This window comes from Streptomyces sp. AM 2-1-1, assembly GCF_029167645.1.
Classification (GTDB): Bacteria; Actinomycetota; Actinomycetes; order Streptomycetales; family Streptomycetaceae; genus Streptomyces.
In genome coordinates, this window is record NZ_CP119147.1 from 3548239 (window position 1) to 3601917 (window position 53679).

Below are 53679 nucleotides of genomic sequence, written 5' to 3' on the forward strand. Positions count from 1 at the left end.
AGATCATCATGCGGGCGGCCCTCGACACCATCGAGCGCTGGTGCCACAGCGCCGACCCGGAGATCCGGGCGAAGCACGTCCCGCAGTACGACGGCCTCACCGGCGAGCAGCCGCGGACCGAGCTCCTCGCCCTGGTCCTCCCCGTAGCGCTCGCCGCGTGGGCCGACCTCACCGACGAAACCGGCGTGCTGAAGCTCAGCCACGACCACTACCTGAAGATGTGGGCGCTCAGCGGGCCGAAGCTCCAGACCGACGTGGTGCTCCTCGATGAGGCCCAGGACACCAACGACGTTCTCAGCGCCGTGCTCTTGGACCAGGACCACGCGCAGCGGATCGCGGTCGGCGACTCTGCTCAACAGATCTACAGCTGGCGCGGCGCGAACGACGCTCTCGCCCGCTTCGTTCGCGAGCTCGGCGCACCCGAGCTGACGCTATCCCAGTCCTTCCGGTTCGGGCCGGCCATCGCGGCCGAGGCGAACCGGTGGCTCCGGGTCATCGACGCCCCCCTCCGCCTCACCGGGTACGAGCAGGCCGATTCAACCGTCGGCCCGGTCGCCAACCCGGACGCGATCCTCTGCCGCAGCAACTCGGGCGCCATGGGCATCGTGATGGAGAGGCTGGCCGCCGGTCGGAAGGTCGCGCTCGTCGGCGGGGGCGGGGACATCAAGGCCCTCGCCTGGGCCGCCGAGGCGCTCCAGTCCGGACAGCCCACCGACCACCCCGAGCTCATGGGCTTCCCGTCCTGGGACGCGGTCTGCGAGTACGCCGAGGAGGAGGACGGCTCGCTGAAGGTGCTCGTGAAGCTGATCAACGAGCACGGAACCGGGCCCATCCTCACGGCGGCCGACGCCTTGGTGGCGGAGAACCGGGCCGAGCTGGTCGTCTCGACCGCGCACAAGGCGAAGGGCCGCGAGTGGCCAGCCGTCCGAATCCACAGCGACTTCCGGGCCCCGAAGCCAGACCCGCGCACCGGTCACATCCTCTTGCCGCGCGAGGAGGGCCGCCTCGCGTACGTCGCGGTGACCCGAGCCCGGGAGCGGCTCGACGCCGAGGCCCTTACCTGGGTCGACACGGTCACGGCGGTGGCGGCATGAAGCTGACCGTTCAGTGGGCCCGAGCCGCGTGCCGAGGCCTGGACACCGACACGTGGTTCCCCGAAGGGCGAACTGCCGACGCGAACGCCGCGCGGGCTGAAGCCAAGGCGATCTGTCTCAGCTGCCCGATCCGCGAGGACTGCCTCGCCGACGCCCTCGCCGAAGAAGCCGGCACCGGCGCCTCGACCCGGCAGGGCATCCGCGGCGGGCTGACCGCAAAGCAGCGGTACACGCTCGCGACCCGCCGCGCTGGCGCACCCCCGCCGAAGCAGTGCGCCGCCTGACTCCTGGTGCGCGGCCGTGCCTCCCCGCACCGGCCGCGCACCAGGCCACCCACCCCAGCAGTTCACGGAAGGACGCCATGAGCACGAACACCGCCACCGAGGAGACCGGTGAGCGCACGGTCCGCCCGTTCGCCGCGTTCCTCCAGGAGCAGTCCGGTGGCCAGCTCCACACCGAGCTCTCCACCCGGCTCCAGGAGCTGATCGAGGCCGTCCGGGAGACCGGAAAAGCCGGATCGCTCTCTCTCAAGATCGACATCAAGCCCATCGCGGGCACCGACGGCCGGACCCTCACCGTCACGGACACCGTCGCCACAAAGGTCCCGAAGACCGAGCGCCCGAAGTCGATCTTCTTCGTCACCGACGACAACAACCTCTCCCGCTCCGACCCGCGTCAGCCCGTCCTCACCGGTCTCCGCGAGGTCGAGCCCACCCCCGCCCCCACCCAGCTCAGGAGCGCCAGGTAATGCAGACCGACCTCCAGCCCGTCATCGACGCCGCCATGCGCTCGGCCTTCCCCGCCGCGCTCGACCCGGGCAAGGTGTACAGCCTCGTCACCCCGGACGGCAGGGCGCACCGGATCGACCTCACCGGCCCCGAGTTCACCGGCATCCCAGCCCGGAAGAGCGGGACCACTACCGTCCGCGACGTCGACAGCTTCATGGCGTACTTCGACAAGCACGGCGACGACGACACCGAGGTCTACGCGGACGTCGAGCGTCGCACCATCACCGCAGTCCTCGACGCCCACACCGCCGGGGACGCCCGCTGGGGCGGCCACCGTCTCCAGCTCAGCCTCCGCGAGACCACGGCCTGGCGGGCTTGGACCTCCATGGACGGCCAGCTGGTTCCCCAGGGCCAGTTCGCGGAGTTCATCGAGGACAACCTCGTCGACCTGGTCGAGCCGACCGCCGCCACCATGCTGGAGCTCGCCGAGTCCTTCGAGGTGACCACCTCCGCCGAGTTCCAGTCGTCCCAGCGGCTCGACTCCGGCGCCCGGAAGTTCTCCTACGTCGAAGAGCAGACCGGGAAGGCCGGCCACAAGGGCGACATCACCATTCCGGCGACGCTGACCCTGGCTCTGCGCCCGTTCGAGGGCAGCGAGCCCTACAAGGTGACCGCCCGCTTCAAATACCGCCTGGACAAGGCGAAGGGCGAGCTCCGCCTCGGCTTCAAGATCGAGCGCCCCGGCGACATCCTCACCGCGGCCTTCGAGGACATTCGGACGCTCATCGACTCGGACGTCCCGATGGCCGTGCTGAACGGCGCCCCGGCAACCCGCTGATCCACCCCCCACGGTGCGGCCGGACCTTCCCGGCCGGCCGCACCCCGCACCAACCCGAAGGCGAGCCGTGAGCACTGAGGCTGTGACCTGGGCGATGGACGACGCCCCCATGCTGCGTACCGACAAGGGTCGGCCCGACAGCACGGCTCGCCACGTCCTCCAGGTGCTCGCCGAGCACGCCCGCCCGGACGGATCCAACTCCCACCCCTCGCACCTACGGATCCAGTACCGCACCGGGTACGACGAGCGCACAATCCAGCGGGCTCTGCGCCGCCTGGAGACCGGCGGCCTCATCAAGAGCGACGGGTCGGTGAACGGGCGCCGCCGGTGGCGGCTCCAGCTGCACCTGAAGCGGCCGGCCTTCGACTGGGCGGAGCTGGAGGCCGAGGTAGAGGACGCGAAGAAGCAGGCGGCGGAGCGCCAGCGCCGGTCCCGATCGAAGCGCGTCACACCTTCGGAGACCGTGACCGTCACGCACTCAGAGTCCGTGACAGAGGCTGATGTCACGCACTCAGGCGACGTGACAGAAGGAGGTGTCACGCACTCTGCGTCCGTGAGTCACGCACTCCAAGTGCGTGATGTCACGCACTCTGCGTCCGGATGTCACGCACTCAGTGCCCCCCTAACCACCAACAACCACCAGCCCAACCACCAGGAACCGTTCCCCAGTCCCGCAGCCGCTTCCGCACCGGCCGCCACACCGACCCCCGGTGACACAGAAGCCGCGCCAGAACCCGAGATCCTCGACGGCGAAGTCCTCGAGGAACCCGACCCCGAGCAGCAGGACCCGGTCACCGCGCAGACCATCGTCGGCGAATGGCTGGAGCGCACCCCCAAGCGCCCGCCCTCCTCCGTCATCGGCCAGGTCGCCAAGCAGATCCGGGTCCTCCTCGAAGAGGACCGCATCGACCCCGACGACGTCCGGCGCGGCATCGCCCACTGGATGACCAAGGGACTCCACCCCTCGACGCTGCCGTCCGTCGTGAATCAGGTCATGAACGCCGCCGGTCAGATGCCGAAGCGTCCCGGCCACGTCCCCGCCGCCAGCGAGACCGTCTTCGACCGCGCCCGCGCACGAATTGGCGCCCGCGCCGCCGCACGCCAGGAAGGACCCACCCCATGACGGAAGACGAAGCCGTGCAGGTCGCCGAGTACGTCGCCGCGGCCTGCCCCGCCCAGAAGTTCGGCGAGTACACCCCCGACGTCTGGGGCGAGATCCTCGCCCCGTACACCGTCGAGGACGCCCACGCCGCCGTGATCGCCGTCGCCCGCCGCCAGCCCTGGATCAGCCCCGCCGAAATCGTCACCGAGATCAAGGCCCGCCGCGAAGAGCGCATCGAGCTGGCGCACGTCCTCTACGACGGCAACCCGGCCGAGACCGGCGCCCAGTCCGCCGCATCCCGCCGTGCCCTCGTCCGGGCAGCCGCCGACGGGCACCTCCCGCCCCGCTCCACAACCGCCGCCCTCGGCACCGCCGACCGCCTCGCCCTCCCGCCCGGGCAACCCGGCCCGTACACCAACCGGGTCGCAGCCGCCCGCGCCGCCATCGGCAAGAGCCTCCCGACGACCGGCGAAGGCGTCGTCGCCCCCCGAAGCATCCCGTGCCGGATCTGCCACGCCCTCCCCGGCACCAGCTGCGAAGTACGCGGCCGCCGGATGCGGGACGTCCACCCGGCCCGCCTCGACGACGCCCGCCGCCGCGCCGCCGGCCTCCCGCCCACCGACCCCGCCGAGGACCGGGCCGCCGAGGACCGCATCCGGGCCGCCGCCGCGACCCTCGCCACCCAGCAGCCCGAGCCGACCCCCGAGGAGACCTCCTGATGCGCACCGCCCGATTCCCCCAGCTCACCATCCGCTGCTCCTGGTGCCTCGCCCCACAGGGCGAGCTCTGCTCCAACCGCGCCACCGGTATCACCTGGCGCGCCCGCACCCACGACGTCCGCCGCCTCGACTGGGCAATCGCCACCGCTACGTGCACCGTCTGCGCCGCCGCCCCCGCCAGCCCCTGCTTCGCCGTCGCCGGAGGCATGCGTATCCCGCTCACCGCCCCACACCCCGAGCGCATCACCGCCGCCGACCAGGCCCACACCGCCACCCACAGGACACCGCCATGGCCCCACCAGCCGCCCACTGCCCCACCTGCCGCCACCCGATCCGCTGGACCCGTACCGAGGCCGGCCGACCTCTTGCCGTCGATCCCGACCCAGACCCGACCGGGAACACCGCGGTCTGGCGCGACGGCACCGGCGCACTCCGCTCCCGCCGCCCCTCCACCGACCTGCCGCTGACCGGCTGGGAGCGACTGCACATGCCGCACGTCGCCACCTGCCCCGCCACCCGCCAGCAGCCCGAGACCCCGCTCCCCGCTGGAGTCACCCGAATCTCCGACCACCGAAGGAAGAAAAACCGATGACCGAACTGCCCCACGACCCCTACATCACCGCAGTGGTCGACGCGCTCACCGCCGCCGGACTGGAGCCGAGCTCCTGGTGGACCTCGGACGCCGAGACCGACCCCTACGAGACCGGCCCCGACGCAGGCTGCACCACCATGCTGTCCGCAGTCATCCGCTGGAACGCCGACGAGGACGACGAAACCGGACTGGACGGCCTGCTCCTGTTCTGGGAGCACCCCGCCGAGCACTGGCAGTACGCGCGGCCGCGCACCGAAGGCGGCAACACCGAGCCGGAGTTTCTGCCGCATGTCGGGCGGTACTCCGACCCGACCGCCGTTGCCGCCACTGCTCGCGCGCTCCTTGCCAACGAGCAGCTCTCCAAGGGCTACGCCCCGTACTGGCACCCCGCGGATGCCGTCCGTCGCGCCGTCGAGGCGTGGACCAAAACCCCCCGATAGATCCCCACCGCGTGAACCGGTTCTCCCCGGTTCCGCGCGCACGAGAACAGGAGAAGATCACATGGCACTGCCCACCCTGACCGGCGTCGGCCGCCTCACCGCGGACCCCGAGCTCCGCTTCACCCCCTCCTCGAAGGCCGTCGCCTCAATCCCGCTAGCGTTCAACTCGCGCCGACTGAACCAGCAGACCCAGCAGTGGGAGGACGGCGACGTCCTGTACGTCCGGGGCACCGTCTGGGAGCGCCTGGCGGAGAACGCCGCCGAGACCCTGGAAAAGGGGATGGAGGTCGTCGTCACGGGGGAACTCCGGACGGAGAGCTGGGAAAAGGACGGGGTCAAGCACGAGCGGACGGCGCTGCTGATCCGCAGCATCGCCCCCTCACTGGCGTTCGCGACGGCCAAGGTCACCAAGGCCACGCCCGGCGCCTCCGGACCTCAGCAGGGCGGCCAGGCGCGCGGACAGTCCCAGCAGGGCCGACCGCCGACGTCCCGCCCGGCCCAGCCGCCGGCCGACGACCCCTGGGCGGTCGACGCCGCGAAGGGCTACTCCGAGCCGCCGTTCTGATGGCCGCTCTCCTCCGGCTCCCCGGCGGCGCGCGGGACGCGTCCGAGATCGTCGAGGCACTCCTCGTCGCCGCCGGGACACGCGACACCACCGCCCCCGGCCTCGCCGCCCGCTGGCGCCAGATCGCCGACGACATCGGCGACGCCCTCGACCAGCTTCCCGTCCCCACCACCCACCAGGAGCAGCAGTGACCCGGATCTTCTACGACACCGAGTTCCTCGACGACGGCCGCACGATCGACCTGATCAGCATCGGCATGGTCACCGAGGACGGCCGCGAGATCTACGCCGTGTCCTCCGAGTTCGACCAGACCGCTGTCCGCCAGCACGGCTGGCTCATGGCCAACGTCTGGCCCAGCCTGCCGATCCTGAAGAACCCGCGCGGCACCCGCGGCGTCGACCGCCTCGACCTCGCACACCCCGACGTCCGCCCCCGCAATCAGATCGCACGCCTCGTCCAGCAGTTCACCCTCTCCGTGCCCGACCCGCAGCTCTGGGCCTACTACTCCGCGTACGACCACGTCGCGCTCGCCCAGCTCTGGGGCCCGATGTCCAACCTCCCGGCCGGCATTCCGATGCAGACCGACGACCTGGTGACCGAGGTGAAGCGCCTCAGCCTCACCCCGGCCGATCTGCCTCAGCAGGCCGACGGCCACCACAACGCCCTCTCGGACGCCCGGCACAACCGGGACATGGCCTGGTACCTCGACTCCATCGCCCGCTGACCCACTCGTACGACCGGACTTGGGGCCCTACCGCGAGGGCCCGCCCCCGGCACCACCGCCAGGAGCAGAACCATGTTCGGACTCACCACCCGCCGCCTCCGCGCCGAGGTCGATGCCCACCTCCGTACCGTCCGCCGCCTCATCAGCACCGAAAACCTGGCAGACGGCGCCCGACGCGCACTCAGCGACGAGATCGACGCCCACATCGCCACCATCCGCGCCCGGCAAACCGCCGAGGACACCTTCGCCGCCGCACCCCTGGCCCCCATCACCGTCCACCACAGCGAACTCTGGTCCCTCATCGACTGGACCCTCTGGGGCTCCGGCATGGGCGACACCTTCCGCCAGCAGCTCACCGACCAGTTCATCTCCGCCCTCACCGTGGACCAACACCAGCAGGCCCTCGACCTCATCCGGTGGTGGACGGAGGACCGCGGCCGTGCGCCGCTCGGCCGACGCCGCTACGAGGACCTGAACCGACGCCTCACCCGCGCCTTGGCCAACGTGGTCCGCTGGCGCACAGCCGCCCACAACGAGCGCCGCACCCTCACCGTGCTCGCCGAGCAGCTGCTCGACTCCACCGGCCGCTACCCGGCAGCCGCCCGGGCAACGCTCGGCCTCCCGCCCGCCGGACCGTGGGAACGCGCCGTCGAAGGACTCAACGCCCTCGTCGATGCCGGAGAGAGCTTCCATGTCGAGCCGGACGGCCACATCAGCAACCCGGTCGGCGACCAGCACATCGAGTGGGACCAGACAACGAAGTGCTGGCGCCTGGTCCACGACGAGGACGACCTCGACACCGCCGCGATGGACGGCACCCGATGACGACCCCCGAAGCCGACATCGTCACCCTCCTCCGCCAAGGCCTCTCCAACAGCGCGATCGTCCGCGAACTCCGGTGCGACAAAAACCGCGTCCGCCGACTCCGCACCCACCACGGCATCCCGGCCGTCCTGCTCCAGCCCCTCACCCTCGAAGAGAAATGGAAGACGAAGACCCGCCAGGTCGAGGATGGGCACGTCGAGTGGACCGGCTCCCGGGGCAGCGCCGGCACACCCGTCCTGGCGTACCGGGCGAAGCTGCACACCGCGGCCTCGATCGCGTTCCGCATCCGGACCGGCCGCGACCCGGTGGGCTACGTCCTGCCCGAATGCGGCCGCGAGCACTGCGTGGCCCAGGAGCACGTCGAGGACGAGCCCGGCCGGCAGAAAGCCCGGGAGCAACTCCGGTACCTGACCGGCGGGACCGCACGCCCCGGCCGGTGCGTGCACGGCCACGACCAGGCCGTGCACGGGAAGTACGAGAGCGACGGTCGGGCGTACTGCGGTCTGTGCAAGGCCGAGCAGCGCGCCGCCCACCGGGCCCAGGAGGCGGCGGGCGGCGCGGCCCCCCGTGAGTGACACATGCGGGGTGTGCGGCCGGCCGCTCCACGACGCCGAGTCGAGAGCGGCCGGCATCGGCCCCACCTGCGCCCGAAAGTTCACCGCCAGCACCGGCGCCACTCGCTCCCACCAACTCACCTTCGAGGAATGCGACATGACCGACCCGACGCCCACCGGCCGCTGCGGCAACGACCCGCGGACCGTACTCAGTCCCGCCGACCAGGCCGCCATCGCCAAGTTCACGGAGTACCTCGCCCGTCGGCGCCGTTCCTTCGCCGCCGTAGCCGAAGAGGAGCCGGAGAACGACGAGCAGCGCGCGGACCGGGAGGAAACCGAGCGGGCCCACGAAGCCGGCAACCACGAGCACTGTGGGCCCACCTGCGAGGTCGAGTTCCCCAGCGGCAAGCTCCGCAACACCATCCTGTACGCCGCCCTGCCCGGCTCGGCACGGATGCTCGACGAACTGCTCCGCCGCGCGGCCGTCGCCCCCGAGGCCGAGGTACTCGCCCGCGTCCGGGCGCTGCGCGAGTCGGCGCCGGCCGAGGCGCAGGGACCGACGTGGGCCGCCCTCAACCAGGCCCTCGGCATCAGCACGTCCTGAGCATGCAGAAGGGGCGCACCCACAACGTCTGTCCAGGACGGGTGCGCCCCCGGTGATCACCAGGCTACGACTACGCACACCGGAGCGCCCGATGACCACCACGTGCACCACCACCGCCACCGAGCGCCACCTCTTCACCGTCGCCCGAGACTGGCGCGACCTTCGCGAAGCCCTCGCCACCCGAGGCACCACCTGGCCCCCCACCATGGGCATCGGCCTGCTCTCCGCCCACCAGTCCGAGGATGAGGCGGAGGCAGCGACCTGGCGCGCCGAGGCCCTCCGCTCGCTGGAGCGCAGCCCGGACCAGCCGGGGTGGACCGCCGCACCGCTCCGCCTTGACGTCCTCGACACGATGGTCACTGTCGAGGCCGGCCTCCTGGAGCTCGCCGACCAGACCGCGGCCGCGATTCAGCACGCGCCGATCACCCCAGCCCCGCCCCGCCGGTCCTGGCCGGACGACCCGCGGGCTCGTCGTTCGGCCGAAGCCGACGACCGCCGCCGCAACCAGCTCGCCCTCCGCCAGGGGAAGGACCCGAGGAGATGGCGGTACACCGGGGCCCAGCGCACCGCACCGCTCGCCGCACTATGGCTCCTCGCCCGCACCCAAGGAGTCCGCGGCCCCTGGCGTCCCCTCACCGAGGCAGAGCAGCACCGGATCGACACCGTCGCGCGCACGTCCGCCGGCCTCGTCGAGCGCGCCCTCGACACCGCCGACGGCCGGGTTCGCCTCGCCGCACCATGCCCGGAGTGCGGCGGGCCCCTCGACCTCCATGGTGGGGGCGGGGCCGCTCCGGTAGCCCGCTGCACGGCCTGCGGACGGACGTGGTCACCCTAGGGCGTGTGTCGGAAGTGGCCGGAGGCTGGGCATCGCGGTTGGCCTGCAACAGCCCAGGTGGAAACCATGCGATGTCGGTGCCATTGAGTACGGTCTGCCTATGGATCATCAGAGGGCAGGAGACGCACGGCAAGCGTGGGACCGGGTGACCACATGGCTTGTACAGAATGCCCCTGATGTTTTCGCTGATCTCGGCGGTCCGGGGAGTCAGGCAGCCATCTGTGAAGCCGAACTGCGCATGGGCGTAAGGCTGCCGCAGCAGCTGCGGCAGTGGCTGCTGGCAAATGACATCGATGCCGGTCAACAACCCGACACCGGATCGAGTCTGGTTGCGCTGGGATGCCCAGGCGTCATCCCCAGCGGCGGACTCCTTCTGGGCCTAACGGACATCGAGCGTGTCTACCTCCACAGGATGGGCATGGAGGAAATGGCACCGTCTGGAGACCCTGATTGCCCGTCCTGGCGTAGGGAATGGGTGCCAATCGTCTCGGAGCGCGACGGTTTTTCTGGGAAGTTCGTGAACACAAGCACCGGAACGGTGGGATCCTGGAGCGAGGGGATGTCCCCTGAAGACAGCGAGTACGCCTCGCTGTTCGCCTTCTTCAAGGATGTAGCTGACCAGCTTTCGGGAGCTTCGTCCGGTGACTGGAGCGGGCCTGGCAGGACGCGTAGACCGCGTCCGGAGGATGAACCCATACGCCTCTGGGCGCGAGCGAATGGCTACCTCGTAAATGACCGCGGACGCATACCCGCAGCCATCCGCGAGGCATACGAAGCATCACGGTGAGCCCCGGGTCCGGCGGTGCTGGTCACAGCCAGTCGTTGATCGCGGCTATGAGGACTGTCGCCTCGTAGCGGACTGCGAGCTTGTCGTACCTGGTGGCAACGGCCCGGTGCCTCTTGAGGCGGTTGATGCCGCACTCGACCGCGTGCCTGGCTTTGTAGTCCTCCCAGTCGAATTTCGGCGGACGGCCACCGCGGGATCCGCGCTCCTTCCGGTGGCGGGCCTGGTCCGTCTTGTCCGGGATGGTGCAGCGAATCCCACGTCGTCGCAGGTAGGCGCGGTTCTTGCGCGAGGCGTACGCCTTGTCAGCCCGCACACGGTCAGGACGAACGCGTGGCCGGCCGGGACCGATGCGGGGCACGCGGACCTTCTTCAGCACGGGTTCGAACTGCGGCGAGTCCCCGCGCTGCCCGGCCGTCACCACGATCGACATGGGCTTCTGGCTCTGTTCGACGGCCAGGTGGAGCTTGGTGGTGAACCCGCCGCGCGAGCGTCCCAGTCCGTGATCTCCGGGCTCGGTGAAGACACCGCCCGGTGATTCCTTCTGCAGGTCCCCCTGCTTGCGGGCCCCGGCCGCATGCTGATGGGCGCGGCAGACGGTGGAGTCGACGCTCAGGTCCCACGTGATCGCACCCTTCGCGTCCGCCAGAGACTGGAGCCGCGTGAAGATCCAGTGCCAGGTGCCGTCCCGCTGCCACCGGCGGAACAGGTCATAGACCCGGCCCCACGGTCCGTACTCGACGGGCACGTCCCGCCACGGAACACCGGTACGGACCCGGAATCGTATGCCGTCGATCAGCCGCCGCCGGGGCCAGACGGGCGGCCGCCCCGCCTTCGCCCCCTTCGGCAACAAAGGCTCCAGCACCGCCCACTGCTTGTCCGTGAGATCTCCCCGCCCCATGAGCCATGATCATCCAACGCTCAAAATCCACTTTCGACACACGGCCTAGAACCGGGGTTCTCCCGTGGAACGCAGCTCCGGCATATCGCAGAGGCAAAGTCGCCCCACCGACACAATCGCCACCCGGAATTGCACGCACAGTCACCCTTGCGGAATGTCCGATTTTGGGCGTTGACTCTTAAGACTCACCGTCTACAGTGAAAGAGCGCGGACGGTCGTCTGCTGGTCGGAAACGTCAGCACCCGCCTTGGGCGGCTTAAGCCGATCGACGCGCTTCACAGGGCCGCTACCCACGGGTACGCGGCCTTTGTGCTGCCGTTCCACGGGTGCATCTTCAGCCCGTACGAGGTCAGCGGCGCGCCACCTCGCCGGTAGAGTCGCGGACTCAACTCATGGAGATACCGGGTCTCGACGTTGCCGTACTTGTCCGGGTTGAATGCCGTGTGCGTCGCTGACGCCGCAATGTCCGCAGCTTGCAGCATCTCGATCCGCTTCGGCTGATCCATGCGCCCGCCCTTCGGGTCGAGCGCCGGCCAGTGGATCCGGCAGTCGGCGGAGCCACGCAGGTTCGCCTCGTACTCCCGGAGCTTGAACAGCTGCATCCGCACAATGTGCGCCAATGTGTACGTAAGGGTTGCCGACGAGTCCCGCGCGTGCCAGGAGAGACGCTCCAGCAGAAAGCGGAGCGTGTAGAGGTACGCCTGGTCCTCATTCAGCTGTGAGGCCCCTCCCAGCTGACGCTTGGCAACCACGACGCTGGAGATCGTCGCCCACTCCTGAGCCCCGAGAGACTTCGCCGCGTGAAGCCGATCGCTGTGCGCGTTGAAATTCTGCCAATGGAGGGTGTCCCCTGGCCTCCGCCGGAGATCACGTCGAAGGCCAGCGAGGAAGTCTGACGCCGCTGCTACGTCCTCATCCGCGACGACTACGGCCGACATGACGAAGTAGTCACCTGACGCCTTCGAGTGGGATCGGACACCCGCCTCATCGACATAGGCGTGCAGCTTCCGCGGGGGTACCAGCGCCCGCGGCTCCTGCGGAGGCACCGACTGCATGAACGACACGTGCGACCACTCCATCCCGACGAAGAGAAACGACTGCATGCACTTGATGCCGTCGTTCGCGGGACGGCGACTTGGGTACATCGCAGTTCGATCGTGGCATGCAACCCACCCGCAATACAACGGAGGTTATTCCGTTCTCTGTGGGCAGCCGTCGTCAACCTGGGGATAACTCCGTGGATTTGATCAACATCTCTGTGCATAACGCTGTGTACAGCGCGCGGATCGAGAAATGCAACCACGCTCTGACCTGCACCTTCCTTGAGGTCGGGCAGTGGATATGAATGATCGTCAAGATCTGTGCATAACTTGCCGATCAAGGTTGGCCACATGGCCGGATGAATCCCTCGGAGCAGCTGGACGCGCCTCCGTCCACCAGGTCGACCCGGCTCGGCGCGGAGATATCCCAACTGGAGCACTCGACACGCGCCACCCGCACACCAACACACACCTCGCGCGACCCAGGCGGCTCACCGCCCAGCCGAGCCGGTGTCCAGGTCCGTCCTCTGCCCCTGCCGGCTCTTCCGTCCGGCGAAATAGGGGCGAGCGAGTCGGTAGTCCACCGCGCTGGACCGGCCGACCTGGACGACCGGCGGGAAGGTCTCGTCAGACCTCGCGAGTTGAGAGATCCGCTGGTGGGAGATCTTCTCCACTACTCCGTCGCTGACCAAGCGCCGGGCCAGCTCCCTGAACGACAGCATTTCGGGCCCTCCCTCTGCTTCGACCACAGGGCACCACTCTCTCTGACTTCATTGCCATATGGCAAGGAAGTCGCTACGGTCGTACTCGCACCAATGGAACGGCCCCGGTCAGCGCTAGTGACGCCGACCGGGGCCAGCCATCCCCTGCTTTCTCAGGAGGACAGCCATGCGCGATCGTAACCGCGCCGCCGCCGAGTACGTCTCGGGCCCCGACATGGACACCGTGCTCGACCAGGCCCGCACCGCCCTGGACACCCCGACCCGCGAGCTCCTCGCCCACATCGGGACCGCCCTGCGCACGATCCACCCCACCCTCGCCATGCGCGAGGTCACCCGACTCGCCTACGCCGGACGCACCGCCGGCGACGCCCACGGCCTCGGCACCCCGCGCGCCGCCGCCGCCCTGCGGCTGCTGCTGCGCCACATGCCGCGCGTCGACTCGCCCGTCCCGCCCTCGCCGATCACCCGCGCCGAGTACGGGATGCGCCTCCTGCAGACGGCCGGCCCCGCCGCCGCCCAGTACGCCACCGCGCTCTTCCGCCGGGCCGCCGCCGCGGAGCTCGCCGAGGCCCAGCGCCGGGCCCAGGCGGAGCGCGTCGCCGAGCTCCACCGCCTGGCCGACGCCGACTACGCCGCGGCACGCCCCGCCCGCGAGCGGTTCGCCCACGCCGCCCTCGCGCACGCCACCGACGCGCCTGGCGCCCGGGTGCTCACCGCCCGCACCTCCTGGGAGGCCTGACCGTGCGCGCTCTCTACCTCCTGACCATGACGGTGTTCCCGGTCGTCATCGTCGTCATCCTCGTCACCCGCTGACCGACCCCGTACGGCCAGGCCCCGCGCACCGTCGTGGGGCCCGGCCGCCGTTTCCCGCTCCCGGAGGAGCAGCGTGACCACCGAACCCGTTGCCGCGCAGCAACAGTTGCCCGGCGTGAAGTACCGCCCCGAGGCCCGCACCCGCCTCGTCCCGCACACCCTGAACGGGCGCACCAGGATGGTGAAGGAGGCCTACGTCGTTCAGGTGCCGGTCCCGCCGAGGGACTGGGACCACATCGTCACCACCGGTGCCCTCGCGGCCTCCCTCGTCCTCCTGGCCGTCGCCCTGGTGTGGTCGACCGCGAGCATCGGCGACTACCTCGCCCGTGCCATCACCGCGCCGATCGCCTACCTGTGCGCCAGCGCGTGCGCCCTCGGCTGGATGATCTGCATGGCCCTGGAGTGGCTCGCCCGCTACGACGCCGCCCGCGCGGCCGGCCCCCGCGCCGCCGGGACGGTTTTCCTGCTCCTCGACATGGCGGCCGTCGCCGCCCACGGCTGGACCGAGGACTCCCTGTACGTCGGTCTCGCCGGGGCCGCCGTCTCCGCCGTCGCGAAGAAGATGTTCAGCGTCGTGATGGAGCACCAAGCCCGGCCGCTTCCCGACCGCACCCGGGCCTGGCTCCTCGAAGAGGAGGCGGAGATCAGCGCCGCCCTCGCCCTCTCCGCCCGGACCCGCCACCTCGCCCGCATCCAGGCCCAGGCCACCGCCTACGCCCCCGCCCTCCCGCCCGCGGACACCACCCAGGACACCGACCTGGACACGCCAGGACAGCTGTCCCCGACTGTCCGGTCCGCTGTCCGGGCGATCCGATCCACCGTCCCGGACCTGTCCCCCGACGACGTTCTGGAGCACCTCGACACCCTCGGCCTGGACTACGACGAAGACGTTGTCCGCGTTGTCCTGGACAACCAGGACAACCCCCAGGACAGGCGAGACACCAGGTCAACGGGCCCTCTGCCGTCCATCGCCCCGCCCGGACAGACCGTCACGGACAGCATCAGGACAGCCCTGTCCTCCGGTGTCCAGGACAAGGACAGCGTCCTGTCCTACGTCAAGAGACTCCACCCGACCGCAGCGGACCCGTCCATCGTCCGGATCCTCAACCGCGAGCTGGAGAAGACCGGATGAGCCACCGCCCAATCACCCCGACCCGCATCATCCCGGCCGGCGCCCCGCTCCCCGACCGGGGCCCGCTCCCCGGCGAGCTCCCCCCGTGGTGGCGCACCCCGGCACCGGCCGCCGCCGCACCGCCGGTCCCGCCCCCGCCGCCGATCACCACCGCGCCCCCGCCCGCCCCGGCCCCGGCGCCGCTCCCGCCGCAGGTGCACGTCCACGTCGTCCTGCCGTACGAGCCCGAGCCCGAGCCGACCCGCCGCCAGCGCCTCTGGGCGTGGGTACGCACCCTCGGCAAGCCCTGGCAGCTCGGCGGCGCCATCGCGCTGACCGTCCTCCCAATCCCCGGCGTCGGGTACAGCGTCGCCACCATCTGGGCGTACGGCGTCTCCGAGACCCGCGCCGAGTGGGGGCAGGGCGCCGGATACGCCCTCGCACTCACCCCGCTCACCGTCGCCGTCATCCGCATCACCACAGGCGGCGGGACCCTCCGCCGCCTGCTGCTCCTGGCCGTCTCACTCGTCGGCCTCACCGGAGCCATCCACCTCTACGACCCCATCACCTGGATCACCGGAGTACGCCCGTGAACACCGCTCTCAGCCTCGCCGGAGTCGCCGCCGGCCTCGCCATCATGTGGGCGAACTTCCGCCCCTGGTGGAAGGGCAACCGCGACCCCAAAGCCCTACTTCCGTACGGCGCCGGGTGGCTCCTCGGAGCCCTCGCCACCATCTGTGTCGGCGGCGCACTCGGCTGGGGCGCAGCCGGAATCGCCGGCCTCCTGTCCAAGGGCAGCAACACCGCAGTCGGCAGCGTCGTCGGCACCGAAGCGGCCTCCCTCTCCACAGGCCGCATGGGCACCCTCACTCCCGAGGGCGGAATCGTCGTCGCCCTGGTCCTCGTCGCGGTCGTCCTCCTGCACCGGGCGTCCGGAAAACTGGACCGCCGCCGCATCCTGGGCGGCATCATCACCGGCGCGCTGCTGGCATTCCTGCCCGGCGTCGCCGCCCAGCTCGGATTCCTGCCCGAGACCGCCAACATGATCGGCGCGTGGGGCGCGGACCTCGCCAGCCAGGGCAGCGCATGAACCGCGCCACGGTCGGCTGGACCATCCGAACGACCACCCGCCAGGGCGCCGCCGCCTACCTCCGCATCTCCCGCCGTTCCGCGCACCAACTCGCCGCCGGATCCAGCCTTCTCGCGCACCGCATCACTGACCGGGCCACCGCCTGGGTCCGCGCCGGCCGCCGCGACGACCTCACCGGCCTGCCCGCGGTCCTCGGCTGCGCCCTGCGCCTGGTGCTCCTCGCCGCCGGGACGTACGGCCTGTGGCGACTCGTCCGGCAGTGGCCCGCACTCCTCTGGCTGATCGTGCCCGTGTGGTGCTGGCGGGCCCTCCGGGCGACCCCCGACGACGCGGTCCCCGAGACGGCTCCCGAGGCACCCGGACCGGACCCCCGCGACGCCGTCCTCCGGCTGCTGTATGAGGCCCTCGGCGACCGCCCCTCGATGTACCTCTCCGACCTCCTCCAGCACCTCCAGAAGGAGGGCCACGGGAAGGGCTGGACAGTGGCCACCCTGCGGGCCCGTCTGGAGGCCCTCGGTATCCCCGTGGAGATGCGGCTCAAGACCGGCGGTAGGGGCGCCAGCAGGGGGGTCGTCAGGGCTCAGCTCCCGCCCCTCTCCCAGCCCGACCCCGCAGGCCTGTCTCCCGCCCCGTCTACCGCCGCCTGACCTGCACGTCTACCTGCTGATCTACCGCCATCTACCGAGGGCTCTACCGCCGATCTACCCCGCTCGGTGCCCTGACGCCTGCCCGGCCCGACCGGGTGGTGAGGGGAGCCGGACAGCCCGGCACCACCGCCCATCAGACCATCAACGCGCTCAGCGTTGAGACGAGAGGATGACCCCATGAGCGAGCGAGTGAACGTACGAGTGCTGCTGTTGTTCGGCGACCAGGCGGAGGTGGTGGCGGATGCTCCGGATGCGGATGTGCCGGCCCGGTACTCGGCGGCCGAGGTCGCGGCGGCGGCCGGGGTAGCGGTGTCGGAGCTTCCCGGGATGCGGCTGTCGGCGGTGGTGGGGGCTGATGGCCACCTGACCGGGTGGCGGCAGCGCTGATCTGACGGTTCGGCAGGGCCCCACTTCGTTCGCGGGTTGGGGCCCTTATCGCCATCCATAGCGTTGCCTTTCAATGGCGTTTATGCCATACTGGAGACACAAGGAAGGGGGCCGCGAACCCCCGACCTCCACCCAACCGAGAGGACCGACAATGTCGGATCACGAAGAGCAGATGACGGCGATGGTCGCCGAGCGGCTGACCAGCACCTACGGGGCCCTCGTCGCCGCGTGCGCCCTGCTCCCGATCCCGATCGCCCTGCCGACCGGCGTCGTGAGCAACCTGGAGATGGTCCCGGCGCTGCGCCGGATCGAGACGCTGGCGGAGGAGCAGCCGATGCCGGAGCTCCAGCAGTCGGAGCTGTACACGGCCGCGATGCTGTGGCTCGCAGCGGCGGACGTTTTCAGCCTGCTGGTTGAGGAGTACGTCGAGGCCCGTGCGGCGGGTGCGCTCGGCATCCTGCTGACCGTCCGGGAGGCAATCCACGAGCTCGGGACCTGGTTGCTGACCCAGGAGGACTGACCCACCGACGGAGGCTCCCGGCATCCAGCCGGGGGCCTCCCCCTTTCCGCTTACCGTTGCCTTTCAATGGTCAATATGCCATACTGGAGACACGGAGAAGGGGCCGCGAACCCCGACTCACCACCCAGAGAAAGGACCGACGATGTCGGACTTCGAAGAGATGGCGATGCGCAAGCTCAGCGCACACCTGTCCACCACCTACAGCAGCATCGCCACCGCGTGCGCGGCGCTGCCGATCCCGGTCATCATCCCGACCGGCGCCGTCTCCAATCTGGAGGCCGTCCCGGCGATGCGCCGGGTACTGGCACTCGCGGCCGACCAGCCGATGCCGGAGCTCCACCAGGCCGAGCTCTTCGGTGCTGCGGCCCACTGGCTCGGCGCCATGGACAGCTACAGCCTGCTGATCCGGGAGGAGTTTCACGAGGCCCGGACCTACTCGGCGGCTGCGAACCTCATCGCCGCTGATGGCGCGGTGATGGATCTCGCGGTCTGGCTGGCCGACAACTCCTGATCCAGGCACTGCGGCCCCCGGCATCCAGTCGGGGGCCGCAGGTCCCAAGCGTTGCCTTTTAATGGCGTTGATGTCATACTGGACTCACAAGGAAGGGGCCGCGAACCCCGACCACCACCCACCACGAAAGGACCGACAGTGTCGGACTTCGAAGACCAGACCCGGAATCACCTCTCCGGCGAGATCGCCCAGGCGTACCGCACCCTCGCCACCATCAGCGAGAACCTGCCGATCGGGATCACCCTCCCGGCCCCGGTCGGCACCGAGCTGGTCCTCACGGACGCTATCCCCGCTGTCCGCCGGGCCATGATCCTCATCGAGGAGCAGCCGCTCCCCGAGGCCCCGAAGGACCTCTACGTCAACGCCTGCTGCTACTGGCTCTCGGCAGTCGACGTCTTCACCATGCTGGTGGTGAACGGCTTCCACTCCGCCCGAGCGCTCAGCATCGCCCGGGTCCTGGAAGACGGCGACACCGCACGGCGCGAGCTGAGCACCTGGCTCACAGACCGGTGGCTCGAAGAGAACGACCAGTAGCCCCACCACCCACCACCGTCGCCCCCGGCAGCCAGCCGGGGGCGGCCCCACACCCCCAGACAGCACAAAGACCGGCAGGCCCGAGCCGAAGCCCAGACACCCTCGCGGATGCTCGCGAAAACCTGCCGGTCCCACCCAGCCAGAAAGGCCGGACCACCATGGTAGCCAACCCGCCCGCCGACGGAGAGACCCTCGCGGAGATCGCCGCCCGCTACGGCCGCGCCTACAACACCCTCTCCGCCCAGTGGTCCCGCCACCCCGCCTGGCCCGACCCCATCGGCAAGCGCGGCCGCGCGTACGTCTACGACCCCGCGCAGGTCGACGCCGTCGTCCGCGAGCACTTCGTCCGCGAGGACACCACCTTCGAGGCACGCCGCCTCTACACCACCGCCGAGATCGCCGAGCGGACCGGCATCAGCACCGGCACCATTCGGGCGGACGTCTCCAAGGGCCGCTGGCCGGCACCCGACACCACCGAAGGCCGAGCCAACCTGTGGTCCGGCGCCACCATCAACACCGCCCTCGCCGGACGACGCAGCTACCGCAAGAGCCCCGAGAGTTCGTGAGCAAAACCAAACCATGCGTCGGGTCTGGTTTGTGTGGCATGCTCGGCTACGCTGGCGGAGGTATGCAGCACGACATACCGCAGTACAACGAGAAAGCCCCGCTCCGGCCAGAGCAGGGCTTCCCGTCGCAGTTCACGAGCCCGGTCGCCTATCATCAGACCGGGCTCGCTGCGTTGTGCAGCTCCCGATCCCGACCGTTCTCATGGGTGGATCACTCAGCCGCGCTGAGTGAACTGCCCCACCAGGGCGATGATCGCCACCAGAATGCCCACCGCAGATAACCAGACCTGCGCCCTTTCAGCGCTCGTCCACTTCCTGCGAGGCTTCTCCAGCTCGGAACTCAACCCCGGCCTCCCATTCATCCAACCAGCACCCGAGGTGCTGGACCGGCACCCTTGCGGCACCGGAACCTACGAACACCAGCCTTTGAAAGTGGAGTTCAGGGGATTCCTGCGAGACACGTGGCAGTCTACGCGGTACGCGTAGGCCGGCGGGGGCGCTAAGGGTCAGCTCACGGGTTCAGGGCTCTCCTGACGGCATCCTCTCCCTAGATTTAGGGATCAGCTCCACCGTTCGGTCACGCCTTCGGCCTCAGAGAGAGCGAACTACGCGTGCACACACTGCGCGACTTCCGCGTTCTGCTTGCGATTTGGTGGCCAATGCTGCATTCTGTCCCCAAGTCCGGCGTGCCCGGACGCTGAGGCCCGCTCACGATGCGGGCCTTCTGCATTCCCAGACAGGGCACCCCGCCGAGCAGGATGATGGCCCCTCAGTACGTCATCCCAGGGGGGACCATGAACACCCGCACCACCACCACGGCCGCCGTCACCGGCGCGCTGCTCTTGCTCACGCTCGTCGGCTGCACCGACACCCCGAGCAAGAGCGTGCCCGCCGCAAAGGCTCCGGCGAGCAGCCAGCCCGCCGCCGGCCTCACCGCGAAGACAGCCGCGGCCGGCCTCGCGGACGCGACCGGCGTCACGACGCTCGGCGACCCGCAGGACAACACCGGCGGCTGCTCCAACAAGGCCGCCGGGCAGGAGCCGAACGCCAACGACTGCGCCCAGCTCATGACCACCGACACCGTCAGCATCTACGAGTTCAAGTCGGCGGCGGTCGCCGCGACCTGGACCGCGAAGATGTCCAATGTGGAGGGAACCGATTGGCGGCAGGTCGACCGGTTCGCCCTGTCGTGGGGTGCGCGGGACCAGGCGCTCACCTCCGACGAGCGGCGCGGCGAGCTGGTGAAGGCGCTCGGGGACCTGGTGGCGAGGGACAAGTAGGCCCCGACCCGGCGGCGCCCGCGCGCGGCTGGGCCGACGTACGCGCGCGGGGGTGACTGATGGCCAAGGCCCGGCCGGTTACCGACGCCGAGCGCATCCGCATCCGCGAGCTCCATGCGGAGGGCAAGGGCCGCAACGTCATCGCGAAGGAGCTCGGGCGGTCCGGCCGGACGATCAGCGAGGAGGCCGGGAAACTCGGCCTGTCCTTCGCGGCCCGAGCCGGGCAGGTCGCCGCCGCCACCGAGGTACGGCAGGCTGACCTCGCGGACCGCCGGGCTCAACTCGCCGAGCTGCTCCAGGACGACGCCGAGCGCATGCGCGCGCAAATGTGGCAGCCCACCACGGTCTGGTCGTTCGGCGGCAAGGACAACACCTACGAGGACCACGTGTTCCCCGAGGCCCCAGCCGACGTGAAGCGCACCCTCATGGCCGCCACCGCTACCGCCATCGACCGATCCCTGAAGCTCGTCCCGCCGAAGGACGAGTCCGGTGTCGAGGAGGGCCTGGCCCTCATCACCCAGCTGATGTCCGGACTGGCGGCGGTCTACAAGGCCCAGCAGCAGGACCAGGAGGCCGGCGAGGGGGCGTGATGCTCCGCAACGTCGCCCTGCCCCTGTCTCGCAAGCAGATCGCCTCGATCGTCGAGTGCACCGCGCGGATCAACATCTGGCACGGAGCGATCCGTTCGGGGAAAACGATCGCGTCGTTGATCGCGCTTCTCGCCGCCGTCGCCGGGGCCCCACGCGCCGGCCTCATCCTGATCACTGGCCGCACGCTCGACACGATCGGCCGCAACATCATGGAGCCGCTCGTCGACCCCGGCCTGTTTGGTGAGCTGTCCAAGCTGATCATCTGGACCCCGGGCGCGAAGACCGCGGTCATCCTCGGCCGTACGGTCCACCTGATCGGCGCGAACGACAGGCGCAGCGAGGCCAAGATCCGCGGCGCGACGGTCTCCCTCGTCTACTGCGATGAGGTGTCGCTGCTTCCGAAGGACTTCTTCCGCCAGCTTCTCGGCCGACTGTCCGTCAAAGGCGCCAAGCTCATGGGGACGACCAACCCGGACAACCCCGGGCATTGGCTGAAGAAGGAGTACCTCGACCGTGCCGGCGAACTGAACCTTCGATCTTGGCACTTCAACCTCGACGACAACCCGTCGCTGGATGCGGACTACGTCGCGTCGCTGAAGAAGGAGTACGTCGGCCTCTGGTACCGGCGCTTCATCCTCGGCGCGTGGGTGCAGTCCGAGGGCGCTGTCTACGAGATGTTCGACCCGACCCGGCACGTGGTGAAGGAGCTGCCGCGGATCGACCGGTGGCTCGCGGACGGCATCGACTACGGCACCGTGAACCCCTTCGCTGACGTCCTCGTCGGGCTCGGCGCGGACCGGCGGCTGTACGTGGTCAGCGAGTACCGGCACGACTCTCGGCTCCAACGCCGGCAGATGACCGACGCCGAGTACAGCCGCGCCCGCCGTACGTGGCTCGCGGGCGTTCCACACCCACACTCGACCGCCGTCGGGGTCACCCCGGAGTGGACGGTGGTCGACCCGTCTGCGTCCAGCTTCATCGAGCAGCTGCACCGCGACGGCGTCACCGGCGTGACCCATGCCGACAACGCCGTCCTCGACGGCATCCGCACCGTGAGCAGCCTCCTTGGCACCGGCGACCTCCTCATCCACGAGTCCGCCACCGGACTCATCGAGGAGCTCCCCGGCTACTCGTGGGACGACACCGCTGCGGAGGCGGGTGAGGACAAGCCGATCAAGGAGAACGACCACTCGGTCGACGCGCTGCGCTACGGCGTCCGTACGACCGAGGCCCTGTGGCGCCCGTATATCCCGACTCGCCTGGAGGTGGCCGCGTGACCGCGTCGCTGAACCTGCCCGTCTACCTGCGGGTGGGCTCCACCCCCGAGGTCCGCCTCGGCGACTTCACCGTGGACCTCGACGGCGAGGGGACGCTCAAGTACGGACGGGCCGAGCTCGCCCAGCTGCTCCGCGCCGCTGCCGACGAGGTCGAGAACCCCAGCCCGGACCAAGGGGGCGACGATGCCGCTGCCCACGGGTAACGTCCCCTGGCCCCCGCCGAAGCTCAGCCCGGCCCTCACCGCGATGAACACCTGGGACACGTGGTGGGCGGGCGACCCCGACCGCTTGGAGTCCCTCTACGGCGGCGGCACGGGGGGCGGAGCTCCCGACCCGAAGGGCCTCCAGTTCGCCGGCGGAGCAATCGGCCGGCTCGCCCGGTGGTGGTGGGGCACCCCGACCGCGCAGGGCGAGCGCCGTACGAAGATTCACGTTCCGATCGCTGGCGACATCTGCGCGGGATCGGCTGACTTGCTGTTCAGCGAGCCGCCGAAGTTCACCCTGGAGAACGCCGCGAGCCAGGAGCGACTGGACCAGCTGGCCGACGATGGGATGCTCGCTACCCTCCAGACGGCGGCCGAGGTAGGCGCCGCGCTCGGTGGCGTCTACCTGCGACCGGTGTACGACAAGCAGCTGGCGGATCAGGCGTGGCTCGACGCCGTGCACGCGGACAGCGCTATCCCGGAGTTCCGCTGGGGCCGCCTCGCCGCCGTGACGTTCTGGAAGGTCGTTCAGGAGCAGGACGGGCAGGTCTGGCGGCACCTGGAGCGCCACGAGCCCAAGGGCATTCAGCACGGTCTCTACCAGGGCACGACGGGCAGGCTCGGCCGTCCAGTACCGCTGGAAGACAGCGAAGCGACCCGCGGCTTCGCGGCCTCCGTGAACGCCGAGGGGTTCATCAAGACAGGCTTCGACGGCCTCGACGTCTCGTACATCCCGAACCAGGCCAGCCGCCGATGGCGGAAGGACCCGTACCTGAAGGACCTCGGGCGCAGCGACCTCGACGGCGTCGAGTCGCTGATGGACCAGCTCGACGAGACGTACGCGAGCTGGATGCGGGACATCCGCATCGGCAAGGGGCGTCTCGTCGTCCCGGACTCCTACCTCCAGTCCAACGGGCCCGGCCGGGGCGCGGGCTGGAACCCGGACCAAGAGGCGTTCGCCGGGGTCAACGCGCTCGCGCGCGGCGACACCATGGCGCTCACCGTCTCCCAGTTCGCGATCCGCGTCCAGGAGCACCGGGACACGTCCGAGGACCTGACCAACCAGATCCTCCGGTCCGCCGGCTACTCGGCCCAGACCTTCGGGATCGGCGCGGACGTCGCGGTCACAGCCACCGAGGTCGTGTCCAAGGAACGCCGCTCCATGACGACCCGCGGCAAGAAGATCCTCCGCACCCGCCCGGGACTCGCCAACGCGTTGCACGCGCTGCTCGCCGTCGACCAGTACGTGTTCGGCACGAGGGGCGAGCCGCAGCGGCCGAACATCGAGTTCCAGGACAGCGTCCAGGAGGACCCACTCGCCCTCGCCAACACCGCCGAGGTGCTGCGCCGGGCGAACGCGGCCTCGACCGACACCCTCGTCCGCATGGCCCACCCCGAGTGGGACAAGGCGATGGTGGACGCTGAGGTGCAGCGCATCCACCAGGAGAGCGGCATGGCCGTCCCGGACCCGATGCAGTCCGGCGCCCTGCCGTAGAGGAGGCCCCGTGCCCGTCTCTCCTGAGCTCGCCGAGAACCTGGCGGCCGCAGTCGCCGACCTGTACGAGGCTGCGCAGGGCACGATCATCGAGCGCATCCGCGACGCCCTGGCCGAAGGTATCGACTCCCCTCTGTGGCTGGAGCTCAAGGCCGCCTCGATCGGCGACCTCCAGACCGCGATCCAGGCGGTCATCGACGCGCTCCAGCTGGACGCGTCCGGCGCGGTGCAGCACGCGGTCGCGGAGGCGTACGAGCGGGGGCAGCAGGCTGCTGTCGCCGAACTCGGGGCGCTCGGCGTGGGCCAGGCCATGGCCGCCGCCGCAGTCGTACCGGCGGCTTCCGCAGTCGACCGGCTCGCGAACGCGCTGATCGCGGACACCGGCCCGGTCTACCTGCGCATCCTCCGCCAGACCATGGACGTCTACCGCGAGGTGATCGCCCACGCTTCGTCCGCCCCTCTGCTTGGCGCGCAGACCCGCCGCCAGGCTGCGCAGACCGCCCTTGACCGGTTCACCGCGCGCGGGGTGAGCGGCTTCATTGACCGGGCCGGCCGCTCGTGGGACATGCGCTCGTACGTCGAGATGGCCACCCGCAGCGTCGTCGGCCGAGCCGCGGTCGACGCGCACACCGACCGTCTCGGGGCCGCGGGCATCGAGCTGGTGATGGTGTCTGAAGCCCTCGAGGAGTGTCCGCTGTGTCGCCGCTGGGAGGGGAAGATTCTCGCCCGCGACGGAGCCTCCGGAGAACGCGACGTCGAGATGGAGCACGCGACGGAGGACGACAAGATGGTGACCGTGCCGGTCGCCGGCTCCCTCGCGGAGGCGCGCGCGACCGGGCTGTTCCACCCGAACTGCCGTCACGACGTACGGATCTACCTGCCGGGGCTCACAAAGTCTCGGCCGAAGCCTCCAGCGCGAGGGACGTACGAGGACACCCAGCGCCAGCGGTACTTCGAGCGGCAGATCCGGATGTGGAAACGGAAGGCGGCCGGTGCAATGGATGAGCAAACGGCCGCCGCCGCGCGCGCGAGAGTCCGCGACTACCAGGGACGCATCCGCGACTTGGTCGCCGAAACCGGACTACCGCGCAAGCGCCACCGCGAACAGCTCGCGGCGGCCCGCTAGGAACCCTGCAGGAGAATTCCGTTGGGCACGAGGTCGGCCTGTCGCAGGTTCGCGGCGATCTCCCGTACGCCCTTGATGAACCCCTCCGTTTGCTCAGGGGTGCGATGGCCTACGTCGTTGCGCTCCATGTTCTCGACCCAATCGTCAATCCAGTGGGCGATTTCCAGGTGGTTGCGGTAGATCGCGCCGTGCTCCCCGGCGAGGGTGTGCTCCGCACGCCCTTCGTCCCAGTGGGCAAGCCGTTCCTTGTCGAAGTTGAGCAACTGCTCATCACTTATTGCCATGGGGCACGGTAACTCCGGTGCATGGCATATGTCTTCCGGCCGCCGGGTGCGGCCGGGTCGCAGTACGGCCCCGCCGGGTGCGGGGCTTCCTCTACACGCACCAGGAGTGCACGATGCAGCAGAAGTCCCTCGCCCGGCACGGTGGTGCCGGATGGGCACACCCCTACGCCACTGGCCCGTTCGACGCGTGGCTGTACGCCGACGGCGGGGACGGAGACGACTCCGGTTCCGACAGCGACGACACCGGGGATGACGGCGACGACGCGGACGACCAGGGCGACGACACCGGCGGGACCGGCGACGACGGCCAGGACGACGACGCGGCGAAGGGCGAGAAGCCGAAGCCGAAGGCCCCGGCCGCGAAGAAGCCAGCCAGTGGCGACGAGGCCCCCGAGGCCACGATCGCGCGGCTCCAGAAGGAGCTGAAGGCGGCCAACGGCGAGTCGGCAAAGGCCCGTACGACGGCGAAGAAGGCGGCGGCCGACGAGGCCCGCACGGAGATCGTGCAGGAGCTCGGCAAGGCCCTCGGCCTGATCAAGGACGAGAAGGGCACCCCGCCGGACCCGGCTGCCCTGACGGCCCGGATCGAGCAGGCCACCGCCGCGCACCGCGAGACCGCGGTCGAGCTGGCGGTGTACCGGGGTGCGGGCAAGTACGGCGCCGACCCGGACGCCCTCACCGACAGCCGGGCGTTCCTCAACTCGATCAAGGGGTTGGACCCCAGCGACGACGGCTTCGGCAAGGCCGTGAACGCGGCTATCAAGAAGGCCGTCGAGGACAACCCCAAGCTCAAGACCGGCAGTCAGACGCCCGACCGGGCGGCCGGCGACTTCAACGGCGGCACCGGAGACAGCTCCGGCACCGACCCCACCGACATCGACGAGATCCGGAAGGCGCGACGCAAGCGCCGTACCGGCTGAGAAGGGAATCACCCCCATGGCCAACCAGTTCCTGACCGCGCAGGTCATCGCGCGCCAGGCCCTCGCCAACCTCTACGAGACCACCGTCATGGCGAGCCTCGTGCACCGCGACTACGAGCCGGAGTTCGCGCGCAAGCAGGGCGACGCGATCACCATCCGGAAGCCGGCCGTCTTCGAGGCGCACGAGTACAACCGGGCGCAGGGCATCATCGTCCAGGAGGCGACGGAGACCAGCGTCAACATGACGCTGAACCACTTCGCCGATGTCTCCTTCGCGGTCACGTCTGAGGACATGACGCTGAAGATCGAGGACTTCGACGAGCAGCTCCTCACCCCGGCCATGGAGGCGATCTCCCAGAAAATCGACAACGACCTGCTCCTCCTGCGCGACGACATCGTCCAGGAGGTAGGCGGGGTCGCCGAGAACACCGCGGGCGAGGACTACAACTACCCGGGCGGCCTCTACCCGTACAGCGACTCCCGCGTGCTGGTCCAGGCCGGGGCGGTCCTGACCCGGAAGAACGTGCCACTCTCCCAGCGCAGCGTCGTCGTCGGCCCGACCACGCAGGCCCGCTGGGTCGCCGAGAGAGCGTGGCGGAACGCGGATAAGCGCGGGTCCACGGAGGGCCTGCTGGAGGCGTCGATGGGCGGCCGGGTGTCCGGCTTCGACCCGTACATGACGCAGAACGTCGGGCAGCCTGCCGGGTCCCCGGCGCCGGGCCAGCCGACCACCGAGGTCAACCTCGCGTTCCACCGGACCGCGTTCGCCCTCGCGTTCCGTCCGCTGGAGCTCCCGAAGGGCGCGCAGAACGCCGCGATCCAGAACTACAAGGGCTTCGCCCTCCGCGTGATCTACGGCTACGACCAGGACAAGAAGCAGGACGTGGTCTCGATCGACACCCTGTACGGCGCCAAGACCCTCGACGCGAACCGCGCCGTCCTCATCAAGGGTGCCGACGCCGCCTGATCTCCGGCGCCTTGCGCGCCACCGACCCAGCAGGGCCCACCCGTTGTGGGCCCTTTCGCATTCCCAGGAAGGGATTCCACATGGGCTACAAGGTCCACAGCGTGGACGGTCGCTCGGGCGAGGTCGATACCTCGGCGGCCCGCACGTACAGCAAGGAGCTCCGCGTCGCCGCGTCGGCGGCCGGCACCTACCAGCTGTTCAAGGTCCCGGCGGGTGCCACGATCCTCGCGGTCCGGGCGTACCGGACCGGCGGGACGTCCGGCACCGTCCAGGTCAAGAAGGGCAGCAGCGACGTTCTCACGTCGCCGCTGGCCACCACGACGGACGCGTGGGCGGGCAGCACCACCGTGCAGAACGCCACCTGCGCGGCCGGTGACAACCTGTCCGTCGTCCTCGGCACCCCCGCCGGTACCCCGACCGAGACCCTGGTCCAGGTCGACCTGCGAACGGCGGTCCCGGCGTGACGACCTACTTCAACAAGCGCACCGGCGACCGGGTCGAGCTCGACGGTCGGTCCGCCCGGCTCGACGGGCTGGAGAACTGGACGCGGCTGGACGGCGACGAGCCGAACCCGCCGGTGGCCAACGACGGCATCCTGTCCCGGCCGTCCCTCGCGGGCCCGCAGGCCGCTCGGGGGCCGGGACAGGTGCTGGTGGAGACCACACCCCCGGCGCCCGCCGACGTGCCGACGCAGGACACTCCGCCGGTCGAGCTGACCCCCGTCGACCAGGCCCCGGTGGGCCAGCCCAGCCCGCCGGCCAGGAACGCCAGCCGCGCCGACTGGCAGGCGTACGCCCGCACGCGCGCCCAGGACTCCGACGAGGAGAACACGATCGACGGCCTCACCCGCGACGAGCTGGTGGCCCGCTACGGAGGCGATAGCTGATGCCGCTCGCCTCCACACTGGCCATCATGGCCAGCGCTACGCAGACCAGCGCACTCGACTTCGGGACGGCCACCGCGCCGGCCTCCGTCAGCCGGTCCGTGACCCTCGGGTCCGGCACCGGCGCGGGCAAGGCGGACCGGATCTTCCACGACCGGCGCCTGCTCAACGCATCCGGCACCGAGGACCTCGACCTCGCGGGCGCCTTGGTCGACGCCTTCGGCGCCACGATCACTTTCGCCCGGATCAAGGGACTGGTGGTCACCGCGGCGACGGCGAACACGAACAGCGTCGTGATCGGGGCGGCCTCGACGAACGCGTGGGCGACGCTGCTGAACGTGACGGGGACGATCACACTGCGGCCGGGTGCGGCGGTGGCGCTGATGGCCGGTGCGGCGGACGTTACGGCGTACGGCGTGACGGCGTCGACCGGCGACCTGCTGAAGATCGCCAACTCGGGCGCCGGGTCGTCTGTCTCGTACGACATCGTCATCATCGGCGCGTCCGCCTGACTGCCCCCTTCGGCGGGGAAGGCCCACGCGCGCCTTCCCCGCCGCCTCAGACCCTCCCCCTGGTGGCGGGACGGACGGCCGCTCTGCGCGGCTCGGTGGTGGACGCGGCGCCCGGCTGGTGACCGGGCGCCGCTACACCCCCTGACCCGGACGGAGAGCCCATGCCCGTAGCAGGCACCCAGACCACCGCGTCCCTCGCGGTTCCCATTCACGACGGCACCACGGCCGTCTCGCTCATCGTGACCAGCCCTTCGGGGTCGGTATCCACACCCGCACCCACAGCTGTGGACGGCGGGGCCACTTGGACCGCACCGGTGACGTACACGGTGGCCGGAGTGTGGGGGCTGTCCTGGACGGTGACCGGCACCGGCGCAACTCACGAGCACCAGCTCGTGTCCGTCGCGCCGCTCTCGGGCGCGCCCGGGGACGGCCGGGTGTACGCGACCACGACCGACCTCGCGGCCTACCTCGGCGCGGCCCCACCGGTGGAGGCCGGACGGCTCCTGGAGCGCGCGTCCGAACTTCTCGACGCCGACTTCCTGTTGACGGCGATCTACGACGTGGACTGCGCCGGACGGCCGACGCACCCGCTCGTCACGGCCGGGTTCCGCGACGCGGTTTGCGCCCAGGTCGAGTTCTGGGGCGAGGTCGGCGAGGAGACCGACATCTCCGGGCCCCTCCAGGGCGCGCAGATCGGCTCGGTGAACCTCCAGTTCGGCGCCGGCGCCAACCGCGCCAGCCCGTCCTACTACGCCCCGAAGCTCGTCCGGGCGCTTCGCACCATCCCCTCGGAGCACATCCAGTTCACGGTCCTGGCGAGCTGCTGATGGCCGCCATCCCGAAGCGCTTCCTCCGGCACCGCATCCTCGTCGAGCCGTACCGCGGCCGCTCCAGCACCGGGGATCTGTATGGGCCCGCAGTCGAGGTGCGGTGCCTCCTCGACGAGAAGACCCGGAACGTGCGTACTCCGGGCGGCGACGTCGTGGTGTCGTCGTCGACCGCCTACGCCTCCCCGGGCACGACCGCCCCGCCACGATCCCGCGTCACCCTGCCGGGCGGCCGGACGACCAAGGTCATCCAGGACGCACCTCGGGACAGCGGCGGCCTCGGAGCCCCCGACCACGTAGAGATCCAGCTCGAATAGAGGGGTCGTCGCCCATGCCGCGCTACACCCTGCGCCTCGACCTGCCCCAGGTCGAATCGGACCTCCGGCCCGCAGCCGCGCGCGGTGCGTTCCTCGCCGCCGAGTACGTTCTCGGCGAGTCTCAGGCCGTCGTCCCGCTGGACGAGGCCGCCCTGTCCCGCTCAGGGACGGCATCGGTCGATGAGGCGTCGCTGACGGGTGCGGTCTCGTACGACACCCCCTACGCCGTCGTTCAGCACGAGCGGCTCGACTTCCGGCACGCGCCGGGGCGGCAGGCGAAGTACCTGGAGCAGCCCCTGTTCCAGGCCCGCCAGCAGGTCGCTGCGATCGTCGCCGCTGAGCTCCGGCGGGCGATGCGATGACGTACACCGTCGACCTGGTCGAAGGTCTCGCCGACCTGCTGACCGCAGAGGCCCTCGGCGTCTACCGGCCGGACTCCCCGCTCGTCCCGACCGAGACCGCGATCGTCCTCGGGGTGATGCCCGAGGACCCCGACCGGGTGCTCTGCCTCACGGCGTACCCGGTCGAGGACACGGACCTCACGGACGCGATCACCGCGGTGCAGATCCGGATCCGGGCGGGGCCCGACCCGCGCGCCGCCGACCGCCTGGCCGACCAGCTCTTCGGGCTCCTGCACGAGCGGCGGTCCTACCGCCTCCGAGGCGTGTACGTCGCCCTGTCTTGGCGCGAGTCGCAGGCGTGGATTGGCCAGGACGTCCACGGCCGCATGGAGCTCACTGCGAATTACTACCTCCGGACCACCCGGCCGGGTCCCTTCCTGAACGAGTAGGAGCAGCACATGTCCACACCCACAGAGCAGACCGCGCTCGCCCGCCGGTGGCGCACCCAGATCAACATGGCCGCCGCCGGGGACACCCCGGACTGGCAGACCCTCATGGGCGTCACGGACTTCAAGCCCCCGGCGCCGGACCCGAACATCGAGGACTCCAGCGACTACGAGTCCGCCGGCTGGAACGGGAACACGAAGACCGCGCAGGGCTGGGAACTCGGCTTCAAGATCAACCGGAAGACGAACGATCAGGTCAAGGTCTTCCACCCGACGCACGAGAAGCTCCGCGCGGCTGCCTGGGGCTGGGGCAGCAACAGCACGGCCCACCTGCGATGGTTCGACCGCGACGGTCTCCCCGAGGCGTACGAGGGCAAGGGCATCGTGAAGTGGGAGGCCAGCGGGGGCGAGCACACGGCCTTGGAGCAGGTCGACATCACGATCACCGGTGACGGCGCCCTGCTCCTCATCGACAACCCGCTCGCCTGATGGCCGGGTTCGAGGCGTTGGACGCCTTCCTCGACGACCATCTGGAGCTCCCGGTCGAGGGCCGGGACGGGACGACGCGTACGTACCGGATCGAGGACCCGTCCGCCGAGGACGGTCTCAAGGTGGAGAAGATCACGACGCTCGCGGCCCGGCTGGTCGCGGGCGGCGCCGCACCGACCGACTCCGGCCTGGACGACCAGGAGGAGATCGACCTCTACCGGCTCTGTCTGGGCGACACCTACGAGGTGCTGGCCGCCGAGGTGTCGTGGTCCCGCTTCAAGCACGCGGCGTTGACGGCGATGATGTGGATCACAGCTGACCGGGAGACCGCCGAGCAGTACTGGGCTTCGGGCGCTGGCCTGGGAAAAGCGCCGAATCGCGCGGCACGCAGGCAGCAGGCCGGGCGCGGCTCCTCGGCAAAGGCTGCGGCGACTACGACCCGGAAACGGGCCTCTACGAGTGGTACGAAGGCGGCGTCCCGGCCCAGAAAGACCAAGGCCGCGGCGCCGGACCAGAGCTGACCTGGCACAGCCTCCTGGAGCAATGGGCTCTGATCGAGGCCGACTTCCAGCAGACCTATGGTCTCGACCTCTCCACCCCAAGCCTGATGCAGACCAGGACCTGGCGGTGGATGCGGGTCCGCATCTACGGGCTCCTCTCCGCTGAGACCCGAATCAACCGGCACTTCGCGCCTCCTGAGCGCTCTTCCTGAGGAGGCCCCTGTGGCGCTGTCCATCGGCGAGCTGGTTGGCTACATCCGGCTCGACGGTGGACAGGTCCGCCCTGCCCTCCAGCAGGCGGAGCGCTCGCTCCGTACGTCCGGCGAGCGGATGGGCGATGACGCCGAGGAGGCCGGCCAGCGGGCAGGCTCGGCCCTCGGGGAAGGGCTGGCTCGCGCGGTCAACGAGTCGGTCCGGGACGGCCGCAGTCGGCTCGTGGCCACCGCGCACGAGTCCGGTGACGCGGCAGGGGAAGCACTCGGCGCCGCCCTGGAGAACGGAGCCCGCCAGGCTGGCACCGACGCCGGGGACACGCTGGGCGAGGGGCTGACCCGCGCGGTCGATGGGTCGATCCGGGACGGCCGCGGCCGGTTCGTCTCGGCTGCCCGCCAGTCTGGCGCCGCAGCCGGAGACGCCCTCGGCGAGGCCCTGGAGGACGGTGCGCGCGAAGGCGCCGACGACGCGGTGGACGCCGCCGAGGGAGGCCTCTCCCGGCTCCAGACCATCGCAGCCGGCGCGGGCGTAGCTGCCGGTGGCGCGCTCATGGTCGGTCTCTCCGAGTACCTCGACCAGTCCACGATCCTGGGCGAGCTGGAGGGAAAGCTCGGCGCGACTCCGGCGATCGCCCAGCGGTACGGCAAGGCCGCCGGACGGCTCTTCGCGTCCGCGATGGTCGAGGACTTTCAGACTGCCGCCGACACCATGGCCGCGATCTCGCAGGCTGGGTTCGTCCCCCCGGAGACGACGGAGCGACAGCTCGCCCGGATCGGCGAACGCATCGCCGTCACCGCCCGCACTCTCGGCGAGGAAGTGGCGGGCGTCACGGCCACGGTCGGCAAAATGATCAAAACCGGCATGGCCAAGGATGCCGATCAGGCGATGGATATCCTCGTCAAGGCCCAGCAGAGGGGCCTGAATGCGTCTGAGGATCTCCTCGACACGTTCGACGAGTACAGCACCCAATTCCGTAAGGTTGGAATTGACGGCCCGATGGCTATGGGGCTGGTCTCTCAGGCTCTCGCGGGTGGTGCACGTGACACAGATATCGCGGCCGACGCCATCAAGGAATTCTCGCTTCTGTCGATCGACGGGAGCGCGGGTGCGGTCGCAGCGTATAAAACCTTGGGTCTCAGCTCGAAGAAGATGATCGCCACTCTGGCGGCGGGGGGACCCGGCGCCACCAAGGCGATGGACACGATCTTCGACAAGATCCGAGGGCTGAAAGACCCCGTCGATAAAAACACTGTCGCCATTGGACTTTTCGGAACCAAGTTCGAGGATCTTGGCGCCGCTTTCGACTATATGGATCCCTCGGCCGCCATTGCTGAATTTGGCGCGTTCAAGGGGTCGGTAGACGCCGCTGGAAAGGCGATCTCTGATTCCGCCGGTGTGCGCGTAGAGCGATTCAAGCGTGCCATCAGCCAGGGCATCGTGAACGTGATCGGCGCCCAGGCCATTCCGGCGATGATGAAATTCGGTGGGTGGGCGCAGAAGAATTCCGGCACGCTGAAGGTGGTCGCGGGCGTGGCCGCGGGCGTCCTCGTCCCCGCGCTGGTGCTCATGGGCGTGACGGCGACAGTGCGCGGCGCCCAGGTCGCGGCGGGCTGGGTGACGTCGGGGGCCGCGTCGCTGGGCTCGGCCGGAACTCAGGTCGCCGCCGGGGCTCGTGTGGTGGGCACGTGGCTGCTGATGGGCGGCCGGGCGGTGGTCTCTGCTGCTGGCGTGGTCGGCGGGTGGGTGGCGACCGGCGTGGCGGCTGCGGGCTCCGCTGCCGCGCAGGTGCTTGCTGGCGCGCGCGTGGTCGGCGCCTGGCTGCTGATGGGTGCACAGTCGCTGATCCAGGGGGCGCGGATGGCCGCCGCCTGGGTCATCGGGATGGGTCCCGTCGGCTGGGTCATCGCGGTCCTGGTCGGGCTGGGCCTGCTGATCTGGAAGAACTGGGACAAGATCACCAAATGGACCGGTCAGGCATGGGACTGGATCTGGGGAAAGATCAAGGCGGTCGGCGTCTCGATCGTCACCACGGTCGCCGGATTCATCGCGGGCGCCCTCCAGAAGTGGGACGGCCTACAGCGCGGCGTAGCCACGAAGACGATTGCCCTGATCGGCTTCGTGACCGGACTCCCCGGGCGTATCTCCCGAGGCATCGGCAGCCTGAACAGTCTTCTGCTCCAGAAGGGCCGGAACGTCGTCCAGGGGTTGTGGCAGGGCATCCAGTCCATGGGCGGCTGGATCAAATCGCAGATCATGTCGTGGGCGACGTCAGTCATCCCGGGGCCGATTGCGAAGGCGCTCGGGATCGCCTCGCCGTCGAAGGTCACGAAGGCGCAGGGGCGGTGGATTGCGCGCGGCCTGGTCGACGGGCTCACCGGCTCGGCAGCCCAGGTCAGGGCGGCGACGGCGAAGATCGCGGACATCGTCACGGACAGCCTCAAGCCGGGGAAGACCCGGTCGCGGGCGCTCGGACGGATCAGTGCCGACAGCAAGAAGCTGATCGCGCTGGCCAACCGCGAGGCGACCGTCGCGGCACGGCTGAAGACCGCGCAGAAGCAGCTCGCCGACCAGATCGCCGCTCGGGACAAGCTGGCCGCAGACGTGAAGAAGGGGGTCCTCGACAGCGCGAACATCACGTCGATGGAGGGAGCGTCCTCCGCCGACTCGATCATCCAGACCCTCGCGGCTCGGGTCTCGCAGGCGCAGACTTTCGCGGCCCAGCTCGCGGCCCTGACGAAGAAGGGTATCCGGGCCGACCTGGTGGCGCAGATCGCGTCCGCCGGGGTGGATCAGGGGGCGGCGGCTGCGGCGACCCTGGCCAGCGCGTCGAGCAGCCAGGTCAAGCAGCTCAACTCCACCCAGGCCGCGCTCGTCACGGCAGCCGGCAAGGCCGGGTCGACGGCGGGGAACGCGATGTACGGCGCGGGCATCAACGCCGCGCAGGGCCTGGTGAAGGGCCTCCAGAGCCAGCAGAAGGCGATCGAGCGGCAGATGCTCACGATCGCCAAGGGCATGACCAAGGCCATCCGGCAGGCCCTCGGGATCAAGTCGCCTTCGCGGGTTATGGCGGCCATCGGTCGGTTCATCCCGCGCGGTCTCGTCCAGGGCATCGACGGCAGCCGGTCCATCGTGGACCGGTCGATGGCCGGACTCGTTGACCCGTCCGCGGTCCTTACGCCGGCCGGCCTCGGAGCGGCTGGTGCAGCTGGTCAGGCCGGATCGACCAGCCCGACCAGCTCCACAAGCATTCCACGCACGATCATCGAGATCCGCTCCTCCGGATCGCGGCGCGACGACCAGCTCCTCGAGGAGCTCCGTGCCGCCATCAAAATCCGGGGTGGCGACGTCCAGCTGGTGCTCGCCGGCAAGAAGGCATCGTAGGAAGGGGTCCGTAGTGGCGTACCCGGAAGACCCACTCGATCTGCGCGGCGAGCTGCTGCTCGGTGGCACGTGGGTGGACATCACCTCGCGGATGTACACCCGGGAACCCGTGCGGATCGTGCACGGCACGGCGCCCGGGGCTTCACAGGCCGACCCCGCGTCCTGCTCGGTCCTCCTCAACAACGACGGAGGAGCGCTCTCTCCTCGGAACCCCATGGGCCCGTACTACGGACTGCTCGGCAGGAACACGCCGATCCGGCTCACGTTGCCGGCCGACGAGTCATGGCTCCGCCTCGATGGCGGGTACACGTCCACCCCGCACAGCACCGGCCTCACCATCCCGGGCGACTTCGATGTCCGAGTGGAGGCGACGCTCGACGACTGGCGGAGGACCGACCGCGGGATCGTCCTCGCGGGGAAGTGGTCATTTCCCCTAGGGCGGTACTGCTGGCGACTCATCGTCAACACCTACGGGGGCCTGTCCCTCTCGTGGTCGAGCACCGGCACGGCTGCGGGGGCGCTCGCTGCGGACATGCTCACCAGCGTTCCGGTCCCGGTCGACGGGCGGCTGTGCGTCCGCGCGGTGCTCGACGTCAACAACGGTGCTGGTGGGTGGACCGCGACCTTCTACACGGCGCCGGTGATGGCTGGACCGTGGACACAGCTCGGCACGGCCGTCACCGGCGCCGGGGTGACCTCCGTCGGTGCGGCCGACGTACCGCTGACCGTCGGAATGGTCGGCTCCTCCACCAGCGGTGCGTTTGTACCGGTGTCGGGCAGGGTGCACCGCGTCGAGGTGCGGTCGGGGATCGGCGGAACCCTGCTCGCCGCGCCGGATTTCACCACCCTCGTGCACGGGGCGAGCGGGACTACGGACAGTGCGGGAAGGGTGTGGTCCCTCGTCGGTGCCGCTGTGATCGAGCGCCGCGAAGGGCTCTTCGCCGGTGAGGTGTCGTCCTGGCCGCCACGGTGGACCGGTGCCGGGTACGACGCATGGGTGCCGATCCAGGCCGCGGGCATTCTCCGGCGCCTGGGTCAAGGCCGCCGACCTCTCGAATCGCCGATCCGTCGGCGGCTCATGGGGGCGGCGTCCCTGATGGCGTATTGGCCGATGGAGGAGGGAGCCGACGCGCAGCAGATCTACTCACCTCTGCTCGGGGTCCGGCCGCTGGCGACGTCGGGGCTTCAGCTGGCGGCGGACGACAGCCTCCCGGGGTCAGCGCCGCTGCCCACGCTCGGCGCCTCCGCGTCCATCTCGGGGAGCATCCCGGGCTCCACGACGCCGGGGTGGCAGGTCGAGATGGTCTACCGCCTCCCGGCCGTACCCTCACTTCAGGCCGAGGTACTACGGGTCGGCGTGACCGGCTCCACAATGAGGTCCGCCCACGTCTACGCGTCCTCAGCCGGTATCCGGGTGGAAGGACGCGACGGCGACGGCGCCATCGTCGGCTTCTTCGTCGTCACCGCCCCAGCAGCAGTCGCCGACTTCGCGGGCCGGTGGAACCGGCTCACCCTCTTCGTCACCGACGCCGGCTCGGGCCAGACCTACCTCACCGCAGCCTGGCGGGACCTCGCGGACGGCTCCTGGTGGGGCGCTGCGACGGTCTACACGGGAACAATGGGCATCGCGACGAGCGTGACGGGGACCTGGGGATCGTCGATGCAGGGCATGGCGCTCGGCCATCTCTCCGCCGTAGCCGTGCCGGGGGCCGGAATCTCGACTCCCGGATCGACCCTCTACTCGGGCGCGGACCGAGGGTTCGTGGGCGAGACCGCAATCACCCGGACTCGACGTCTGGCCGAGGAGGAGCCGGCGCTACGCCTCAGCGCCCGGCACGCACCCGGGGCGACGTCCGAAGCGCTCGGCCCGCAGGGGCGCGTGCAGCTGCTCGACCTGCTCGCCGAGGTGGGGGAGACAGACGGTGGAATCCTGGCCGAGCGGATGGACCAGCTGGGCCTCGTCTACCGGGCACGGAACACGCTGTACAACCAGGCCCCGGCGCTCACGCTCGACTATGCGGTGGGCGAGGTCTCCGCGCCGCTGGAGCCCACCGACGACGACGACGGCCTCACGAATGACATGACGGTGACGCGCGCCGGCGGCGGCTCCGGGCGATCCGTCGCCACGACCGGGCCGCTCTCGACCGCTTCGCCCGAGACCGGTGGGGTGGGCGTCTACGAGCAGGCGATCACCCTCTCACTCGGCTCCGACGCGCAGACCGAGCAAATCGCCTCGTGGCTGGTGCACTTGGGTACCTGGGACGAGGCCCGCTACCCGAGCGTACGCGTAGAACTCCACCGGCACCCGGGGCTCATCCCCGCTGCGATGCGGCTGCGCCCCGGACACCTGGTCCGGATCGTGAACCCCCCGCTCTACACCGGCCCGGGACCTCTCGACCTGATCGTGCGCCAGATCCAGCACGAACCGACCCCGCGCACCTGGGTTCTGACGCTGGTCTGTGCCCCGGCTGGCCCGTACCGGGTTGGGGTGTACGACGACCCTGTACGCGGCCGGTACGACACCGGCGGGTCACAACTCGCCTCCACGGCCACGCCGACGTCCGGGACCCTCTCGGTCGCCTACACAGACGGCGTCCGCTGGATCACCACCGCCAGCCATCCCGGTCACTTCCCCTTCGACATCACAGTCGGTGGAGAGCGGATGACGGTGACCGCGATCAGTGCCGCCGTGTCGCCGCAGATCTTCTCGGTCATCCGGTCCGTCAATGGGGTCAGCAAGACCCACGTCGTCGGCGCCGCCGTGCGGCTTGCCGATCCCACTGTCTACGCACTGTAGGAGGGCGTATCCATGCCGGACACTCGTTTCGCCGGGGAGGCGTTGGTCGCCGCGACCGAGAACGCGCGCGCCCCTTTCACCTTGTCGTTCACCGCGACCAACACGGACACCCCGCTCGGCGGCACCACGGCCGAGGCCGTCTGGATCACCACCCCGAGCATCACCTTCCGGGCTGGCCGCGCCTACAGGGTCACCGTCAAAGGCCTTCTCCAGTTGTCTGCCGCCGCCACCGAGGCCCAAGTGCGGGTGCGAAAAGGCGTGTTGGGAGGCTTGCTGATCTACGACTCATGGCGAATTCCGTCGCCCGGCGCCTCCAACTACGGCATCGAGCTGTCCTCGATCTTCACCAACGCCACCGCGTCGAGCATCACCACCACAGTGGTCGGGAGCGTCGCCCGCGCGTCCGGCACGGGGACCGTCCTTATGGCCGCCTCGGTTACGTCACCCGCCTACCTGCATTTCGAGGACCTCGGCCCCGCCAGCGACTTCACCGGGGCCGTCGCTCTCACCTGACCGCCCCTCTACCGCCGCCCTGGGTCATCCGGCCCAGGGCTTCTTCATGCCCGCGGAGGGCTCATGCCGATCACACTGCCCAAGTACCCGGCGACCAACGATGAGCTACTCATTCGTGTGTCCAGCCTCGACGCAGACGTGCAGCTCACCTACACCGTCCGCCCCGACCAGATCGACACTTGGACCGACCAGGACCTCCTGGACAAGGTCGCCGCACTGCGGGCCGCCGTGCGCGGCCTGCTTCCGGAGCGCGTGGACCTCCAGGTCAACATCTTCTGGAACCGGAGCGGCCAGACGTCGGTTCTGCACGACGTCGAGACCACCACGGCGGCCAGCTGATGGCTGCCCCACTGTCCGCTGACGCCCTGCTCCTGGCCCTCCGCTCGGAGGGCCTCCGGGTGGTTGAGTACAAGAGCTGGCGCACCCACAACCGCGAGGGCCACGGCCTCTGGGGGCCCGTGCACGGCGTGATGATCCATCACACCGTCACCTCGGGCACCGCGAGTTCGGTGGAGCTCTGCTACGCCGGGCACTCCGAGCTCCCCGGGCCGCTCTGCCACGGCGTCATCGACAAGGAGGGCACGGTCCACATGGTGGGCCACGGCCGCGCCAACCACGCCGGGCTCGGCGACGACGACGTACTGCGCGCGGTTATCACCGAGGCGGCGCTCCCCGCCGACAACGAGGCGAACACGGACGGCAACGCCCGTTTCTACGGCTTCGAGTGCGTCAACCTCGGCGACGGCAAGGACCCGTGGCCTGCTGAGCAGCTGCTCGCGATCGAGCGCGTCTCGGCCGCGATCTGCCGGGCGCACGACTGGGAGGCGGACTCGGTCATAGGGCACCTGGAGTGGCAGCCGGGGAAGGTCGATCCGCGCGGCTTCACGATGCCCTCGATGCGCACCCGGGTCGCGGCCCGGCTTGAGACGAAGCCGCCCAGCAAGCCGACCGTGCCCCCCACTCCTACCGCCCCGTCGAAGGGAACCCCCGCCGTGGCGACCACGGACAGCAGGGTCGCAGCCCTGCACACCAACCTGACCGCGATCGGCGAGATCGGCACCAGCGCGACCGGCACCAAGTCCGGCCGGGTCGAGCACGCCGCCGGCTACTACCTCGCCCACATCCTCGACGAGGTCCGCCAGCTGCGGGCCGACGTCGCCGCACTCACGAAGGAGTCCTGACCATGTCTGAGCCCCTCCGCCACCCTGCGACCGAGCACCTGCTCCGCTACTTCGACACGGCCCACCTGCCCGAGCACCTCCGGGCGGTGAGCGCCCCCTGCGGCGACCTCGCCCGCCAGCTGGGGGACGCGCTCCCGGACGGCCCCGAGCTGTCCGCCGGGCTCCGCAAGCTGCTGGAGGCGAAGGACTGCTTCGTCCGTGCCGCCGTCGACGCGGCCGCCCGGGAGGAGTAGCCGTGTCCGTGAACCCGACCACCGATCCGCAACTGGCCCACCGCCTCTTCGACCCGCAGGCGCAAACCCTGATCAACGAGTACTTCGCGGCCCGCGCCGCCGCCCACCCGCCCGTCCCGGAGACCTTCCGGGGACCGAACTACCGGAAGGACAACTGATGTCCGAGACCCGCTTCCCCCTGTCGGCCACCGAGACCGTCATCAAGACGGCGAAGACCTATGCCCGCGACCTCGCGGAGCGCACCCTCGCCACCGCGGTGGTCGCGGCCGGTGGTGTCGCCATCGCGGCCGGGCCCGCCGACATGTTCCACGCGTCGTTCTGGGAGACGATGGCCGCCGCCGGGATCGCCGCCGCGGGGACCCTGCTCAAGGGTGTGGCCGCGCGGGCGTTCGGCACGAAGAACAGCGCGTCCCTCGCCAAGGGGGTCTGATGCGGGCCGCCTTGTGGCGGCACCTCCAGTGGCGTGGCCTCGCCCTGGCCGGGACCGGCGCCGCCTGGGTGGTCGTCGGTCTCGGCCTACTCCTCACCGACCGGCCCGCCGTCCGCGCCGGGGCCGGACCGCTCATCGACCTCATGTGCATCCAGGGCTGGGGCGGAGTGTGGATCGGCTGCGGGATCCTCGCCCTGGCGGCGGGGTTGCGCCGCCCCGGCCGGGACGTCGTGGGGTTCGCCGCGGTCGCCGGACCGCCCGCCTGGTGGGCACTCGCCTACCTCGCGGCAGCGGTCAGCGGCCGGTACCCACCCGGCTGGGCCACCGTCCCCGTGTACGCGGTCATCCTGCTGCTGCTGGCCATCGTCGCCGCACTCACGGGGAGGGATCGGCGTATCTGCACGTGCGAGAGAGGGGGGCGATGTGGGCAGTGAAGGCACCGTGCTCGGCGTCATCGCCTCGGTGATCGGCGGTCTGGCCGCGATCCTCGTGGCGCGGATCTCCAGGCCGGACCCCGGGCAGGACGAAGACGGGGCCGGCGCTGGGGACGAGCTGAAGGTGTCCCCGGAGATCTGGCAGCGGTTCGAGCGGTTGGAGCGGAAAGTCGACCACCTGACCGCGCTCGTCGAGACGAAGAAGGCCGAGGTGTCCGCGCTGGAGAAGATGCTCCGCTCCGCGATGCGGATCGTCCGCCGCCAGCAGCGCCGCCTCCGCGCGCACGGCGAACGCCCCGAGGAAGTGCCGCTGGAGCTCATCCCCTACAGCATCGACTGACCACCACGCCCCCGTCTGGCCACCTCGGCCGGGCGGGGGTCTTTTTCATGGGTAACGGGGACATCGACATCCTTCTATGTGATCTCCATCACAGAACCAAAGGGGCATTCGATGGCAGAAGGATCATTCATTGGCATCCGGTGACACTCAGGCCCACTTCGCCTCCTAGGAATCCTTGGATACTCACTGGCTGCTGGCACGCAGTGCCGCGCGCGACCGTGACCACGCGTCAGGAGGCAGGCGTAATGTAAACGCCACAAGGCCGCCTTCGATTCGAAGGCGGCCAAGGAACAGCTTTGTATGCGGACCCCAGATCCGCCGAAGCTCACATCAAGGAGAGAGCCCTTGACGCACACCGAAGACATTAGCGTGCCGCTGCCCGAAAACAACAGTGGGGGTAGCCCGTTCGACAGAATCATGCTTCTGGACCACCACGGCGAGGAGCGCTGGTCTGCCCGCGACCTCCAGCAGATGGCGGGCTACGCGAAGTGGCAGGAGTTCGAGAAGGTCATCGCGAAGGCGAAGCTCGCTGTGAGCAATAGCGGCATGGAGCCCCTTGATCACTTTACGGGCGCCCGTAAAGTGATTGCCGGGGGCAGGTGGGGCCGCCAGGAGGTCGACGACATCCGCCTGACCAGGTTCGGCGCTTACCAGGTCGCCCTCAACGGCGACGCCTCCAAGCCCGAGATCGCCGCCGCCAAGACGTACTTCGCTGTGAAGGCCCGCGAGGCCGAACTCGCGGCGAAGCCGGACGTCGGCAGCGCCGAGGGCATCCTGGCGCTCGCCGAGCAGTACGTCGTCGCCGCGAAGGAACTCGTCGCCACGAAGGCCGAACTCGCCATCGCTGCGCCGAAGGCCGGCAAGTGGGACGCGTTCTGCAACAGCGACGGCCTGATCGACATGGGCACTGCGGCGAAGGCGCTCACGACGCTCACTGGCGGCCTCGGGCGGACGAAGTTCATGGACCGCCTCCGGGAACCCGACCTGCGCTTCCTCCAGGTGCAGAACCCGCGCATCCCCTACGAGGTCCACATCACCGCTGGCCGGGCGGAGGTGAAGCTCGTCCACGCGAACTACCAGTGGGTTGAGCAGACCTTCCTCACGCCGAAGGGCCTCGACTGGCTGTCCGACCGCCTCGGCAGCAGAGACGCGCTCCCGGTCACCTGAACCTGACGAACCACCTCGCCCCCGTCTGGCCACGTGCCGGGCGGGGCGTTTCGTCATGCCCGGGGTCAGTCCCGCCGGAGGAGAACCCGCTCCGGCCGGCACACGTCGCACCCGGGTGTCCCCGCGGCGAGGTGAGCGGCCGCGTCCTCCCGGGTGAGCGGGCGCATCTCTCCGCCCTCGGCCCAGCAGTCACCGCGGTGCACCGCCTCGGGGCCTCCGAGCCCGATCCGGGCGAGGCCCCATGCCGGCGGCGCGGGCGCACGGTGGGGCTCCTTCGCGGCGGGCGCGGCCGGTGGCGGCACCCAGGGCGCCTTCTGCCGCTCGGATGCCGCTATCGCCCGGTCGACCTCTTCGAGTTGGAGAGCCAGGTAGGTGCGAAGAGTGCGGAGGCGGGCGGCATCCGGTGGCAGGTCGGACATGCGTTCGATTCTACGTCTCGTGCGCCACCTGCCTTCGGCCGCAGAGCCTTCACCTGGCTACACGGGCGGCCCGAGCGGCACCCGGGCGTCGGTCTCCCACTCGTACATCTGCCGGTCCCGACCGAGAACGATGAGTTCAGCCGCCGTGATCCAGGCGGTGGCGGCTGGCACGTCGAGCGCAGCAAGCCCACCGGCGATGGGCGCGGCCGGGCCGGCGCCGGAGGAGTAGGCAACGGACACGTGCGGGCGGAAGCCATCGGCGCGCTCGGGCACCTCCGGCAGGACGTCGCCGATAGCGGCCCGGACCGCGTCCCGCACGGCGTGGACCGGTTCGGCGGGCCGGGCGGGCAGGAGGATCGCCTCGGGGTCGAGGACGACCGGCCCGGCGCCGAGCTGGATCTCGAAGGCAGGCACCGCCGCCAGCCGATCTTGAGCTGCCGACACGACCTGGTCCACGGTGGCCGCGTCCACCTCGTCCACGAAGCCGATGCCCTGCATCGTCAGGTGCAGCCACGGGTCGGGGATGAGGGTCAGACCGTCAAGGTGAGCGAGGCCAGCCCGGTATGCGGAAGCCGCGCGGTGCACGTCCTCCTGGCCGTCGAACGTCAGATGCCAGGTGTAGAACCGCCGACCCGGCTCCCACCCGGGCCGCCACCACCAGTGATCACGCATGTTATCGAGTCCTGTGGTCATGGCCAGAGATCAAATCAGCTCGGGCTGCCTCCTGGCGAGAGGGCGTACCTCGGGGCGGAATCGGCGCACCATGCGTCGATCTGGCCGCGGAGGCGCACTCCGGCGGCGCCCCCTGCCCGAGTTCGGGCCATCGAGGCGGAGAGGTCGCGCATCCGCACGGTGACGGGCTCCAGGCGGTGGTCGGCGGGGAGGTCGAAGACGCTGTGGAGGGCGTGTCCGGCGCCGTCCGTGTCCTGGAGCGCGAGATGGGCTTGGGCCATGGCGATCTGCATCTGCGCGGTGGTTCCGTACGAGTGCGCGGGCTGGGTGCCGAAGGCGGCCTCTGCGGTGCGCAGGGCGCCGGCGGGGTCGCCGGTGCGGAGCAGGGTGGCGGTGACGTAGTTCGCGTGGCGTACGGGTGGGCAGCTGAAGAGGCCGCCGACGTCGTCTAACGACGCGGCACGCTGCTCAGCTTCATCCGCCCGGTGCAGCGCCGTCACGGCTTCCGCGCGAGCTCCAAGGAGCGACCAGGAGTCCGCTTCCTGGCAGGCGAGGAGTACGGCGACGGACCCTGTGCGGGCGTGCTCACCGCCGCGTCGAGCGTGGAGGACCGCATCGCGGAGCCTCCCGTCCCAGAGGGCGATCTTGCTGCGGGTGGAGCAGACCCAGGCGTGGAGGTCGTGGTCGCCGGCGAGCTCCGCGCAGAGCATCGCGGTGCGCCCGTGGGTGTCGGCGTCGCGGAGCTGGCCGAAATCGCTGCTCATCCAGGCGAGAAGGGCACACAGGTACCCGGCGGCCACGTACAGGTCCCGGGACTGTGCGGGGTACTGGCGGCCTTCGAGGAGCGCCCAGACGCGGTCGCGGAGGCGGCGTGTGCTGCGGAAGACACCGGCCGGATCCTGGGTGAGGTAGTCGGCGGCGAGACCGCGGGTGTCCGCGAGGAGTTGCTCCAGGGCGAGGGGGCCCACGTTGGTCGCCTCGGCCCACTGCGCCCACGCTGCGGACTCATCGGCGGCGGTGTGGATCAGGGAGACACCGGTGGGCTCCGGGTTTGGGATCGGGGCGGGGTCTGCGGTCGGGGTGTCCGGCATGGCGGGGTGCGGGCGCCGAAGGAGGGCGGCTTCCGCCGGGGGAAGGGCGCGCCAGTCGTCTAGGTCGAGCAGCTGCTCGACGGTGCAGCCGTAGGCGCGGGCCAGCGCGGTGAGGACTGCGACTGAGGGCCGCCTGGCCGAAGGACCAGGCCATTTTTCCCACTTCGCGACGAGGGACGCGTCGGCGGCCACGGTTTCTCCAGCGCGCGCGGCTTCCTGCTCCAGGCGCTCGCCGGCGTGCTGGAGGGTCCAGCCGTGGGCGTGCCGCCATGCTTCGCGGGCCCGGAGCCGGAAGCGCGCGCGCATCTCGGTGACCGTTTGCTCGGTGGTACAGCCGGCGGCAGCCATTTCGTGGCGGAGGCTGTCTCGATCGGCCTTGCTGCCGACCGGTCGTGGTGGCGTCATCGCTCTCCCCAAGTGCGCGGTGCACCCAAGGTAGCCATCCGGCTACGCGTCGAGCACAAGATCGGTCAGACCTGTACCCCCCTATCGTCCAAAAAGTGGTTTCAAACTTGGTAGAGGCGCAGGTCAGATGCCATCTTGAGTGCCAGGAATCGTGGACATCTGTGCCCGCGACTTCCGAGCCCAGCGGTGGGACCTTCGTGGCATGGAGCAGTTCCTTCATCAGGACCGTGTGGCCGCATGGCTGACGCAGGGTCACCCTGCCGAGCGTGGCGGTGCCCGAAGTTGGCGCTTCGATGACGTGACCGTCGTCCCGCTCGGCGGTACGTACGAGGCGGTACGGATTCCCGTCTTGACGGTCAGGGCCGCGGCAGGCTCGTCCGTGTGGAGCGCTGTCGCTGACCGCCTCAGTGAACTCTTGGGCGGGCCGGCGTTCTACACGACGACGTACCTCTACGCGCTGGTGCCTGTGGGGACGGCGGACAGCTGGTCGTACGGCCCTGCTGCTCCGTGTCTCGGTCTGTCGACGTATCTCGGTGTGCCGCGGCTGCCGCGCGCCGGAGAGCCGCAGCAGGGCCACGCGGGATGGCTCCAACCCCCCAGGCGCCCCGGCGACCTGTGCGTGCCGGCGGCGGTAGCTGCGCTCGTGGAGCTCGGCACGGCGGCTGAGCAGCAACTTGCTGACGAATTGCCGACCCCCCTTGGGAGGATTCAGTGACAGCAGCCCGTGCGGTGGAGGATGCCGCCTATCGCCTGTACCTGATGCACACCGTCGAGTGTGCGCGGTGCCGGTCCGGCGGCAGGTGCCAACAGGTGTCCGCGCTCAAGCAGGCATGGAGGGCAGCCCGATGACCGGGTCCCGCATCTGCATCGACTGCGACAAGGCGATCATCGGAGTGCCCGTCGTCGTCGCCGATGGGCACTCCATGTCCGGCGCCCGGCCCGACATGTACGCCCATGCCGACGGCGATGAAGCGTGCCAGCCGCCCGCGCGCAGCCGCGGCGGACAACACCGGCGAGCGATGGCCGAGGAGGCTGCTAACCGCCGCTGAAGCCCCCGCTCGTACCCAAGGTCGGCGGCGGCAGGGTGCGGGCGGGCCTACCGCTGCTCGCGGACGAGGTCGGCGAGCGGGGTGTCGAGCGCTGCGGCCAGGCGGAGCAGCATCGAGAGGCTCGGGTCGCTGATGCCGTACTCGCTGCGGTGCACCGTCTTGTGGTCCAGGCCGGCGCGTTCCCCGAGCCGTATCTGCGTGAGGCCAGCATCGGTGCGGGCGGCGCGCAAGCGGCGGCCGACTTCCTCCCGACGGGGTAGCACCCAGTCCGGGAGCGGCTCGGTCGTCATCCCCCCACGCTGAAATGATCACGGCTGAATGTCTCTACCTGATCAGGTAAATCTCGGGATCATGGACCGGCCTGGTCGCGTTGTGATGTGCGTCCAACACGACCAGGTCCCGCTCGGCCATTTCCGGCCGGGCCGAACCGCCCCACCCCTTGCGCGGGGTGGGGCGGTTTACTGTGTCCAGCAGAACGCCCCCCTGCCGGTGAACTCGGCAGGGGGGCGTCTTCCGACCCGGAGCCTCCCGAGCATCCGGGACGGGTCTGTCTGGGGCTGTGCGTCAGGCGGCGGACCGAAGACCGCCTCCCCACACGTCACTCTACGCAGGGGCACAGACGATCTACAGGGTGTAGGTCAATGTCCACAGAGTCATGACACGATGTGCGATTCAAGGAAGATCACGCTCCGGCGTACGCCCCCACCACACCAGGATTTGGTAGAGGGTGCGAACCCCGAGCCGGTCGCGGAGGGCGGCCAGTTCCTTGGCGACGGTGCGTTCAGCCATGCGTAGACGCGCACCTGCCTGTCTCTGCGACTGCCCCGCCTCCAGTTCGCGCAGCACGGCTCGCTGACGTGCGGTGCTCACAGCGTCCGTGGCCGCCCTGCTGAGGGCCTGCCAGGGGGTCGCCCGGGACCAGTAGTCGGCGAAAATGCTGCGGGCCCACATCACAGCGCTGCGATCCGAGACATGCCACCCGGAGTGGGCCTCCGCGCCCTCGACGACGAAGTTGTCAATGAAGAGGTGCAGGCGGTCCAGGAGCACCATCCGGGGAAAGGGGGTGCCGAGCACCCGGATCTCCGCCCCCGCCTCAACCAGCGTGTCGACGTGCTCGGAGGTCTGGGGGTGGTCGGCGACGCGGGCGGTGTAGAGGGAGCGGACCTGGACGCCGCGGCGGCATGCGTCTGCGGTGCGCTCGGCTCCGCCCCGGAGGGTCTCGGGATCACGGTCGGCTGGCTCGCCGGGCTGCGCCGTGTAGATCTCCGTGTCCGATGCATCGGTGAGGGGGCCGATCCGCGCGTTCATCAGCGCCGGCGTCCCCAAGTATTCGCTGCCGGGGCCCCCGTAGAAGCGATGGGGGTCGTACAGGTTGGCAAGGCCCTGGACGGCTGGGATCTGCGAGATGCGCTCGACGGTGGCCGTGAGGTCGGCGAGGGCGCTGGTCATCAGTTCACGGGCGACAGAGCGTGGGTCGCGGGCCAGATGGCGGCCAGGGCAGTAGGGGTCGTCGGTGAGTAGCTGGAGGGCATGGAGTTCGGCCACGGCGGCTTCGTCGGCGGCTTTCTCTCCGGCAGCGACCGCACGGTACGTTTCAACGGCGCTCTCCGCGAGTAGCGCGTGTCTACTTTGCCCAACTTCCGTCATTTTTTCCCCCGTTCGCGGCGTGCCGGAAACAGCACGTGCATGTTTCAGCATGGCATGTCGCTTGGCGGGCCGACCCCTCCGTGCCAGAGTGATTACACGGCGTTTGAAGCGAACGTCCGTTCGAAAGGAGGGGTCTCGATGTCCCGAAGGACGATCGCCACCCTGTTTGCCTCCGTCCTGCTCAGCGGCGTGGCCGTCACCGGCCTCACGGCTACGGCCTCGGCGGAGGACGCCTCGACCGCCACGGTGGAGGACGTCGGCTGGGGCACCCCTCCTGCGAACCCCCCGGCCCCGACGCCCAGCGCGACGCCGACCACGGGCACGAACGACGTGGGCTGGGGCTGAGCACCCGCCATCGTCCGGTCGAGGTACTCGGGAGGTCCGCGACCGGAACATGCCAGCGCCCCCTGCCGTCTCAATCGGCAGGGGGCGCTGTGCTGTGGTGCCCAGAGTATTCCGGTACCGGCTCCACGGATACGGGCCGGACCAGCAGGAAGTTACGCCTGCTGGAAGCTGCCGAGGGAAGAAGTTACGGGGCAGTAGCGGGGTAGCAAGATCCACCAATGTAGAAGGCCGGTAGATCCTGGGGATCTACCGGCCTTCTGACCAGGCGTTATGCCTCGGTGGGGCTAACAGGATTTGAACCTGTGGCCTCATCCTTATCAGGGATGCGCTCTAACCAACTGAGCTATAGCCCCGCCGCGCTGCTGCGCTGACTTCTGAAGATTAGCGCACGTCGGGGCCAGTCCCAAAATCGATAGCCCGCGGGTTACTCGTCCTCGGCCAGCGTGAGCTCCACGCCGCCCACGAATCCCGCCGACAGGTTGTAGATGAAGGCGCCCAGCGTCGCCAGCGCGGTGGCCAGCACCACGTCGATCACCGCGATGACCGACGTGAAGACGAGGACGCGCGGCAGCGAGAGGAACGACTGCAGATCGAAGCCGTTGCTCTCGTTGGACCCGGTCGCCTCACTGATGGTGCCGCCCACGGTGGAGAAGACGCCCATGGCGTCCATCACCATCCACAGGACCGCGGCCGCGACCACGGTGCAGATGCCGAGCGCGATGGAGAGCAGGAAGCTCACCTTCATCACCGACCACGGGTCGGCCTTCGACACCCGCAGTCGTGCCTTACGGGTACGCGGAGTGGTCCGCGCCCCTGTCCGCGGCAGACGTACGCCCTGCCCGCCGGTGGCCTGTCGGCCCCCCGCCGGCGACTCGTACGCCTGCGGCGGGTGGTACGGACCCGCCGTTCCCTGCGCGGGCTCCCGCTCCCCGGGCAGCGGCCCGTTCGCGTAGCCCTCGTACTGGGGCTGCGGGCCCCGAGTGTCCGTCACAGTGCCCCCTTGGGAGTCCGTGGCAGGGCCACGGGCACCGTTCGCTCCGTCTTCGGAAGCGGCCGAATCGGCGCCCGTGGCTCCACTCACGCTTTACTCCTCGTGCTCCCCGGTCGAGGGCTCCGTGCCCTCGACAGTGCCCTCGGCCAGACCTTCGGCCGATACCTCGTCCGAACCGTCCTCGGCCTCGGAGGTCCCATCGACCTCTTCCGCCTCACGGCCCGCCTCGGCGTTGCGCGCGATGCCGACGACGGCATCCCGCTTGCCCAGATTGATCAGTTGGACGCCCATGGTGTCACGGCCCGTCTCCCTGACTTCATTGACTCGCGTGCGAATCACACCACCGCCGAGGGTGATGGCGAGGATTTCGTCCGTCTCCTCCACCACCAGGGCCCCCACGAGGGTCCCGCGGTCCTCCACGATCTTGGCGGCCTTGATGCCCAGACCGCCACGTCCCTGGACGCGGTACTCGTCGACGGGGGTGCGCTTCGCGTACCCGCCGTCGGTCGCGGTGAAGACGAACGTACCGGGCCTGACGACGTTCATCGAGAGCAGCTCGTCGCCTTCGCGGAAGCTCATGCCCTTGACGCCCGAGGTGGCGCGGCCCATCGGGCGCAGCGCGTCGTCGGTCGCGGTGAACCTGATCGACTGGGCCTTCCTGCTGATGAGCAGCAGGTCGTCGTCGGCCGACACCAGCTCCGCGCCGATCAGCTCGTCGTCGCTGCCGTCCGCGGTCTCCCGCAGGTTGATCGCGATGACACCGCCGGAACGGGGCGAGTCGTAGTCCTTGAGCGCCGTCTTCTTCACCAGGCCGCCCTTGGTGGCCAGGATGAGGTAGGGCACCGCCTCGTAGTCGCGGATCGCGAGGATCTGCGCGATCCGCTCGTCCGGCTGGAAGGCCAGCAGGTTCGCCACGTGCTGGCCCCGCGCGTCCCGGCCGGCGTCCGGGAGTTCGTACGCCTTCGCGCGGTAGACCCGGCCCTTGTTCGTGAAGAACAGCAGCCAGTGGTGGGTCGTCGACACGAAGAAGTGGTCGACGATGTCGTCTTCCTTCAGCTTCGTGCCCCGCACGCCCTTGCCGCCGCGCTTCTGCGAGCGGTAGTCGTCCGTCTTCGTGCGCTTCACGTAGCCGCCGCGGGAGATCGTGACGACGATGTCCTCTTCCTGGATCAGGTCCTCGATGGACATGTCACCGTCGAAGGGGACCAGCTTGGAACGCCGGTCGTCGCCGAACTTCTCGACGATCGCCGCCAGTTCCTCACTGACGATCTGGCGCTGCCGCTCGGGCGAGGCCAGGATCGCGTTGTACTCGTTGATCTTCGCCTGGAGCTCGTCGTGCTCCGCGGTGATCTTCTGGTGCTCCAGCGCGGCCAAACGGCGCAGCTGCATCTCCAGGATCGCGTTCGCCTGGAGCTCGTCGATCTCCAGGAGGCCCATCAGGCCCTCCCGCGCCACCTCCACGGTCTGGCTGCGCCGGATGAGGGCGATGACCTCGTCGATGGCGTCCAGGGCCTTCAGGAGGCCACGCAGGATGTGCGCCCGCTCCTCCGCCTTGCGCAGCCGGAACTTCGTGCGCCGGACGATGACCTCGATCTGGTGCGTCACCCAGTGGCGGATGAACGCGTCGATCGAGAGGGTGCGCGGCACCCCGTCGACGAGCGCCAGCATGTTGGCGCCGAAGTTCGTCTGGAGGTCGGTGTGCTTGTAGAGGTTGTTCAGCACGACCTTGGCGACCGCGTCGCGCTTGAGCACGACGACCAGGCGCTGACCGGTGCGCGAGGAGGTCTCGTCGCGGACGTCCGCGATCCCGCCGATCTTGCCGTCCTTCACCAGGTCGGCGATCTTCTGCGCGAGGTTGTCCGGGTTGGTCTGGTACGGAAGCTCCGTGACGACCAGGCACTGCCGGTTCTGGATCTCCTCGACCGCGACGACCGCGCGCATCGTGATGGAGCCGCGACCGGTGCGGTACGCCTCCTCGATGCCCTTGCGGCCCACGACCAGCGCGCCGGTCGGGAAGTCCGGGCCCTTGATGCGTTCGAGCAGCGCGTCCAGGAGCTCCTCGTGCGAGGCCTCCGGGTGCTCCAGGTACCACTGGGCGCCGGCCGCGACCTCGCGGAGGTTGTGCGGCGGGATGTTGGTCGCCATGCCGACCGCGATACCGGCCGAACCGTTGATCAGCAGGTTCGGGAAGCGCGCCGGCAGGACCACCGGCTCCTGGTTGCGGCCGTCGTAGTTGTCCTTGAAATCGACGGTCTCCTCGTCGATGTCGCGGACCATCTCCATGGAGAGCGGCATCATCTTGCACTCGGTGTACCGCATGGCGGCGGCCGGGTCGTTGCCCGGGGAACCGAAGTTGCCGTTGGAGTCCACCAGCGGCATGCGCATCGACCAGTGCTGCGCGAGGCGCACCAGGGCGTCGTAGATCGAGGAGTCGCCGTGCGGGTGGTACGTACCCATGACGTCACCGACGACGCGGGCGCACTTGTAGAAGCCCTTCTCGGGGCGGTACCCACCGTCGTACATCGCGTAGAGCACCCGGCGGTGGACGGGCTTGAGGCCGTCCCGCACGTCGGGGAGCGCACGCGAGACGATGACGGACATCGCGTAGTCGAGGTAGGAGCGCTGCATCTCCGTCTCGAGCCCCACGGGCTCGACACGCATGCCCACGCCGGCCGCGGCGGGCTGTTCTTCCGGTGTCACAGGGGTGTTCTCGTCGGCCATTGCTGGTCAAAGTCCTTTCGGGCGGCGGCTTGCTTGTACGGCCGACTCAGATGTCGAGGAAGCGGACGTCCTTGGCATTGCGCTGGATGAACGAGCGCCGTGCCTCGACGTCCTCCCCCATCAGCACCGAGAAGAGGTCGTCCGCCTGCGCCGCGTCGTCGAGGGTGACCTGGCCGAGCACCCGGTGGTCGATGTCCATCGTGGTGATGCGCAGCTCCTCGGCGTTCATCTCGCCGAGGCCCTTGAAGCGCTGGATCGAGTCTTCCCTGATCCGCTTGCCGTTCTGCTTGCCGAGCGCCACGAGGGCGTCCCGCTCGCGGTCCGAGTAGGCGTACTCGAAGTCGTCCCGGCCCCACTTGATCTTGTAGAGCGGCGGGCGCGAGAGGTAGACGTGACCGGCCTCGACCAGCGGGCGCATGAAGCGGAAGAGGAAGGTCAGCAGCAGGGTGTTGATGTGCTGGCCGTCGACGTCGGCGTCCGCCATCAGGATGATCTTGTGATAGCGGAGCTTCTCGATGTCGAAGTCCTCGTGCACCCCGGTACCGAACGCCGAGATCAGCGCCTGGACCTCGGTGTTCTGGAGGATCTTGTCGATCCGGGCCTTCTCGACGTTCAGGATCTTGCCGCGGATCGGCAGGATGGCCTGGTACATCGGGTTGCGGCCGGACTTCGCCGAACCACCGGCGGAGTCACCCTCGACGATGAAGATCTCGCACTTCGTCGGGTCGTTCGACTGGCAGTCGCTCAGCTTGCCCGGCAGCGAGGCGCTCTCCAGCAGGCCCTTGCGGCGGGTCAGGTCACGCGCCTTGCGGGCCGCCACCCGGGCCGTCGACGCGGCGATGCCCTTGCGAATGATGTCGGCCGCTTCGTTGGGGTTGCGGTCGAACCAGTCCGTGAGCTGCTCGTGGACGACCTTCTGCACGAAGGTCTTCGCCTCCGTGTTGCCCAGCTTGGTCTTCGTCTGGCCCTCGAACTGCGGCTCGCCCAGCTTCACCGAGATGATCGCGGTGAGGCCCTCGCGGACGTCCTCGCCGGTGAGGTTGTCGTCCTTCTCCCGGAGCAGCTTCTTGTCGCGCGCGTACCGGTTGACCAGTGAGGTCAGCGCGGCGCGGAAGCCCTCTTCGTGAGTACCGCCCTCGTGCGTGTGGATCGTGTTGGCGAAGGAGTACACGCCCTCGGTGTACTGCGTGTTCCACTGCATGGCGATCTCGGCCGAGAGGAGTCGCTCCTTGTCCTCGGCCTCGATGTCGATCACCGACTGGTGGATCAGGTCGCCCTTGCGCGAGTTGAGGTACTTCACGAAGTCGACGATGCCGCCCTCGTAGTGGTACGAGACGGTGCGCGCCGGCGGCTCCTCGGCGCTCGCGCTGGCCTCGGCCTCGTCGGCACCGACGGTCGCCTTCGCCGACTCGCGCTCGTCGGTGAGCTTGAGCGTGAGGCCCTTGTTGAGGAACGCCATCTCCTGGAAGCGGCGCGCGAGGGTCTCGAAGGAGTACTCGGTGGTGTCGAAGATGTCCCCGTCGGCCCAGAAGCTGACCGAGGTCCCGGTCTCCTCGGTGGCCTCGTGCTGGGCCAGCGGCGCCGTCGGCACGCCGAGCTTGTACTCCTGCGTCCAGCGGTGGCCGTCGGTCTTGACCTCGACGGCGACCCTGGTGGAGAGGGCGTTCACGACGGAGACACCCACACCGTGCAGACCGCCGGAGACCGCGTAGCCGCCGCCCCCGAACTTGCCGCCCGCGTGCAGGACCGTCAGCACGACCTCGACGGCGGGCTTGCCCTCGGAGGGCACGATGCCGACCGGGATGCCGCGTCCGTTGTCGACGACCCGGACGCCGCCGTCGGCGAGGATCGTGACGTCGATCGTGTCGGCGTGCCCGGCGAGGGCCTCGTCGACGGAGTTGTCGACGACTTCCTGCACGAGGTGGTGGAGTCCACGCTCACCGGTCG

At 69.8% G+C, this 53679-nt stretch carries 69 protein-coding genes and 1 tRNA gene (2 of these 70 cut by a window edge); 57 read left to right on the plus strand and 13 right to left on the minus strand.

Annotation, left to right across the window (positions count from 1 at the left end; translation table 11 throughout):
• The 16 genes from PZB77_RS15300 to PZB77_RS15375 form a co-directional block, all read left to right on the plus strand.
• A protein-coding gene (locus tag PZB77_RS15300) for a UvrD-helicase domain-containing protein (protein WP_275493152.1) crosses the window boundary here: on the plus strand, positions 1–1094 show its 3' portion. Its footprint begins 382 nt before the window's first position; only the last 1094 of its 1476 coding nucleotides appear in the window; its start codon lies beyond the left edge, outside the window; its stop codon occupies positions 1092–1094.
• Positions 1091–1378, plus strand: coding sequence for a WhiB family transcriptional regulator (locus PZB77_RS15305; RefSeq protein WP_275493153.1), 288 nt, complete (start codon positions 1091–1093; stop codon positions 1376–1378). The genes PZB77_RS15300 and PZB77_RS15305 overlap by 4 nt, the downstream gene beginning before the upstream one ends.
• Before the next feature lie 77 nt (positions 1379–1455).
• The gene (locus PZB77_RS15310; protein WP_275493154.1) at positions 1456–1842 is read left to right on the plus strand and encodes a hypothetical protein; all 387 of its coding nucleotides are present in this window, start codon (positions 1456–1458) and stop codon (positions 1840–1842) included.
• Complete coding sequence (locus PZB77_RS15315) at positions 1842–2660, plus strand: DUF2303 family protein (protein ID WP_275493155.1); 819 nt, start codon at positions 1842–1844, stop codon at positions 2658–2660. Before PZB77_RS15310 ends, PZB77_RS15315 begins: the two co-directional genes overlap by 1 nt.
• 67 nt (positions 2661–2727) lie before the next feature.
• Entirely contained in the window at positions 2728–3783 is a 1056-nt protein-coding gene (locus tag PZB77_RS15320; protein WP_275493156.1) for a helix-turn-helix domain-containing protein, read from the plus strand.
• A complete protein-coding gene (locus tag PZB77_RS15325) occupies positions 3780–4481 on the plus strand; it encodes a hypothetical protein (protein ID WP_275493157.1) in 702 nt (233 codons plus the stop codon). Before PZB77_RS15320 ends, PZB77_RS15325 begins: the two co-directional genes overlap by 4 nt.
• A 289-nt stretch (positions 4482–4770) precedes the next feature.
• The gene (locus PZB77_RS15330) at positions 4771–5073 is read left to right on the plus strand and encodes a hypothetical protein (RefSeq protein WP_275493158.1); all 303 of its coding nucleotides are present in this window, start codon (positions 4771–4773) and stop codon (positions 5071–5073) included.
• The gene (locus PZB77_RS15335; protein ID WP_275493159.1) at positions 5070–5513 is read left to right on the plus strand and encodes a hypothetical protein; all 444 of its coding nucleotides are present in this window, start codon (positions 5070–5072) and stop codon (positions 5511–5513) included. The genes PZB77_RS15330 and PZB77_RS15335 overlap by 4 nt, the downstream gene beginning before the upstream one ends.
• A gap of 61 nt (positions 5514–5574) precedes the next feature.
• A complete protein-coding gene (gene ssb, locus PZB77_RS15340) occupies positions 5575–6078 on the plus strand; it encodes a single-stranded DNA-binding protein (RefSeq protein WP_275493160.1) in 504 nt (167 codons plus the stop codon).
• On the plus strand, positions 6078–6269 hold the full coding sequence (locus tag PZB77_RS15345) for a hypothetical protein (RefSeq protein ID WP_275493161.1): 192 nt from the start codon (positions 6078–6080) through the stop codon (positions 6267–6269). The genes ssb and PZB77_RS15345 overlap by 1 nt, the downstream gene beginning before the upstream one ends.
• Positions 6266–6802 carry a 3'-5' exoribonuclease gene (locus PZB77_RS15350; RefSeq protein WP_275493162.1) on the plus strand — a complete coding sequence of 179 codons (537 nt, stop codon included), beginning with the start codon at positions 6266–6268 and terminating at the stop codon, positions 6800–6802. The genes PZB77_RS15345 and PZB77_RS15350 overlap by 4 nt, the downstream gene beginning before the upstream one ends.
• Before the next feature lie 72 nt (positions 6803–6874).
• Positions 6875–7627 carry a hypothetical protein gene (locus PZB77_RS15355; RefSeq protein WP_275493163.1) on the plus strand — a complete coding sequence of 251 codons (753 nt, stop codon included), beginning with the start codon at positions 6875–6877 and terminating at the stop codon, positions 7625–7627.
• A complete protein-coding gene (locus PZB77_RS15360) occupies positions 7624–8202 on the plus strand; it encodes a hypothetical protein (RefSeq protein ID WP_275493164.1) in 579 nt (192 codons plus the stop codon). The genes PZB77_RS15355 and PZB77_RS15360 overlap by 4 nt, the downstream gene beginning before the upstream one ends.
• Before the next feature lie 136 nt (positions 8203–8338).
• On the plus strand, positions 8339–8785 hold the full coding sequence (locus PZB77_RS15365; protein WP_275496294.1) for a hypothetical protein: 447 nt from the start codon (positions 8339–8341) through the stop codon (positions 8783–8785).
• A gap of 91 nt (positions 8786–8876) precedes the next feature.
• Positions 8877–9620, plus strand: coding sequence for a hypothetical protein (locus PZB77_RS15370; RefSeq protein WP_275493165.1), 744 nt, complete (start codon positions 8877–8879; stop codon positions 9618–9620).
• A gap of 559 nt (positions 9621–10179) precedes the next feature.
• Positions 10180–10407 carry a histone-like nucleoid-structuring protein Lsr2 gene (locus PZB77_RS15375; protein ID WP_275496078.1) on the plus strand — a complete coding sequence of 76 codons (228 nt, stop codon included), beginning with the start codon at positions 10180–10182 and terminating at the stop codon, positions 10405–10407.
• A gap of 22 nt (positions 10408–10429) precedes the next feature.
• Here PZB77_RS15375 and PZB77_RS15380 read toward each other — a convergent pair whose 3' ends face one another.
• From PZB77_RS15380 to PZB77_RS15390, 3 genes are all read right to left on the minus strand, one after another.
• Entirely contained in the window at positions 10430–11305 is an 876-nt protein-coding gene (locus PZB77_RS15380) for an IS5 family transposase (RefSeq protein ID WP_275493166.1), read from the minus strand.
• A gap of 275 nt (positions 11306–11580) precedes the next feature.
• Positions 11581–12408 carry a DUF3800 domain-containing protein gene (locus PZB77_RS15385; protein ID WP_275493167.1) on the minus strand — a complete coding sequence of 276 codons (828 nt, stop codon included), beginning with the start codon at positions 12406–12408 and terminating at the stop codon, positions 11581–11583.
• A 428-nt stretch (positions 12409–12836) separates the two neighbouring features.
• On the minus strand, positions 12837–13067 hold the full coding sequence (locus tag PZB77_RS15390) for a hypothetical protein (RefSeq protein ID WP_275493168.1): 231 nt from the start codon (positions 13065–13067) through the stop codon (positions 12837–12839).
• Positions 13068–13233: 166 nt separating this feature from the next.
• Here PZB77_RS15390 and PZB77_RS15395 point away from each other — a divergent pair, with 166 nt between their 5' ends.
• From PZB77_RS15395 to PZB77_RS15470, 16 genes are all read left to right on the plus strand, one after another.
• Positions 13234–13806: a hypothetical protein gene (locus PZB77_RS15395; RefSeq protein ID WP_275493169.1), complete on the plus strand. Its 573-nt coding sequence runs from the start codon at positions 13234–13236 to the stop codon at positions 13804–13806.
• Between the two features lie 147 nt (positions 13807–13953).
• A complete protein-coding gene (locus PZB77_RS15400) occupies positions 13954–15012 on the plus strand; it encodes a hypothetical protein (RefSeq protein WP_275493170.1) in 1059 nt (352 codons plus the stop codon).
• A complete protein-coding gene (locus PZB77_RS15405) occupies positions 15009–15584 on the plus strand; it encodes a hypothetical protein (RefSeq protein WP_275493171.1) in 576 nt (191 codons plus the stop codon). Before PZB77_RS15400 ends, PZB77_RS15405 begins: the two co-directional genes overlap by 4 nt.
• On the plus strand, positions 15581–16081 hold the full coding sequence (locus PZB77_RS15410) for a hypothetical protein (RefSeq protein ID WP_275493172.1): 501 nt from the start codon (positions 15581–15583) through the stop codon (positions 16079–16081). The genes PZB77_RS15405 and PZB77_RS15410 overlap by 4 nt, the downstream gene beginning before the upstream one ends.
• Positions 16078–16728, plus strand: a complete 651-nt coding sequence (locus PZB77_RS15415) for a hypothetical protein (RefSeq protein WP_275493173.1) — start codon at positions 16078–16080, stop codon at positions 16726–16728. Before PZB77_RS15410 ends, PZB77_RS15415 begins: the two co-directional genes overlap by 4 nt.
• Positions 16729–16905: 177 nt before the next feature.
• Positions 16906–17115, plus strand: a complete 210-nt coding sequence (locus PZB77_RS15420) for a hypothetical protein (protein WP_275493174.1) — start codon at positions 16906–16908, stop codon at positions 17113–17115.
• 151 nt (positions 17116–17266) lie between these two features.
• The gene (locus tag PZB77_RS15425) at positions 17267–17635 is read left to right on the plus strand and encodes a hypothetical protein (RefSeq protein WP_275493175.1); all 369 of its coding nucleotides are present in this window, start codon (positions 17267–17269) and stop codon (positions 17633–17635) included.
• Positions 17636–17777: 142 nt separating this feature from the next.
• Positions 17778–18146, plus strand: coding sequence for a hypothetical protein (locus tag PZB77_RS15430; protein WP_275493176.1), 369 nt, complete (start codon positions 17778–17780; stop codon positions 18144–18146).
• Positions 18147–18284: 138 nt separating this feature from the next.
• On the plus strand, positions 18285–18680 hold the full coding sequence (locus PZB77_RS15435) for a hypothetical protein (protein WP_275493177.1): 396 nt from the start codon (positions 18285–18287) through the stop codon (positions 18678–18680).
• Between the two features lie 158 nt (positions 18681–18838).
• Positions 18839–19246: a hypothetical protein gene (locus PZB77_RS15440; RefSeq protein ID WP_275493178.1), complete on the plus strand. Its 408-nt coding sequence runs from the start codon at positions 18839–18841 to the stop codon at positions 19244–19246.
• Positions 19247–20040: 794 nt separating this feature from the next.
• Complete coding sequence (locus tag PZB77_RS15445) at positions 20041–20526, plus strand: hypothetical protein (protein ID WP_275493179.1); 486 nt, start codon at positions 20041–20043, stop codon at positions 20524–20526.
• A 59-nt stretch (positions 20527–20585) separates the two neighbouring features.
• On the plus strand, positions 20586–21116 hold the full coding sequence (locus PZB77_RS15450; protein ID WP_275493180.1) for a helix-turn-helix domain-containing protein: 531 nt from the start codon (positions 20586–20588) through the stop codon (positions 21114–21116).
• Positions 21116–22393, plus strand: coding sequence for a PBSX family phage terminase large subunit (locus tag PZB77_RS15455; protein ID WP_275493181.1), 1278 nt, complete (start codon positions 21116–21118; stop codon positions 22391–22393). Before PZB77_RS15450 ends, PZB77_RS15455 begins: the two co-directional genes overlap by 1 nt.
• The gene (locus PZB77_RS15460; protein WP_275493182.1) at positions 22390–22596 is read left to right on the plus strand and encodes a hypothetical protein; all 207 of its coding nucleotides are present in this window, start codon (positions 22390–22392) and stop codon (positions 22594–22596) included. Before PZB77_RS15455 ends, PZB77_RS15460 begins: the two co-directional genes overlap by 4 nt.
• Positions 22577–24091: a phage portal protein gene (locus tag PZB77_RS15465; RefSeq protein WP_275493183.1), complete on the plus strand. Its 1515-nt coding sequence runs from the start codon at positions 22577–22579 to the stop codon at positions 24089–24091. The genes PZB77_RS15460 and PZB77_RS15465 overlap by 20 nt, the downstream gene beginning before the upstream one ends.
• A 10-nt stretch (positions 24092–24101) precedes the next feature.
• On the plus strand, positions 24102–25217 hold the full coding sequence (locus tag PZB77_RS15470; protein WP_275493184.1) for a phage minor capsid protein: 1116 nt from the start codon (positions 24102–24104) through the stop codon (positions 25215–25217).
• Here the strand turns inward: PZB77_RS15470 and PZB77_RS15475 are convergent.
• On the minus strand, positions 25214–25501 hold the full coding sequence (locus tag PZB77_RS15475) for a hypothetical protein (RefSeq protein ID WP_275493185.1): 288 nt from the start codon (positions 25499–25501) through the stop codon (positions 25214–25216). The two genes, PZB77_RS15470 and PZB77_RS15475, sit on opposite strands and share 4 nt — an antisense overlap.
• Positions 25502–25614: 113 nt before the next feature.
• Here PZB77_RS15475 and PZB77_RS15480 point away from each other — a divergent pair, with 113 nt between their 5' ends.
• The 22 genes from PZB77_RS15480 to PZB77_RS15585 all read left to right on the plus strand — a co-directional run bounded on the left by PZB77_RS15480 (position 25615) and on the right by PZB77_RS15585 (position 42392).
• On the plus strand, positions 25615–26421 hold the full coding sequence (locus PZB77_RS15480; protein ID WP_275493186.1) for a hypothetical protein: 807 nt from the start codon (positions 25615–25617) through the stop codon (positions 26419–26421).
• A gap of 16 nt (positions 26422–26437) precedes the next feature.
• Positions 26438–27388, plus strand: coding sequence for a P22 phage major capsid protein family protein (locus PZB77_RS15485; protein ID WP_275493187.1), 951 nt, complete (start codon positions 26438–26440; stop codon positions 27386–27388).
• A gap of 80 nt (positions 27389–27468) precedes the next feature.
• On the plus strand, positions 27469–27852 hold the full coding sequence (locus tag PZB77_RS15490; RefSeq protein WP_275493188.1) for a hypothetical protein: 384 nt from the start codon (positions 27469–27471) through the stop codon (positions 27850–27852).
• Entirely contained in the window at positions 27849–28274 is a 426-nt protein-coding gene (locus PZB77_RS15495; protein WP_275493189.1) for a hypothetical protein, read from the plus strand. Before PZB77_RS15490 ends, PZB77_RS15495 begins: the two co-directional genes overlap by 4 nt.
• 26 nt (positions 28275–28300) lie before the next feature.
• Entirely contained in the window at positions 28301–28783 is a 483-nt protein-coding gene (locus PZB77_RS15500; protein WP_275493190.1) for a hypothetical protein, read from the plus strand.
• Between the two features lie 161 nt (positions 28784–28944).
• A complete protein-coding gene (locus tag PZB77_RS15505; protein ID WP_275493191.1) occupies positions 28945–29610 on the plus strand; it encodes a hypothetical protein in 666 nt (221 codons plus the stop codon).
• Positions 29610–29927, plus strand: coding sequence for a hypothetical protein (locus PZB77_RS15510; RefSeq protein ID WP_275493192.1), 318 nt, complete (start codon positions 29610–29612; stop codon positions 29925–29927). Before PZB77_RS15505 ends, PZB77_RS15510 begins: the two co-directional genes overlap by 1 nt.
• Positions 29928–29941: 14 nt before the next feature.
• A complete protein-coding gene (locus PZB77_RS15515) occupies positions 29942–30289 on the plus strand; it encodes a hypothetical protein (RefSeq protein ID WP_275493193.1) in 348 nt (115 codons plus the stop codon).
• A complete protein-coding gene (locus PZB77_RS15520; RefSeq protein ID WP_275493194.1) occupies positions 30286–30717 on the plus strand; it encodes a minor capsid protein in 432 nt (143 codons plus the stop codon). The genes PZB77_RS15515 and PZB77_RS15520 overlap by 4 nt, the downstream gene beginning before the upstream one ends.
• A 9-nt stretch (positions 30718–30726) precedes the next feature.
• Positions 30727–31203 carry a hypothetical protein gene (locus PZB77_RS15525; RefSeq protein ID WP_275493195.1) on the plus strand — a complete coding sequence of 159 codons (477 nt, stop codon included), beginning with the start codon at positions 30727–30729 and terminating at the stop codon, positions 31201–31203.
• On the plus strand, positions 31203–31724 hold the full coding sequence (locus tag PZB77_RS15530) for a hypothetical protein (RefSeq protein ID WP_275493196.1): 522 nt from the start codon (positions 31203–31205) through the stop codon (positions 31722–31724). Before PZB77_RS15525 ends, PZB77_RS15530 begins: the two co-directional genes overlap by 1 nt.
• A 201-nt stretch (positions 31725–31925) precedes the next feature.
• On the plus strand, positions 31926–35297 hold the full coding sequence (locus tag PZB77_RS15535) for a phage tail tape measure protein (RefSeq protein ID WP_275493197.1): 3372 nt from the start codon (positions 31926–31928) through the stop codon (positions 35295–35297).
• Between the two features lie 13 nt (positions 35298–35310).
• Positions 35311–38094, plus strand: a complete 2784-nt coding sequence (locus PZB77_RS15540) for a hypothetical protein (protein ID WP_275493198.1) — start codon at positions 35311–35313, stop codon at positions 38092–38094.
• Positions 38095–38106: 12 nt separating this feature from the next.
• Entirely contained in the window at positions 38107–38607 is a 501-nt protein-coding gene (locus PZB77_RS15545; RefSeq protein ID WP_275493199.1) for a hypothetical protein, read from the plus strand.
• Positions 38608–38670: 63 nt separating this feature from the next.
• On the plus strand, positions 38671–38946 hold the full coding sequence (locus PZB77_RS15550; protein WP_275493200.1) for a hypothetical protein: 276 nt from the start codon (positions 38671–38673) through the stop codon (positions 38944–38946).
• Positions 38946–39788, plus strand: coding sequence for an N-acetylmuramoyl-L-alanine amidase (locus PZB77_RS15555; RefSeq protein WP_275493201.1), 843 nt, complete (start codon positions 38946–38948; stop codon positions 39786–39788). The genes PZB77_RS15550 and PZB77_RS15555 overlap by 1 nt, the downstream gene beginning before the upstream one ends.
• Before the next feature lie 2 nt (positions 39789–39790).
• Positions 39791–40021, plus strand: a complete 231-nt coding sequence (locus PZB77_RS15560) for a hypothetical protein (protein ID WP_275493202.1) — start codon at positions 39791–39793, stop codon at positions 40019–40021.
• 2 nt (positions 40022–40023) lie between these two features.
• Positions 40024–40179 (plus strand): hypothetical protein, encoded by a 156-nt coding sequence (locus PZB77_RS15565; protein WP_275493203.1) that lies wholly within the window; start codon positions 40024–40026, stop codon positions 40177–40179.
• Complete coding sequence (locus PZB77_RS15570) at positions 40179–40451, plus strand: hypothetical protein (protein WP_275493204.1); 273 nt, start codon at positions 40179–40181, stop codon at positions 40449–40451. The genes PZB77_RS15565 and PZB77_RS15570 overlap by 1 nt, the downstream gene beginning before the upstream one ends.
• Positions 40451–40885: a hypothetical protein gene (locus tag PZB77_RS15575; protein ID WP_275493205.1), complete on the plus strand. Its 435-nt coding sequence runs from the start codon at positions 40451–40453 to the stop codon at positions 40883–40885. The genes PZB77_RS15570 and PZB77_RS15575 overlap by 1 nt, the downstream gene beginning before the upstream one ends.
• On the plus strand, positions 40875–41225 hold the full coding sequence (locus PZB77_RS15580) for a hypothetical protein (protein WP_275493206.1): 351 nt from the start codon (positions 40875–40877) through the stop codon (positions 41223–41225). The genes PZB77_RS15575 and PZB77_RS15580 overlap by 11 nt, the downstream gene beginning before the upstream one ends.
• A 417-nt stretch (positions 41226–41642) precedes the next feature.
• Positions 41643–42392 carry a phage antirepressor KilAC domain-containing protein gene (locus tag PZB77_RS15585; protein WP_275493207.1) on the plus strand — a complete coding sequence of 250 codons (750 nt, stop codon included), beginning with the start codon at positions 41643–41645 and terminating at the stop codon, positions 42390–42392.
• Between the two features lie 65 nt (positions 42393–42457).
• Here PZB77_RS15585 and PZB77_RS15590 read toward each other — a convergent pair whose 3' ends face one another.
• From PZB77_RS15590 to PZB77_RS15600, 3 genes are read right to left on the minus strand one after another with little or no spacing between them, the layout of a single operon-like run.
• A complete protein-coding gene (locus PZB77_RS15590) occupies positions 42458–42811 on the minus strand; it encodes a DUF6233 domain-containing protein (RefSeq protein WP_275493208.1) in 354 nt (117 codons plus the stop codon).
• Positions 42812–42868: 57 nt separating this feature from the next.
• Positions 42869–43483 (minus strand): 2'-5' RNA ligase family protein, encoded by a 615-nt coding sequence (locus PZB77_RS15595; protein WP_275493209.1) that lies wholly within the window; start codon positions 43481–43483, stop codon positions 42869–42871.
• Between the two features lie 35 nt (positions 43484–43518).
• Positions 43519–44880: a helix-turn-helix transcriptional regulator gene (locus PZB77_RS15600; protein WP_275493210.1), complete on the minus strand. Its 1362-nt coding sequence runs from the start codon at positions 44878–44880 to the stop codon at positions 43519–43521.
• A gap of 301 nt (positions 44881–45181) precedes the next feature.
• Here PZB77_RS15600 and PZB77_RS15605 point away from each other — a divergent pair, with 301 nt between their 5' ends.
• Both PZB77_RS15605 and PZB77_RS15610 read left to right on the plus strand, forming a co-directional pair.
• Positions 45182–45694: a hypothetical protein gene (locus PZB77_RS15605; protein WP_275493211.1), complete on the plus strand. Its 513-nt coding sequence runs from the start codon at positions 45182–45184 to the stop codon at positions 45692–45694.
• Positions 45695–45824: 130 nt separating this feature from the next.
• Complete coding sequence (locus tag PZB77_RS15610) at positions 45825–46028, plus strand: hypothetical protein (RefSeq protein WP_275493212.1); 204 nt, start codon at positions 45825–45827, stop codon at positions 46026–46028.
• A 47-nt stretch (positions 46029–46075) separates the two neighbouring features.
• Here the strand turns inward: PZB77_RS15610 and PZB77_RS15615 are convergent, their stop codons facing one another.
• Together PZB77_RS15615 and PZB77_RS15620 are read right to left on the minus strand one after the other, a co-directional pair.
• Positions 46076–46318: a helix-turn-helix transcriptional regulator gene (locus tag PZB77_RS15615; RefSeq protein ID WP_275493213.1), complete on the minus strand. Its 243-nt coding sequence runs from the start codon at positions 46316–46318 to the stop codon at positions 46076–46078.
• Between the two features lie 382 nt (positions 46319–46700).
• On the minus strand, positions 46701–47726 hold the full coding sequence (locus PZB77_RS15620) for a LuxR C-terminal-related transcriptional regulator (RefSeq protein ID WP_275493214.1): 1026 nt from the start codon (positions 47724–47726) through the stop codon (positions 46701–46703).
• Between the two features lie 87 nt (positions 47727–47813).
• Between PZB77_RS15620 and PZB77_RS15625 the strand changes: the two genes are divergently transcribed.
• Positions 47814–48020, plus strand: a complete 207-nt coding sequence (locus PZB77_RS15625) for a hypothetical protein (RefSeq protein WP_275493215.1) — start codon at positions 47814–47816, stop codon at positions 48018–48020.
• Between the two features lie 279 nt (positions 48021–48299).
• Here the strand turns inward: PZB77_RS15625 and PZB77_RS15630 are convergent.
• The 4 genes from PZB77_RS15630 to gyrB all read right to left on the minus strand — a co-directional run.
• Positions 48300–48373 (minus strand) — tRNA-Ile (locus PZB77_RS15630).
• Positions 48374–48444: 71 nt separating this feature from the next.
• Entirely contained in the window at positions 48445–49011 is a 567-nt protein-coding gene (locus tag PZB77_RS15635) for a DUF3566 domain-containing protein (protein ID WP_275493216.1), read from the minus strand.
• Between the two features lie 93 nt (positions 49012–49104).
• Entirely contained in the window at positions 49105–51732 is a 2628-nt protein-coding gene (gyrA, locus tag PZB77_RS15640) for a DNA gyrase subunit A (protein ID WP_275493217.1), read from the minus strand.
• Positions 51733–51778: 46 nt separating this feature from the next.
• Positions 51779–53679 carry the 3' portion of a DNA topoisomerase (ATP-hydrolyzing) subunit B gene (gene gyrB, locus PZB77_RS15645; RefSeq protein WP_275493218.1) on the minus strand. The gene runs 169 nt beyond the window's last position, so the window shows 1901 of its 2070 coding nt (coding positions 170–2070); the start codon falls outside the window, past its right edge; its stop codon occupies positions 51779–51781.

Excerpts from the sequence above, each read along its gene's own strand:
- PZB77_RS15365 (WP_275496294.1), top strand. The coding sequence starts at position 8,339 with ATGACCGACCCGACGCCCACCGGCCGCTGCGGCAACGACCCGCGGACC.
- PZB77_RS15610 (WP_275493212.1), top strand. The coding sequence starts at position 45,825 with ATGACCGGGTCCCGCATCTGCATCGACTGCGACAAGGCGATCATCGGA.
- PZB77_RS15405 (WP_275493171.1), top strand. The coding sequence starts at position 15,009 with ATGAGCCACCGCCCAATCACCCCGACCCGCATCATCCCGGCCGGCGCC.
- PZB77_RS15385 (WP_275493167.1), bottom strand. The coding sequence starts at position 12,408 with ATGCAGTCGTTTCTCTTCGTCGGGATGGAGTGGTCGCACGTGTCGTTC.
- PZB77_RS15615 (WP_275493213.1), bottom strand. The coding sequence starts at position 46,318 with ATGACGACCGAGCCGCTCCCGGACTGGGTGCTACCCCGTCGGGAGGAA.
- PZB77_RS15480 (WP_275493186.1), top strand. The coding sequence starts at position 25,615 with ATGCAGCAGAAGTCCCTCGCCCGGCACGGTGGTGCCGGATGGGCACAC.
- PZB77_RS15345 (WP_275493161.1), top strand. The coding sequence starts at position 6,078 with ATGGCCGCTCTCCTCCGGCTCCCCGGCGGCGCGCGGGACGCGTCCGAG.
- PZB77_RS15355 (WP_275493163.1), top strand. The coding sequence starts at position 6,875 with ATGTTCGGACTCACCACCCGCCGCCTCCGCGCCGAGGTCGATGCCCAC.
- PZB77_RS15475 (WP_275493185.1), bottom strand. The coding sequence starts at position 25,501 with ATGGCAATAAGTGATGAGCAGTTGCTCAACTTCGACAAGGAACGGCTT.
- PZB77_RS15510 (WP_275493192.1), top strand. The coding sequence starts at position 29,610 with ATGGCCGCCATCCCGAAGCGCTTCCTCCGGCACCGCATCCTCGTCGAG.
- PZB77_RS15600 (WP_275493210.1), bottom strand. The coding sequence starts at position 44,880 with ATGCGCGCGCGCTTCCGGCTCCGGGCCCGCGAAGCATGGCGGCACGCC.
- PZB77_RS15525 (WP_275493195.1), top strand. The coding sequence starts at position 30,727 with ATGTCCACACCCACAGAGCAGACCGCGCTCGCCCGCCGGTGGCGCACC.
- PZB77_RS15420 (WP_275493174.1), top strand. The coding sequence starts at position 16,906 with ATGAGCGAGCGAGTGAACGTACGAGTGCTGCTGTTGTTCGGCGACCAG.
- PZB77_RS15620 (WP_275493214.1), bottom strand. The coding sequence starts at position 47,726 with ATGCTGAAACATGCACGTGCTGTTTCCGGCACGCCGCGAACGGGGGAA.
- PZB77_RS15380 (WP_275493166.1), bottom strand. The coding sequence starts at position 11,305 with ATGGGGCGGGGAGATCTCACGGACAAGCAGTGGGCGGTGCTGGAGCCT.
- PZB77_RS15375 (WP_275496078.1), top strand. The coding sequence starts at position 10,180 with ATGTCCCCTGAAGACAGCGAGTACGCCTCGCTGTTCGCCTTCTTCAAG.
- PZB77_RS15440 (WP_275493178.1), top strand. The coding sequence starts at position 18,839 with ATGGTAGCCAACCCGCCCGCCGACGGAGAGACCCTCGCGGAGATCGCC.
- PZB77_RS15330 (WP_275493158.1), top strand. The coding sequence starts at position 4,771 with ATGGCCCCACCAGCCGCCCACTGCCCCACCTGCCGCCACCCGATCCGC.
- PZB77_RS15425 (WP_275493175.1), top strand. The coding sequence starts at position 17,267 with ATGTCGGATCACGAAGAGCAGATGACGGCGATGGTCGCCGAGCGGCTG.
- gyrA (WP_275493217.1), bottom strand. The coding sequence starts at position 51,732 with ATGGCCGACGAGAACACCCCTGTGACACCGGAAGAACAGCCCGCCGCG.
- PZB77_RS15465 (WP_275493183.1), top strand. The coding sequence starts at position 22,577 with ATGCCGCTGCCCACGGGTAACGTCCCCTGGCCCCCGCCGAAGCTCAGC.
- PZB77_RS15605 (WP_275493211.1), top strand. The coding sequence starts at position 45,182 with ATGGAGCAGTTCCTTCATCAGGACCGTGTGGCCGCATGGCTGACGCAG.
- PZB77_RS15310 (WP_275493154.1), top strand. The coding sequence starts at position 1,456 with ATGAGCACGAACACCGCCACCGAGGAGACCGGTGAGCGCACGGTCCGC.
- PZB77_RS15315 (WP_275493155.1), top strand. The coding sequence starts at position 1,842 with ATGCAGACCGACCTCCAGCCCGTCATCGACGCCGCCATGCGCTCGGCC.
- PZB77_RS15585 (WP_275493207.1), top strand. The coding sequence starts at position 41,643 with ATGCTTCTGGACCACCACGGCGAGGAGCGCTGGTCTGCCCGCGACCTC.
- PZB77_RS15550 (WP_275493200.1), top strand. The coding sequence starts at position 38,671 with ATGCCGATCACACTGCCCAAGTACCCGGCGACCAACGATGAGCTACTC.
- PZB77_RS15530 (WP_275493196.1), top strand. The coding sequence starts at position 31,203 with ATGGCCGGGTTCGAGGCGTTGGACGCCTTCCTCGACGACCATCTGGAG.
- PZB77_RS15520 (WP_275493194.1), top strand. The coding sequence starts at position 30,286 with ATGACGTACACCGTCGACCTGGTCGAAGGTCTCGCCGACCTGCTGACC.
- PZB77_RS15625 (WP_275493215.1), top strand. The coding sequence starts at position 47,814 with ATGTCCCGAAGGACGATCGCCACCCTGTTTGCCTCCGTCCTGCTCAGC.
- PZB77_RS15560 (WP_275493202.1), top strand. The coding sequence starts at position 39,791 with ATGTCTGAGCCCCTCCGCCACCCTGCGACCGAGCACCTGCTCCGCTAC.
- PZB77_RS15485 (WP_275493187.1), top strand. The coding sequence starts at position 26,438 with ATGGCCAACCAGTTCCTGACCGCGCAGGTCATCGCGCGCCAGGCCCTC.
- PZB77_RS15370 (WP_275493165.1), top strand. The coding sequence starts at position 8,877 with ATGACCACCACGTGCACCACCACCGCCACCGAGCGCCACCTCTTCACC.
- PZB77_RS15360 (WP_275493164.1), top strand. The coding sequence starts at position 7,624 with ATGACGACCCCCGAAGCCGACATCGTCACCCTCCTCCGCCAAGGCCTC.
- PZB77_RS15395 (WP_275493169.1), top strand. The coding sequence starts at position 13,234 with ATGCGCGATCGTAACCGCGCCGCCGCCGAGTACGTCTCGGGCCCCGAC.
- PZB77_RS15325 (WP_275493157.1), top strand. The coding sequence starts at position 3,780 with ATGACGGAAGACGAAGCCGTGCAGGTCGCCGAGTACGTCGCCGCGGCC.
- ssb (WP_275493160.1), top strand. The coding sequence starts at position 5,575 with ATGGCACTGCCCACCCTGACCGGCGTCGGCCGCCTCACCGCGGACCCC.
- PZB77_RS15555 (WP_275493201.1), top strand. The coding sequence starts at position 38,946 with ATGGCTGCCCCACTGTCCGCTGACGCCCTGCTCCTGGCCCTCCGCTCG.
- PZB77_RS15390 (WP_275493168.1), bottom strand. The coding sequence starts at position 13,067 with ATGCTGTCGTTCAGGGAGCTGGCCCGGCGCTTGGTCAGCGACGGAGTA.
- PZB77_RS15450 (WP_275493180.1), top strand. The coding sequence starts at position 20,586 with ATGGCCAAGGCCCGGCCGGTTACCGACGCCGAGCGCATCCGCATCCGC.
- PZB77_RS15515 (WP_275493193.1), top strand. The coding sequence starts at position 29,942 with ATGCCGCGCTACACCCTGCGCCTCGACCTGCCCCAGGTCGAATCGGAC.
- PZB77_RS15305 (WP_275493153.1), top strand. The coding sequence starts at position 1,091 with ATGAAGCTGACCGTTCAGTGGGCCCGAGCCGCGTGCCGAGGCCTGGAC.
- PZB77_RS15430 (WP_275493176.1), top strand. The coding sequence starts at position 17,778 with ATGTCGGACTTCGAAGAGATGGCGATGCGCAAGCTCAGCGCACACCTG.
- PZB77_RS15505 (WP_275493191.1), top strand. The coding sequence starts at position 28,945 with ATGCCCGTAGCAGGCACCCAGACCACCGCGTCCCTCGCGGTTCCCATT.
- PZB77_RS15415 (WP_275493173.1), top strand. The coding sequence starts at position 16,078 with ATGAACCGCGCCACGGTCGGCTGGACCATCCGAACGACCACCCGCCAG.
- PZB77_RS15570 (WP_275493204.1), top strand. The coding sequence starts at position 40,179 with ATGTCCGAGACCCGCTTCCCCCTGTCGGCCACCGAGACCGTCATCAAG.
- PZB77_RS15545 (WP_275493199.1), top strand. The coding sequence starts at position 38,107 with ATGCCGGACACTCGTTTCGCCGGGGAGGCGTTGGTCGCCGCGACCGAG.
- PZB77_RS15595 (WP_275493209.1), bottom strand. The coding sequence starts at position 43,483 with ATGCGTGATCACTGGTGGTGGCGGCCCGGGTGGGAGCCGGGTCGGCGG.
- PZB77_RS15455 (WP_275493181.1), top strand. The coding sequence starts at position 21,116 with ATGCTCCGCAACGTCGCCCTGCCCCTGTCTCGCAAGCAGATCGCCTCG.
- PZB77_RS15335 (WP_275493159.1), top strand. The coding sequence starts at position 5,070 with ATGACCGAACTGCCCCACGACCCCTACATCACCGCAGTGGTCGACGCG.
- PZB77_RS15590 (WP_275493208.1), bottom strand. The coding sequence starts at position 42,811 with ATGTCCGACCTGCCACCGGATGCCGCCCGCCTCCGCACTCTTCGCACC.
- PZB77_RS15575 (WP_275493205.1), top strand. The coding sequence starts at position 40,451 with ATGCGGGCCGCCTTGTGGCGGCACCTCCAGTGGCGTGGCCTCGCCCTG.
- PZB77_RS15500 (WP_275493190.1), top strand. The coding sequence starts at position 28,301 with ATGGCCAGCGCTACGCAGACCAGCGCACTCGACTTCGGGACGGCCACC.
- PZB77_RS15445 (WP_275493179.1), top strand. The coding sequence starts at position 20,041 with ATGAACACCCGCACCACCACCACGGCCGCCGTCACCGGCGCGCTGCTC.
- PZB77_RS15490 (WP_275493188.1), top strand. The coding sequence starts at position 27,469 with ATGGGCTACAAGGTCCACAGCGTGGACGGTCGCTCGGGCGAGGTCGAT.